Consider the following 49194-nt stretch of genomic DNA (forward strand, 5'->3'; position numbering starts at 1 on the left):
GTGCGGGGTGGGGGCGCCGGGTAGTTTTTTCGCCCCCGCCGCCCCTGCCCTTCCCGTCCTTTCAAGGGGCTCCGCCCCTTGGACCCCGGGGGTGCGTGGTCGGGTGCGGGTGGGTGGGGGCCGGTCGCGCAGTTCCCCGCGCCCCTTGCGAGGGCACGGCGAATGCTCGCGCCCCCCGCGGCGCAGCCGCGCAGACAGCACAGCCCCGCGCCCCTGCCCCCCGGCGCCCCCTAATCCGCTCGCTTCGCCGGTGCCAAGCGGCTGTGGCTGCGGCCGTAGAGGAAGTAGACCGCGAAGCCGATGACCATCCAGATCGCGAAGCGGAGCCAGGTCTCGGTGGGGAGGTTGAGCATCAGCCAGAGGGAGGCCAGGACCGAGAGGACGGGGACGACGGGGACCAGCGGGGTGCGGAAGGAACGCTCCAGGTCGGGACGGGTGCGGCGCAGGATGACGACGCTGATCGCGACGACGATGAACGCGAACAGCGTGCCGATGTTAACCAGCTCCGCCAGCTCGCTCAGGCTGGTGAAGCCGGCGACGATCGCGATGATCACGCCGAGCAGGATGGTCGGCCGGTAGGGCGTCTTGAAGCGCGGGTGGGTGTGCGAGAAGAAGCGCGGCAGCAGGCCGTCGCGGCTCATCGCGAAGAACACCCGGGCCTGGCCGAGCAGCAGGATCATGCACACGGTGGTCAGGCCGACCGCGGCGCCGAAGCTGATCAGGCCCGCGAACCAGGGGTGCCCGGTGGCCTTGAAGGCGTCGGCGAGCGGGGCGTCGATGGAGAGCTTGGTGTACTTCTGCATGCCGGTGACGACGATCGACACGGCGACGTACAGCGTGGTGCAGATGATCAGGGAGCCGAGGATGCCGCGCGGCACGTCGCGCTGGGGCACCCGGGTCTCCTCGGCGGCGGTGGCGACGACGTCGAAGCCGATGAAGGCGAAGAAGACGACGGACGCGGCGGTGAAGATGCCCATGACGCCGAAGTTCGAAGGCGCCCAGCCGAAGATGAGCTGGATGAGGGGCGCCTTGAGGTTGCCGCCCGCCTCCACCGGCTGCTCCGGGGGCACGAACGGGTCGTAGTTGCCGCCGTGGATGAAGAAGGCGCCCGCGACGATGACGACCAGGACGACGGCGACCTTGATGGCGACGACGACCGTGGTGACGCGCGCGGAGAGCTTCATGCCGAGCACGAGGATGGCGGTGAGGACCAGCACGAGCAGCGCGGCGAGGATGTCGAAGCCGAACCCGGAGGCGCCGTCCCGTCCGCTGAGCGCCTCCGGCAGGTGCCAGCCGGCGTTGTCCAGCAGTGAGTGGATGTAACCCGACCAGCCGACGGCCACCACCGCCGTGCCCAGCGCGAGCTCCAGGACGAGGTCCCAGCCGATGATCCAGGCGGGGAACTCGCCGAGGGAGGCGTAGGAGAAGGTGTACGCGGAACCCGCGACCGGGACCGTGGAGGCGAACTCGGCGTAACAGAGCGCGGCGAGCGCGCAGACGATTCCGGCCACGACGAAGGAGAGGGAGACCGCGGGGCCCGCGGTGTTCTTCGCCGCCGTGCCGGTCAGGACGAAGATGCCGGTGCCGATGATGACCCCGACGCCGAACACGGTCAGATCGAGGGCGGAGAGGGATTTTCTGAGTGCGTGCTCGGGTTCCTCGGTGTCCCTGATGGACTGCTCGATGTTCTTCGTCCGGAAGAGGGTGTTGCTCACTGGCGTACCTCCCACACTCGTCGTCCCCGGTCCGCCCGGCATGCAGTGATCGGGGCGGGGCGTACATGCGTATGCCCCGGTGTGGCCGGATTCACGCGAAGGAGCCGGTCTCACCACCGTAAAGGCGGGGAGACCGGCTCGCTCCTCGTGCGTGGGTCGGTCGCGTACGGGTTGACCCCTCGTGCGTGGGTCAGTCGCGTGCCGGTTCCTCCACCGGCTCGGCCTCGGCGGTGGGCCGTTCGAAGCGGCCGTCGAGCTTGGAGACGAGCCCGGTGACCTGGCGGGCGATGTCCGGCGCCGTCAGCCCGATCTCGGCCATGACCTCGGCGCGCGAGGCGTGGTCGAGGAAGCGCGGCGGGATGCCGAAGTCGCGCAGGGGTACGTCGACGCCCGCGTCGCGCAGTGCCTGGGCGATCGTGGAGCCGACGCCGCCGACGCGGGAGTTGTCCTCGACGGTGACGACGACCCGGTGGCGCTCGGCGAGCGGGGCCATGGCCTCGTCGACCGGCTTGACCCAGCGGGGGTCGACGACGGTGGTGGAGATGCCCTGCTTGTCGAGGAGCCCGGCGATCTCCAGGCACATCGGGGCGAGCGCGCCGACGGAGACCAGCAGCACGTCGGGCCGGTCGGTGCCGGGCTCGCGCAGGACGTCCATGCCGCCGACGCGGCCCACGGCGGGCACGGCGGGGCCGACGGCGCCCTTGGAGAAGCGGACCACGGTGGGCGCGTCGTCGACGGCGACGGCCTCGCGGAGCTGGGCGCGGACCTGGTCGGCGTCGCGCGGGGCGGCGAGCCGCAGGCCGGGGACGACCTGGAGGATGGACATGTCCCACATGCCGTTGTGGGAGGCGCCGTCGGTGCCGGTGACGCCGGCCCGGTCCAGGACGAAGGTCACGCCGCACTTGTGCAGGGCGACGTCCATCAGGACCTGGTCGAAGGCGCGGTTGAGGAAGGTGGCGTACACGGCGAAGACGGGGTGGGTGCCCGCGTGTGCGAGGCCGGCGGCGGAGACGGCGCCGTGCTGCTCGGCGATGCCGACGTCGTAGATGCGGTCGGGGAAGGCGTCGGCGAACTTCTTCAGGCCGACGGGCTGGAGCATGGCGGCCGTGATGGCCACGATGTCGTCGCGCTCCGTGCCGAGCCGGACCATCTCGTCGCCGAAGACGGAGGTCCAGTCGGCGCCGGCGGCCTTGACCGGCAGGCCGGTGTCGGGGTGGATGGGGCCGATGCCGTGGAAGCGGTCGGCCTCGTCCGCCAGGGCGGGCTGGTAGCCGCGGCCCTTCTCGGTGAGGCAGTGCACGATCACGGGACCGCCGAACCGCTTGGCGCGGGTCAGCGCGGACTCCAGGGCCTCGATGTCGTGGCCGTCGATCGGGCCGACGTACTTCAGGCCCAGGTCCTCGAACATGCCCTGCGGGGTGATGAAGTCCTTCAGCCCCTTCTTGGCGCCGTGCAGCGTCTCGTACAGGGGCCGGCCGACCACCGGGGTCCGCTCCAGGACCTCGCGGGTGCGGGCCAGGAAGCGCTCGTAGCCGTCGGTGGTGCGCAGGGTGGCCAGGTGGTTGGCCAGTCCCCCGATGGTGGGGGCGTAGGAGCGCTCGTTGTCGTTGACGACGATGACGAGGGGGCGGTCCTTGGCGTCGGCGATGTTGTTGAGCGCCTCCCAGGCCATGCCGCCGGTCAGGGCGCCGTCGCCGATGACCGCGACGACGTGGCTGTCGCGCTTCTTGAGCTGGTTGGCCTTGGCGATGCCGTCGGCCCAGCCCAGCACGGTGGAGGCGTGGCTGTTCTCGATGACGTCGTGCTCGGACTCGGCCTGCGAGGGGTAGCCGGACAGGCCGCCCTTCATCTTCAGCCTGGAGAAGTCCTGGCGGCCGGTGAGCAGCTTGTGCACGTAGGACTGGTGGCCGGTGTCGAAGAGGACCTTGTCCTTCGGCGACTGGAAGACGCGGTGCAGGGCGAGGGTGAGCTCGACGACACCGAGGTTCGGGCCCAGATGGCCGCCGGTCTTGGAGACGGCGTCGACCAGGAAGGTGCGGATCTCCTCCGCCAGCTCGTCCAGCTCCTCCAGGGTGAGCCGGTCCAGATCACGCGGTCCCCCGATGCGGGTCAGCAGCGGCACCCGTGCCTCCTTGCAGTAGAGCCGGCAGTTCCAGGCTTGGTTTGGCCCGTCGAGTCTAATGTTCACCAAAGCCACCCGACGCCCACCCCCGACGCGGTACCCCCGCCGCGCCCCGGACATGCCTGTGCCCGGCACCACGGGGGTGCCGGGCACGAGGGGTGACGCCGCCGCGCGCTACGCGCGCCCCGCCGTCTTCTGCGTCTTGCGGGTGACCGAGTCGATGACCACGGTGGTCAGCAGGACCGCCGCCGTGATCATGTACTTCACCGGCTCCGCGATGGACTCCAGTTGCAGGCCGTACTGGATCGAGACGATCACCAGCACGCCGAGCAGCGCGTTCCACGTGCGGCCGCGGCCGCCGAAGAGGGACGTGCCGCCGATGACGGCCGCGGCGATCGCGTTCATCAGCAGGTCACCGGTACCGGCGCTCTGGTTGGCCGAGGCGATCTTGGAGGCCAGGAAGAGGCCGCCGATCGCGGAGAACCCGCCGGCGATCGCGAAGACCGAGATCCGGATGAAGGTGACGTTGATGCCCGCACGCCGGGAGGCCTCGACGCTGCCGCCGAGCGCGAACACCTTGCGGCCGTAGCCGGTGCGGCGCAGCAGGAAGTCGCTGCCCACCAGGAAGGCCAGGAAGATCACCGTGGCCAGGGGCAGGCCCTTGTACTGGTTGTACATCGCGGCCGCGGCGAACGAGATCACCGCGAGCAGGACCGTGCGCAGCACGGTGTCGCTGAGCGGCCGGGACGGGACGCCCGCGGCCTCGCGGCGGCGGTTGCCCAGGAAGGAGCTGACGAAGAACAGCACGACCACGACGATCGCCAGGCCGTAGGCCGCGGCCACGTCCGAGAAGAAGTACGTGGTCAGCTTGCCGATGAAGCCGTCGCTGTCGAGGTTGATGGTGCCGTTCTCGCCGAGCACCTTCAGCATGAAGCCGAGCCAGAACAGCAGGCCGGCCAGGGTGACGGCGAAGGCGGGGGCGCCGAGCACGGCGAAGAAGAAGCCGTGCAGCGCGCCGATGGCCGCGCCAGCGGCGACGGCGAAGAGGACGGCGACCCACTCGGGCCAGCCCTGGTTGACCGCGAGGACGGCCGCGATGGCGCTGGCCGCGCCGCTGACCGAGCCGACCGACAGGTCGATCTCGCCGAGCAGCAGCACGAAGACGATGCCGACCGAGATCATGCCCGTGCCGACCATCGTGACGGAGATGTCACTGAGGTTCTGCGCGGACAGGAAGTTGGAGTTCAGGCTCTGGAAGACGATGCAGATGACGATCAGGCCGATGACGACGGGGATGGACCCCAGGTCACCGCCCTTGATCTTGCGCTTGAACTCGCCGATGTAGCCGGCCAGGCCCTGCTCGCGGACGAGGAGGCGGGGGTCGACGGCGACATCGGCGCCGGCGGCCGCCTCGGGGTTCTCGACCGCTTCGGCGGTGTCCTTCGACACCGTCGCGGACGTCTTGTCGATGCTCACTTCGTGACCTCCCCGTTCGAGCGGGCCGCACGACGGGTGACGGCGTTGTCGGTGGCGCCCGTGATGGCGGAGATGATCTCCTCCTGCGAGGTCGACTTGACCTCGAAGACACCGTTGTTGCGGCCGAGCCGCAGGACGGCCACCTTGTCGGCGACGGCCTTGACGTCGGCCATGTTGTGGCTGATGAGGACCACGGCGAGGCCGCGCTCACGCAGCCGCTCGACCAGGTCGAGGACCTGCGCGGTCTGCTCGACGCCGAGGGCGGCGGTGGGCTCGTCGAGGATGACCAGCTTGGGCTCGCCGAGCATCGAACGGGCGATCGCCACGACCTGGCGCTGACCGCCGGAGAGGGAGGCGATCGGGATGCGGACGCTGGGGATGCGGATGGACAGCGTGTCCAGCAGCTCGCGGGAGCGCCGCTCCATCTCGACCTCGTCCAGGACGCCGAACCTCTTGACCTCGCGGCCGAGGTAGAGGTTGCCGACGACGTCGATGTTGTCGCACAGCGCCAGGTCCTGGTAGACGGTGGCGATGCCCAGCGCCTGGGCGTCGTGCGGTTTGCCGATCGACACGGCCTTGCCGTCCCACTCGATGACACCGTCGTCGATGGGGTGCACGCCGGCGATCGTCTTGACCAGCGTGGATTTTCCGGCGCCGTTGTCGCCCACCAGGGCGACCACCTCACCGGCGTGGACCTCAAGCTCTACGTCGGTGAGCGCCTGGACGGCACCGAACCGCTTGGAGACCCCGCGCAACGCCAGCACGGGCGTAGCGGACACGTGAACCATCTCCTTCGCCGCCTGACCCGGCGGAGAGGTTGTACAGAAGTTGGGGGGATTGTGATCCGTCCGGCGTCCCGCACGAGCTTGCGGGGCTGTTGATCACGGGGCGCCGGACGGAGTACCGGGGGCGTGCCCGTCCCCGTACGGCGGTCCGGGGGTGGACCTTCGTACGGGGGTGGGGCGCGCGGTGCGTCGGGCCGGAAGGACCGCGTGGGCGGTCCTCGGCGGCCCTCGGCCGGCCGGGTGTTACTTGAGGCCGGCCTTGTTGCAGGCGGCCTTGTACTTGGCCGTGCAGATCTCGTCGAGCGTGTAGTAGCCGTCCTTGATGACGGTGTCCTTGATGTTCGCCGTGGTCAGCGAGACGACCGGGATGATGGCCGCGGGGATGCCCTTGGCGCTCTCGCTGTCGACCTTGGTCTTGGCGATGGAGTCCGTGCTCTCGCCCTTGGCCACGGCGACCGCCAGCTCGGCGACGACGTTGGCCTCCTGCGGGTAGGACTTGTAGACGCTCATGTACTGGTCACCGGTGAGGATGCGCTGCACACCGGCGAGCTCGGCGTCCTGGCCCGTGACCGGGACCTTGATGTCGGCGGCCTTCAGGGCGGTGATGGCACCGCCGGCCATGCCGTCGTTGGCGGAGTAGACGCCCGCGATGTTCTTCGCGCCGACGGCGGAGATCGCGGCCTCCATCTCGGAGTTGGCGTTGTCCGGCGACCACTCCTTGGTGTCGTACTCCTTGGCGATGGTCACCTTGCCGTCCAGGGCGGCGTGGGCGCCCTTCTTGAACTGCGCGGCGTTGGGGTCGGTGACCGAGCCGTTGATCATGACGATCTTGGAGGACTTCTTGGCCTTGTCGCCCATGCCCTTCAGCAGGGCCTCGCCCTGGGCCTTGCCGACCTGCTCGTTGTCGAACGAGGTGTAGCCGCTGATCGGGCCCTCGGCCAGGCGGTCGTAGGCGACGACCTTGATGCCGTTGTCCACGGCCTTCTGAATCGAGTTCTTGATGGCCTTGGAGTCCACCGCGTCGACGATGAGGACGTCCACCTTGTTGGTGATCATCGTGTCGACCTGCTGCGACTGAAGGTTGGCGTCCTGCCGCGCGTTGTTGTACAGGACCTTGGCCTTGTTGTTCGTGAGCTCCTTGATCTTCTTCTCGATCAGGGGCTTGTCGAACTTCTCGTACCGCGCGGTCTTGTTCTCCGGCAGGAGCAGGCCGACCGTGATGTTGTCGCCCTTCTTCTTCGCCGAGGACGAGGAGTCGGAGTCGCTGTCCTTGGACTCCTTGGCGCTGCCACAGGCCGCGAGAGAGACGGCCATGGCACCGGCGGCGACCGCGAAGGCGGCGCGACGCATACGCGTGTTCACTTCAGAAACCTCCCTGACGAGGCCGCGACGTTGCGGCCGAGGTGGCTGGAAGTCAACTCGGCCACACGTGCGGCGTCAAGAAGTAAATCCTTAACGAGATGGCAACGGTGCCATCCGTTCTCTAAGTGAAGGCAGGGGTCGCCACGGGGGCGGACCCGTCCAAAAGGGTTGAATCACCCATCTCGCTGAGCGCGAGAGCGAGCGCTCCGAGCACCTCCGCACGGCCCCCCAGGGCCCCCGGAAGCACCGACAGATGCCGGGCGGCACTGGGGATGGCGTAGCGCCCCACGGACTCCCTTATGGGCCCCAGGACGAGCTCCCCGGCCTCGGCGAGATCGCCGCCGAGAACCACTCGGCTGGGGTTCAGCAGATTACAGAGATTGGCCACTCCGCTGCCCACGTGCCGGCCGACATCGGCGATGACCCGCCGGCAGCCCGGGTCGCCGTCCCGCGCCAGCCGGACGACGCCCTCCAGCGTGAGATCGGTGCCGTGGCTGGACCTCAGCAGCGGCAGCACATAGCGCGCCGAGGCGAAGGTCTCCAGGCAGCCGCGGTTGCCGCAGCGGCAGACCGGACCCGACTCGTCGAGTGTGATATGCCCTATTTCGCCCGCCGTGCCGCCCGGACCCCGGTAGATCTTCCCCTGGATCACGAGACCGGCCCCGACACCGCTGGCGACCTTGATGTACGCGAGGTCCTTCACGCCCCGTCCGCTGCCCCAGACCAGTTCGCCCAGGGCACCGAGGTTGGCGTCGTTGTCCACGTGCACGGGTACGCCGAGGCGCTCGCGCAGCTCCTCGCCGGGCCGGGCGCCGGTCCAGCCCGGCAGGATGGCGGTGGAGCCCAGGGTGCCCGACTCCACGTCGATCGGTCCGGGCACGCCGAGGCCGACGCCGGCGATCTTGGCGCGGTCCACGCCGGTCGCCTCGATCAGCCTGCTGACGACCTCCTCGGCCCGGTCGAAGCCCTGGGCGGCGGAGGCGTCGACGTCGAGCGGTTCGGCCTCCTCGGCGAGCACCTGGTGGGCCAGGTTGCCGATGGCGACGCGCAGGTGGGTGTGGCCGAAGTCGACGCCGATGACGATGCCGGCGTCCCCGCTGAGCGAGACGCTGCGGGCCCGGCGGCCGCCGGCCGAGGTGGGGGTGACCTCGACCGTGCCGCCGTTCTTCAGTTCCCGCACGATGTTCGAGACCGTCGCCGCGGAAAGACCCGTGGTCCTCGCGATCTCCGCCTGCGTGAGCGACCCGGCCAGGCGTACGGCACGTACGACCCGCTCCAGGTTGGCTCGGTGCAGCGACGACTGCGACCCTGGAGTCTCCACGACGACCTCCTGCGCGCGGGACCGCTTCGGCGAGGCCCCGTCCGTGTCCAACTAGTGAACTCTAAGCTGAGCCGTTCGGGTTGCCTCCCGTCAAGAGGTTGAACCGTTTCGACACGCGACCGGCCGCCGGGCCGGGACACGCCGGACGGCCGCCCCCGGAGGCCGGGGGCGGCGCGTCACGACGGTCGGGCGCCGGGGCGTCCGGCGCCGTTCTCCCTCGTCAAAGGAGGGTTCGGCTACTTCAGGGCGCCCGCCGTCAGCCCCTGGACCACCTGCCGCTGGAAGACGATGTACGCCGCGAGGACCGGCAGCATCGCCATCACCAGTCCGGCGAAGAGTCCGGACCAGTCACCCTTGTAGCCCTGGCTCGCGGCCAGCTGGACCAGCCCCTGGGTGAGGACCCGCTTGTCGGGATCGGTGTTGAGCACGGTGGGCAGCATGTACTGGTTCCACTGGCCCAGGAAGTTGAAGATTCCCACGCTGACCAGGCCGGGCTTGGCCATCGGCAGCATGATCTGGAAGAACGTACGGGTGTGCGAGGCACCGTCCACGAAGGCCGCCTCCGCCACCGATGTGGGCAGCGTGCGGAAGAACGCGGTCAGGAAGAAGACCGTGAACGGCAGCGAATAGGCGATGTAGACCAGGATCAGCCCGTGAATCGTGTTCAACAGGCCCATGTTGTTCACCACGTAGAACAACGGCACCAGCGCGAGCATGATCGGGAAGCTCATGCCGCCGATGAACAAGTAGTAGATGAACCGGTTGCCCGGGAATTCGAAACGCGCCAGCACGTACGCGGCCATCGAACCGAGCACCAGCGTGCCGATCAGTGAACCGCCCACCACCAGAATGGTGTTGAAGAAGTAATCGCCCATGTGGGCGTCGGTCCAGGCGCGCGACCAGTTGTCGAAGTGGAGTTTGTCCGGCAGCGCCCAGGGCGAGGAGAAAATGGACTTGTCGTCTTTGAAGGACGTCATCACCGCCCAGAGCAGCGGCATCACCACCATGACCGCCCACAGCACGAGCATGCCGTGCGAGAAGGCGTTGAGGACGCCGCCCTCCTTGCGCTCCTTGGGCGGCTTGGCGGCCGGACGGTCGGCCTTGGTCACGGTGACACCGGACTCGGCCGGTACGGGGGCGGGGGTCTCGGTCGTCTTCATGGCTTCAGAACTCCAGCCGCTCGCGCCGGCCCAGCCGCATCACGACCGCCGCGAACAGCAGCGTGACGACGAGCAGGGCGACACCGATCGTGGTTGCGTAGGCGGCCTGACCGTCACGGAAGGCCTTCTGGTAGACGTACAGGACCAGCACGGTGGTCGAATAGTCGGGACCGCCCGGTCCGGTCGTCATGATCTGTACGACCGCGAACGATTCGGCGCCGAGCGCGAGGATGCCCATGTACACCCAGCCGGACTGCACGGTGTCCCACAGCAACGGCAGGGTGATCCTGAAGAAGGTGCTGGCGCGGCCGGCCCCGTCCAGCAGCGCGGCCTCGTAGAGATCCGCCGGGATGGAGGCCATTCCGGCGGAGAAGAGGACGACGAAGAAGCCGACGGTGGACCAGACGAGCACCGCCATCACGCACCACAGCGCGAGGTTCGGGTCGCCCAGCCACAGCGGCTGGAGGCTGTCGAGCCCGAGGCCGCGGAACACCGAGTTGATCGCCCCGCTGTCCGGGTTGTACGCGAAGGCGAACAGCAACGCGACGATGGCGATGGACAGCACCTGCGGGAAGAAGTACACGATCTTGTAGAACGAGGAGCCGCGCACCCCGGTGATGGCCGGACCGCCCCGGCGGCGGCGCCCGCCCACGTTGATCATGAAGGCGAGGAACAGCGCCAGACTGATCGTCACCACCGGCAGCAGCACCGCGAAGAGCAGGCTGTGCTCCAGCGACTTCCAGAAGATGTCGTCGTGGAACATCTTCGTGTAGTTGTCGAAGCCGACCGTCTTGAACTCGGGACTCAGGCCGGTCCAGTCCGTGAACGAGTAGTAGATGGACTGGATGAACGGCCAGATCACGAAGAGCGCGTACAGCCCCAGGGGCAGCGCGAGGAACCCCACGATGAACCGGTACTTGCCGTGCTGCATTGCCACCGACCTCGGTCTCTGGGCGGGTGCCGCCGCCGGTGACGCCCGCGCGGGGCTGTCACCGGTGGCGGCACCGGTGTGCTGAGCGTGCCGCTTACTGGTGCTTGTAGTGCTTGATCGAGTCGTCCTTGGCGGCGGCGTCGGCGTAGCCCTGGATCTTCTTGATGGTCTCCGCCGGGGTGGCCCGGCCGGCCATCATCTCGCCGAGGCCGGAGACGCCGATCTGCTCCTTCTGGAGCTTCACGTACCAGTCCTGGAGCCGCGGGTTCACCACGTTGTCGCCGGCCTTGTCCAGCGCCGCGACACCGGACTTCAGACCCGGCGTCAGGGAGATGCCGTCGGTGCCGCCGTTGAACGCGGTGAGCGACTTGACCTTGGAGGTGAAGTTCTTCGACGAGGCCTCGCTGAGCATGATGCGCAGCTGCTCCATGCCGCCCGCACCGTTCTTGGCCTTGGCCGGGACGATGAACGGCTCGCCGCCGGAGGCCCAGATGGTGCCGAAGGGCATCTTGTCGGAGGAGTCGATGCCGGTGGGCGCGGAGACCGCGAGGTCGAAGTCCTTGGGGATGACGTTGGCGGACTCGTTCTCCACCCAGGAGCCGTTCGGGATGAACAGCGCCTCGCCCTTGGCCCAGGCGGTCTGCGACTGGATGTGGTCAAGGCCGGGGGTGCCCTTGAGGATGTAGCCCTTCTGCTGGAGCTCGTAGTACGCCTCGAAACAGGCCTTGACGGCCGGGTGCTTCCAGGCGTTGGGCTCCAGGTTGTCGATGGCGTCCAGCACCTCGCGGCCGCCGACCTTGCCGATCATCGGGTAGAGCGAGAAGGGGATGTAGTAGGGGTACTTGCCGGCGTAGGTCCAGCCGGCCATGCCCTTCTTCTTCGCCTTCGCACACACCGCGAGCATGTCGTCCCAGGTCTCCGGGTACGTCGCGTCGAGCGAGTCGAGGGCCTTCTGGGAGTACCAGACGCCGTAGACGGTGTAGGCGTAGTACATGATCCACACCGGCTTGCCGTCGAACTGGCCCATCTCGACGATGCCGGGGCGCAGCGTGTCGCGGACCTTCTTGGCCGGGTCGTCGTAGGACGGGGCGTCGAGCAGCGGGCTGAGGTCGGCGAGCTGGTTCTTGCCGACGAGGACGCCCATGTCCATCTGCTCGGCACCGGAGTTGTCGATGAGGTCCGGCGGGGTGCCGCCGTTGAAGCGGGGCTGGAGGGTGGACTGAATCTTCTGGGTGGCGGAGAACTTGACCTTCGCCTTCGGGAAGTCCTTCTCGTAGATCTTGACCGCGTCCTCGGCGTACTCCTTGCCGAAGCCGCCGTCGAAGAGGACGAACTCCATCTGGGCGGTGTCGTTGACGGCGAGCGGGTTCTTGTCGGTCTTCTTGCCCGCCTTGGCCTTCTCCTCGCCGCCCCCGCCGCCGCTGGCACACGCGGAGAGGAAGCCCATGGCGGGGACGGAGACGAGGCCGAGCGCCGCGGAGCGCCTGATCAGGTCGCGGCGGCCGACTCCCGAGGGGGCGATGTGCCCGTCGGTGCCGGTCTTGGGGGAACTGTGCTCGGCGGAAGTGGATCCCATGCTCAAGTCCTCGCCTTCTCCAGGACTCAGGCGGTGAACCGGATCCTTCCCCGGCACCGCGGTGATGTGAAGCTGGGGTCGTGCACGAGGGAACCGAAAGGGACGATACGGCACTCACTCGTGCGCATTGGAGATCCGCCGCCCCCCGATTCCCCCCGGGTCGTGCGTGTCCGTCGGCGCGTACCACGAGGTGACGGGCAGCCGGACGCCGACAGGTATAGTCCACTTCCCCGCGACGGAGCAAGATCGAACGCAAGGTTGACGGACGCCTTTTCCGAGTTGAGACCTCGCGGAAATGTGAGCGGATCTCCGGGTGGCGCGCGGGCGGCGAGCCGCCGGAAATATGCGCTTTCTGTGCGGCCCCCATGCGAAGATCGACAACTCCGCGGCCTCGCCCAATGAGGGAATCAAGGCCTTGGGGGACCCGTATGCCGCAGGCAACACCCTTGACACCGGCGGTCACTTGAACCCCTACTGGTCTCTGCGCGCGAAGTTGACAACGTTGTCCGTTACTTCTTTCCGATTCGCGCAGGAAGGGTTCTCGCGCATGCAGCACAGAGCTCGGCACAGATGGGGTCCCTCGGCGGTCGTGGCAGCGACCGCCTTCGCTCTGGTGGTGGCCTCCCAGGGCGCCGCCGTGGCCCGGCCCGCCGGAGCGGCCAAGGCCGACCGGGAGTTCAGCTCGTCCTTCGAGTCGGGGGACCCGGCCCCGACGTGGGTCAACACCGTCGACACGACGGCCGGTGGCGCCAAGCGCGCCTCGGGCGTCGACGGCGGCTACAGCACCGGCATTCCCGGCAGCGTCACCGACCACGTCACCGGCGTGCGGGCCAGCGCCGAGAACACGCAGGGCGGCGAGGTCAAGGAGAACCTCGTCGACACCGAGCCCACCACCAAGTGGCTGACGTTCGACAGGACCGGCTGGGTCGAGTTCGACCTGGACGCCCCGGTCAAGCTCACCAGCTACGCCCTCACCTCCGCCAACGACGTCGTCGAGCGCGACCCGGCCGACTGGACCCTGAAGGGCTCCACGGACGGCAAGGACTGGAAGACGGTCGACACCCGCACGGGCCAGTCCTTCGCCGACCGGCAGACGACCAACACCTACGACCTGGCCGCGCCGGCCGAGTACCAGCACTTCCGGCTGGACTTCACCAAGAACCACGGTGCGGACATCCTCCAACTCGCCGACGTGCAGTTCTCCGACGGCCATGTCGCCACGACGCCCGAGGACATGCTGAGCCTCGTGGACCAGGGCCCCACCGGGTCCCCCACCGCCAAGTCCGGCGCCGGCTTCACCGGCAAGCGGGCGCTGCGGTACGCCGGCCGGCACAAGGCGGACGGCCGGGCGTATTCGTACAACAAGGTGTTCGACGTCAACGTGCGCGTCGAGCGGAACACGCAGTTGTCGTACCGGATCTTCCCCGCGATGGCCTCCGGTGACCTCGACTACGACGCCACCAACGTCTCCGTCGACCTCGCCTTCACCGACGGCACCTACCTGAGCCGGCTGGGCGCGGTGGACGAGCACGGCTTCCCGCTGACCCCGCGCGGGCAGGGCGACGCCAAGATCCTCTACGTCAACCAGTGGAACGACGTGCTCTCCTCGATCGGCTCGGTGGCCGCCGGGAAGACCGTGGACCGGATACTGGTGGCCTACGACTCCGCCAAGGGCCCGGCCAAGTTCCGCGGCTGGGTGGACGACGTGTCGCTGAAGGTCGCGGCGCCCGAGCGGCCCAAGGCGCATCTGTCCGACTACGCGCTGACCACCCGCGGCACCAATTCCACCGGCAGCTTCTCGCGCGGCAACACCTTCCCGGCCGCGGCGGTCCCGCACGGGTTCAACTTCTGGACGCCGGTGACCAACGCGAGCGTGGAGAACTGGCTCTACGACTACTCCCGCGGCAACAACGACGACAACCTGCCGACCATCCAGGCGTTCAGCGCCAGCCACGAGCCCAGCCCGTGGATGGGTGACCGGCAGACCTTCCAGGTGATGCCGTCGGCCGCCTCCGGCACGCCGGACACCGGCAAGACGGCCCGGCAGCTCCCCTTCCGCCACGAGAAGGAGACCGCCCGCCCGTACTACTACGGCGTGACCTTCGAGAACGGCATCAAGGCGGAGATGGCGCCGACCGACCACGCGGCGGCGATGCGCTTCACCTACCCCGGTGACGACGCGAGCGTCATCTTCGACAACATCGAGGACCAGGGCGGCCTCACCCTGGACAAGGAGAACGGCGTCATCACCGGCTACTCGGACGTGAAGTCCGGCGGCTCGGCGGGCGCGACCCGGCTGTTCCTCTACGGCAGGTTCGACTCCGCGGTCAAGGACGGCTCGTCCTCCGGCGTCACGGGGTACATGCGCTTCGACGCGGGCCACGACCACGCCGTCACCCTGCGCCTGGCGACCTCGCTGATCGGCGTGGACCAGGCGAAGGACAACCTGTCGCGGGAGCTGCCGGACAGCCGCTCCTTCGACTCGGTGAAGCGGAGCGCGCAGCAGGCCTGGGACAAGATCCTCGGCAAGGTCGAGGTCGAGGGTGCCACCTCCGACCAGCTGACCACGCTGTACTCCTCGCTCTACCGGCTGTACCTGTACCCCAACTCCGGCTTCGAGAAGGTGGACGGGAAGTACCAGTACGCCTCGCCGTTCTCCAAGGCGACCGGCGAGAACACCCCGACGCACACCGGCGCGAAGATCGTCGACGGCAAGGTGTACGTCAACAACGGGTTCTGGGACACCTACCGCACCACGTGGCCGGCGTACTCCTTCCTGACGCCCTCCCAGGCCGGTGAGATGGTCGACGGCTTCGTGCAGCAGTACAAGGACGGTGGCTGGACCTCCCGCTGGTCCTCCCCCGGCTACGCGGACCTGATGACCGGCACGTCCTCGGACGTGGCGTTCGCGGACGCGTACGTCAAGGGCGTGAAGATGGACGCCGAGTCGGCGTACGACGCGGCGCTGAAGAACGCCACCGTCGTCCCGCCCTCCTCCGGGGTCGGCCGCAAGGGCATGGCGACCTCGCCCTTCCTCGGCTACACCAGCACCAGCACGGGCGAGGGCCTGTCCTGGGCGATGGAGGGCTACGTCAACGACTACGGCATCGCCCAGATGGGCGCGGCGCTGTACAAGAAGACCCACAAGAAGCACTACAAGGAGGAGTCGGAGTACTTCCTCAACCGCGCCCGGGACTACGTCAACCTGTTCGACTCGAAGGCCGGCTTCTTCCAGGGCAAGGACGAGGACGGCAACTGGCGGGTGCCCTCCGACAAGTACGACCCGCGCGTGTGGGGTTACGACTACACGGAGACCAACGGCTGGGGCTACGCCTTCACCGTGCCGCAGGACGGCCGGGGACTGGCCAACCTGTACGGCGGCAAGGACAAGCTCGCCGACAAGCTGGACACGTTCTTCTCGACCCCGGAGACCGCCTCCGTGGACCTGAAGGGCTCCTACGGCGGCGTCATCCACGAGATGATCGAGGCGCGTGACGTGCGGATGGGCATGTACGGCCACTCCAACCAGGTCGCGCACCACATCACCTACATGTACGACGCGGCCGGGCAGCCGTACAAGACGCAGAAGAACGTGCGCGAGGTGCTCTCCCGCCTCTACACCGGCAGCGCCATAGGGCAGGGCTACCACGGCGACGAGGACAACGGCGAGCAGTCGGCCTGGTACCTGTTCTCGGCGCTCGGCTTCTACCCGCTGGTGATGGGCAGCGGCGAGTACGCGATCGGCTCCCCGCTGTTCAAGAAGGCGACCGTGCACCTGGAGAACGGCCACGACCTGGTCGTCAAGGCGCCGAAGAACAGCACGAAGAACATCTACGTGCAGGGGCTGCGGGTCAACGGCAAGAAGTGGTCGAAGACCTCCCTGCCGCACTCGCTGCTCTCCCGCGGCGGGGTGCTGGACTTCGACATGGGCGCGAAGCCGTCGTCCTGGGGCACGGGCAAGCACGACGCGCCCGTGTCGGTGACGAAGGACGACAAGGTGCCCACGCCCCGGGCGGACGTCCTGAAGGGCGAGGGCGCGCTGTTCGACAACACCTCGGCGACGGAGGCGAGCGCGACGACGGTGGACCTGCCGCTGTCGGGCGGGAGCGCCAAGGCCGCCCAGTACACGCTGACGTCGCCGGCCGACCACACCAAGGCCCCGACGGGCTGGACGTTGCAGGCGTCCAGCGACGGCACGCACTGGCGGACGCTGGACAAGCGGTCCGGCGAGTCCTTCCGCTGGGACCGGCAGACCCGGGCGTTCTCGATCCCGCACGCGCGGTCCTACGCGCACTACCGGCTGGTCCTGAACGGCGAGGCGACCCTGTCGGAGGTGGAGCTGCTGGGGTGACGGCACGGCTGTAGCACGCGAGGGGCGGGCCCGGAGAGTCTTCCGGGCCCGCTCCGCTGTGTGCGTACGGCGCCTTGCCAGGGCGGCGGGGCCGCCCTACTCTCACGGTTGTTCAGAAAGCGCTTTCCCCGCACGGTACTGCTGTCATGCATCGCTCATGCGCGTGGCATAGCAAGGGCTTGAGCGCCCCTGCGGCCCTACGACGGACGTCGGCGAACGTCAGTGAACGTCAACGACAGGGAGAGACGAACCATGAGGAGACCAACCGCACTGCGGCTCCACGCGACGCTGGCCACGGCGGCCCTCGCGGCGGCGGCCGGGGCGTTCGTGGCGATGCCGCCGGCCTCGGCCGCGACCGCCGGCGCGACCGGCTACGCGACCCAGAACGGCGGGACCACCGGCGGGGCGGGCGGGCAGACGGTCCACGCCACCACCGGCACCGCGATCCACCAGGCCCTGTGCGGCCGGGCCAGCAGCTCGACCCCGATCGTCATCGAGGTCGAGGGCACCATCGACCACGGCAACACCAGCAAGGTCTCGGGCGACAGCTGCGACACCGCGGCCGACAGGATCGAGCTGAAGCAGATCAGCAACGTCACGATCGTCGGCGTCGGCGGCGGCGCCGTCTTCGACCAACTGGGCATCCACATCCGGGACTCCAGCAACATCGTCATCCAGAACGTGACGGTGAGGAACGTCAAGAAGTCCGGCTCGCCCACGTCCAACGGCGGCGACGCGATCGGCATGGAGAGCGACGTCCGCAACGTCTGGGTCGACCACGTCAGCCTGGAGGCCTCCGGCGGCGAGGACGAGGGCTTCGACGGCCTCTTCGACATGAAGGACAACACGCAGTACGTGACCCTGTCGTACAGCACCCTGCGCGACTCGGGGCGCGGCGGGCTGATCGGCTCCAGCGAGAGCGACGTCTCCAACAGCTACATCACGTTCCACCACAACCTGTACGAGAACATCGACTCCCGTACACCCCTGCTGCGCGGCGGCACGGCCCACATCTACGACAACTACTACGTGGGCCTGACCAAGTCCGGCATCAACTCCCGGGCCGGCGCGCACGCCAGGGTGGACAACAACTACTTCAAGGACTCCAAGGACGTCCTCGGCACGTTCTACACCGACGCGGCGGGCTACTGGCAGGTCAGCGGCAACATCTACGACAACGTGACCTGGTCGGACCCCGGCGAGGAGAACGACCCGGCGGGCCCGGACCCCCAGTCCAACACCAGCGTCAGCATCCCCTACCCGTACACCCTCGACGACGCCGGCTGCGTGCCGGACGTCGTGACGCGGACGGCGGGCGCCCACACGGGCCTGAAGGTCTCGGACGGCAGCTGCTCCCCGACGACGCCGACGTCCCCCACCCCGGACCCGACGACCTCGACGCCGGACGACCCCGGCACGCCCACGCAGCCCGGCGGCACCAACCTGAGCATCGGCGCCGGCTCCGACGGCTCCGGCAAGGCCTCCGGCACGAGCTACGGCAACGTGCGCGACGGCGACCTGAGCACGTACTGGTCCCCGAACGGCTCGACCGGTGCGGTGTCCATCAAGTGGGGCTCCGCCACGACCGTGTCGAAGGCCGTCATCCGCGAAGCGTCCGGTTCCGAGGGGACGATCGGCGCCTGGCGCCTGGTGAACGCCGACACCGGCACGGTCCTCACGACGGGCAGCGGCGCCGGCACGATCTCGTTCCCCAGCACCGCGGTCCGCAAGCTCACCTTCGACATCACCGGCGCGTCCGGCACGCCGAAGGTGGCGGAGTACGAGACGTACGCGAACTGACGAAGCCCCGCGCCCCCCGAAGGGGCGCGGGGCCGTGCTGACATGCGGCTTCGCCGCGCGGGCGCGACCGGCTCCCACCGGGCCCTCGGCCGACAACGCGACCCAGGGGTCCCGGGGGCCGAGCCCCCGGGACAGGCCCGGTGGCGGCCAGGGCGGCGTCAGCCCACAGCGACCGTGAACACGTGCACGTCGCCGTTGTTCGGCAGCGTCACGCTCGCCACCCGCTTGCCGTCAGGCGCCTCGTACGGCTTCGTCGCGAAGACGTACGTGGCGACCGGGTCCTTGTCGGCACCGGCGACGTTGCGGTACGCCGTCTTGGCGACGACCTCGTTGCCGTACTGGACCGTGCCGCCGCCCCCGCCGACCGTCCAGTCCGTGAAGGACAGGTCGGTCCCCGCGGTCGTGCCGTCCGTGAACGTGACCGTGGCCTTCGTCTGCTGGTTGCCGTTGACCGCGCTGCCGATGAAGGACAGCTTGGCGGCCGGGTCGGTCAGCTCGATCCTCTGGCCGGCGGCGGACGCGTTGTCGGGGCGGCCCGACGGGGAGCCGGGCCAGGTGAAGCTCAGCCCGGCCGCCGTCCCCTGGCCGCCGGGGGTCAGCCCGGCGGCCTTCAGCGCCTGGAGCGAGTAGCTCCAGCCGCCGCCGTCGTAGTCCGCCTCGTCGTGGTCACCGGAGTCGTCGGAGATGCCGGCGTTGTTGTACGCCGCCAGCAGCGAGCCGGGGGCCGCGACGGTGAGGGCGATCGGCTGGGCGTAGGAGGTGTCACCGGAGGTGACGGTCACCTTCACGTCCGCGAAGCCCTGCTGCGCGTCCTTCGCCGCCGTCAGCGTGATCCGCTGGGCGCCGTCCTTGACCGTGCCCGAGGCCGGGCTCGCCGTCACGCCCGCCGGGGTGTCCACCTGGAAGCGGACCTCCGGACCCGTGCCACCGCTCAGCGCCAGCGCACGGATGTCGAGCGTCGTGCTCTCCCCCGGGGCAAGCGTCGCCGTGGTCGGACCCACACCGATCTGGTACGGCTGCTCACCGTCCCGGAAGGACGGCGGGGCGTCGGCCGCGTCGGTGCCCCACGTCCTGTCGGGCGTCGAGGAGAGCGTGTAGTCCAGCCGGCCGCCGTCGCGGACGAAGGACTCCGGCAGCCAGGTGCGGTCGGTGGTCCTGCCGTCGACCTTCAGGGACTGGATGTACGGCGCGTCGGCCGCGGCTCCCTTCGCCCGGATCTCGATGTCCTTGCCGTGCGGGCGGTCGATGACCACGCGCGGGAACAGCGGGGAGGCGAGGACGAGTTCCGCACGGGAGGGCACCTGCGGATACATGCCGAGCGCCGAGAAGACGTACCAGGACGACATCGCGCCGAGGTCGTCGTTGCCGGGGATGCCGCCCGGCTGCGTCGACCACAGCTTCGTCATCGCCGCGCGCACGGTCTCCTGCGTCTTGTAGGGCGCGCCCGCGTAGTCGTACAGATAGGGCACGTTGATGGACGGCTCGTTGTCCATCTCGGACTTGTCGCCGCCGCTGCCGGTGAACGCCCAGCCGCCGTCGGCGTCGTGGAAGAAGGAGTCGAGGCGGGCGAGCGCCTTGTCCTTGCCGCCCATCGCCGCGAACAGACCGGCCGGGTTGTGCTGCACCATCCAGGTGTACTGGGCGGCCGTGCCCTCCACGAAGCCGTTGCCGGTGCCCGGGGTGAACCCGGTGACCCAGCTGCCGTCGGCCTTGCGGTTGGCGATGTAGCCGCCGGTGGGGTCGGCGGCGAGGTTGAAGTTGTTCTGCCACCACTGCGAGCGGCTCGCGAAGGTCTGCGCGGTCTTCTTGTCGTGCACCGCCGAGGCGAGCTGGGAGAGGGAGAAGTCGGCGGTCGACATCTCCAGCGTCTCGGCCGCGCCGCCCCAGGCGTTGGAGACCGACGGCATGTAGTGCAGCTTCAGGTACTTGTCGAGCGAGGGCCGCTGGCCCACCGAGAGCACGGGCTTGCCGGAGGAGGACAGGTCCTGCTCGGTCGGCACCGTCGCCGCCTTGACCAGCGACTTCAGCGCGCCGCGCAGATCGAAGTCGGTGCCGCCGAAGGCGCGGATGCCGGCCAGCGCGGTCGGCGAGGGGTCGCCGTTCATCACATGGGTGCCGGAGGCGCCGTGCAGCCAGCGGTCCCAGACTCCCCCGTTCTGCTGGGCCAGTTCGTACAGCGACTGCGCCACGTCGGAGCCGGTGCGCGCGTCCAGCAGGGTGAGCAGCTGCACCTGGTCGCGGTAGACGTCCCAGCCGGAGAAGGTGCCGTACTGCGCCTTGTGGCCGTGAGTCACCCGGTGCACCTCGCCGTCGCTGCCGCGGTATCTGCGGTCGGCGTCGCTGATGACGTTCGGGTGGAACATGGCGTGGTAGAGCGCGGTGTAGAAGGTGGTGCGCTCGGCGTCGGTGCCGCCGCCGACCCGGATGCCGTCCAGCCGGTCGCGCCAGGCGTCGTGCGCGGCCTTGCGGACGGAGTCGAAGGAGCGGTGCTTCGCGTTCTCGGCGCGGAGGTTGGCCTCGGCGCCCTTCTGGCTGACGTAGGAGATGCCGACCTTGACGTTCACCGGCTTGTCCCCGGCCGCGAACTGGACGTAGCCGCCCGCGCCCTTGCCGGCCACGGGACGGCCGCCGTTCGCCTTGAAGTCGCCGGTGCCGCCGGAGGCGGTGGTGGCGCCGGGGTTGAGCTTGTCGTCCTGCCAGGTGCCGGTGGCGGAGAAGTCCCGGTCGAACTGGGCCGTGAAGTACAGGGTGTAGTAGGCGCGCTGGCCCTCGGGGTCGAGATAGCCGCAGAAGTTGCCGGAGGTGACGGAGCCGGAGACGGTACGGGTCTTCGGGTCGATCTTCACCGTCGAATCGGTGGAGCCCACCTCGGAGTTGGCGGTGCGGATCAGCAGCGAGGCCGGCTTGTCGGCGGGGTAGGTGAAGCGGGCCGAGCCGGTGCGCGCGGTGGCCGTCAGATCGGCGGTGACACCGGACTCGAGGCCGACCTTGTAGTGGCCGGGCTCGGCGGTCTCGTCGTCGTGGCTGAAGTCCGAGGCGTAGACGGCGTCCTTGGTGTCGCTCGCCGGGGACGAGGTGACCTCGCCCGCGTACGGGAAGAGCGGGATGTCCCCGCTGCCGCCGGCGCAGCCGGTGCCGGACATGTGGGTCAGGCTGAAGCCGCGGATGCGGGTGGCGTCGTACTGGTAGCCGCCGGGGGCGGTGGTGGCGGTGGCGTTGCCGCGGGTGGTCTCGGGGCTGAAGGAGAACATGCCGAAGGGCGTGACGGCACCGGGGTAGGTGTCGCCGCCGTTCTTCGTGCCGATCAGCGGGTCGACGTACGTGGTCGGGTCCCGGACCAGGTCCGGTGTCGGTGGCGCGGTGGCGCTCGCGGCGAGCGCCGGGGTGGCACCGCCGGTCGCCAACACGGCGGCCAGCAGCAGGGATGCCGGGCGGAAACGCATGACGCGGCCCCTCCTTCGATCGGACGGGTCGCGCACCACAGGTCGCACAAGCCGGGGGGACAGTAACCCGGGCGGGCGGGGGTGGGGAAGGGTGCGTACGGGAGGCGGGGGCCTGGGCGGCTCCTGTGGGGTCGCTGTGCGGCGCCTGGCCGGTTTCTCGGGGGTGCAACTGGGTTGACATCGTTGTCTGTTCGGAGGGTAGAGTCGTTGGTGAAGTGTTAGACAACGTTGTCGCGTTGCCAGCGGTTCGCACCAAGCCACAGTTGTAGCCGTCGGGCGGCTCCCTCCCCCCTTGGGGCCGGCCGACGGACGGAACCGGTGGGGGTGACTCCCCCACCGGTTCCGTGCTGCGCCCAAGGAGGTGGGGCGTCAGCCGACCTGGCAGGGCAGTGTCGTCGTACTGTCCCCGTCGGCGCCCGTCGTGACATAGCCGAACGTGGCGGACCGACCTGGGTCCAGGGAGCCGTTCCAGTCCGTGTTGTGGACCATCACGTCCTGGCCCGTGTACGTGGCGTCGCCGTTCCAGAGACTGTCGACCTTCTGGCCGTCCGGCAGGGTCCAGTCGACCATCCAGCCCAGCATCGGCACGTCACCGGAGTTGGTGACCGTCACCTCGGACTGGTAGCCGCCGCTCCAGCTGCCCGTCGTCTCACGGGTGGCGGTGCAGGCGCCCGGCACCGGGTCGGTCGGGGTGCCGTCCCCCGGCTCGTGGATGCCCGTCACCTCGCCGTTGCCGCCGTCGAAGACCACGTCGGAGCAGGAGTAGAAGGTCTCCGCGCTGTCCGAGCGCTGCCAGACCATGTAGATGATGTGGCGCCCGGACTTGTTGTCCGGGAGCTTGCCGGTCCAGGAGTAGTTGGCCTCGACCGTGCCGGGGGTGCCGTTGAGCGGCGGGTGGTCGACGGAGAGGAACGGCTCGTCCTCCATGTCGTCCCAGGTGAGCGGCTGGGTCGGGTCGTAGCCGTCCTTGGTGACGTAGACGTAGAACCAGCCCGGGTGTGCGGCCCAGGCGTTGTACGAGAAGTCGACGGTCGCGCCGGAGGTGAGGTGGGTGACCGGCCAGTCGTCGCGGGCGGCGTTGAAGCCGGTGAAGTTGGTGTTGCCGCCGCTGCACAGCTCGCCGTCGGGGACGAAGCCGCGGGTGCGGCCGGCGCCGTCCGAGCGGAGCACGGAGAACCAGTTGTAGAACGGCGTGGAGCCGCTGACCTGCTGGGCCGCCTTGCAGGCCGGGTTGACGGGCTTGATCTCACCGGTGTCGGTGAGCGCGTCCTGCCAGCACAGGAAGGTGCGGCTCGCGGGCTTCATGGGGGTGCCGTGCGCCTCGGCCGGGCTGCCCGCGGTGACGACCAGGGCGAGCGCCGGGACGGTGGCGAGGAGGGCGGCGAGGACGAGGAAGAGGGCCCGGGTGCGGGTGGACAGGGGTGGCCGGCGCAGGGGGCGTAAGGGTGTGCCGGCTCTTGCCTTTGCCATGATCATGACAGTGAGGTCCATTCCTTCCGCTGCGTCCGTACGGGCACGTACGGGTGGGGGTGGCATTGCGGATGTGCACCTGTGATGTGCGAGGCGGGAGCGGGTCGTGGTCGGCGGGTTCCGGTCCGACGACCATGGGAGCGCTCCCACCTCGCCCTGTCGGGGAAGGTAGCGCCGAGCGGGGCGGTTGTAAACCCCGCGCCCCGTCAGGGGCGCGGGGCTGCGTTCTCTGTGCGGCTCCGCCGCGCGGGCGCGAGCGGCCGAGACGCACCCGCACCCGCACCCGCCGGACAACAGGCCAACCGGCCAACCGGCCAACCGGCCAACCGGCCAACCGGCCAACCGGCCAACCGGCCAACCGGAGGGTGAGGCGTCTCGGCGGACGCCGGCGACTCACCTGTGATGAGGCGACGTCAGATAGTGCTGGCGCAGGAGTTCGCGGCCGTAGTCGTTGCCGTTGGGGGTGCGGATGACGGAGTGGACGTGTTTCTGGGTGGGGCCGCTGCCCTGTGTCGCGCCGTAGGCGCCGGCCAGGGGGCCGGGGGCCTGGCAGTCGACCTCGATCCAGACGACGGGGCTGTGCACACGGACGTAGAACGCGTCGTCGTCACCCGTGCCGCCGGCCCACGTGACGTACGTGTCGTCGAGGTGGCGTCGGATCTCGGCCATCCGGGCCTTCGCCGCGTCGGCCCTGGCGCGGCCGGCGAAGACCTCGGCGAGGGCGAGGAGTTTCGTCCGCTGCGCCCCGTTCAGGGAGTCGGCGCGCAGGCCCGTGTACTCCTGGACCGCGTTGTCGGAGAACGCGCCCGCCGTCATCGACTCGTTCGACTTCGTCGCGGAGGCGAGGGCGACCTTCCGCTGTGCCTCGGTGAGCGAGGACATGAACGCCAGGCTCGCGGCGACCTCCTCGTGGCAGACCGTGACCGTCTCGCCGTCGATCTCCATGGACGTCGGCTCGGAGCCCCAGAAGCAGGGGCTCATGACGACCTGGTCGCCGAGCACGAAGTAGTTGAGGACCAGGTGGTGACCGTCGAGCTGGAAGCCCCAGGGCTCGGTGGTCGACGGGGTGCCCATGACCGTCCAGTAGTACGCGTCCTCGTTGAAGGACTTCGTGTTGCCGATCGCCTCGCCCGCCGCCTGGTTGATCCGGCGGATCTTCTCGGTGGTCTCCAGGCCGTCGGCGCTGAGCGCGGCCTTCAGCAGGGCAGTGCCGAGCGCCTTCTGCGCGTCGGTGAGGTCGGCGAGCGAGACGCCCTGGCGGTCGTAGGAGTCGACGTTGCTCCACAGCCGCCACTCGGTGGAGTGGACGGTGAACTGCGTCGACGTGCGCTGGGTGTCGGTCAGCCCGGCCAGGAACGCCTTCGCGGCGGCGACGACCGGGGCGGTGGCGACGCCGGTGGAGTGGACCGTGAAGAGGTCGTCGATCCGGTTGCCGTCGGTGGTGAGGCCGAAGAACTCCTCGGTGATCGTCTGGTTGCCGGGGCCGCCCCCGGCGCCGCCCGGACCGCCGCTGGGCGCGCCGCTCGGAACGGCGGTCGGGGAGCCGGAGGCCGAGGCGGTGGCGGAGCCCGTGGTGTCGTCGGCGAGCGCGGACCAGGCGCCGGCGCCGCCCATGGTCGCGACGGCGGTGGCGCCGCTCGCGAAGAACACCTTGCGCATGAAGTTGCGGCGGCTCGCGTGCGCGGGGCGCCCGGTGGCGGTGGCGCCGCCCGCCCCGGTCGCGCCGTCGTGGCGCTCGGGGACGCCGGGCTGCCCGGTGCCGTGCTCGGTCATCTCACTGACTCCCTTCGTCATGGGCACGCCCCTACCGGACGGCCGCACGCGCACGACTCTGGGGGCGCGACCTGAGCGGAACCTGAAGAGGCGGCGGGGGCACGGCCACCGCGAGGGGCCGCGCCCTCCCGGCGGGGAGGGCGCACGCGTCGGCGGGGGCCGCCGCGGGCAGGGCGAGGGTGAACTCCGTGTGCCCGGGGACGCTGCGGACGTCGATGGTCCCGCCGTGCGCCGCGGTGATCGCGGCGACGATGGCCAGGCCGAGCCCGGAGCCGCCGGCGCCGTCCCCGGTGGCGCGGGCGCGGGAGCCGTCGGCGCGGGTGAAGCGTTCGAAGACGGCGGGGAGGAAGGCGGGCGGGATGCCGGGGCCGTCGTCGCGTACGCGGACGACGCGGTGGGTGGCCGTGGACTCGACGGAGACGGCCACCGTCGTGCCCGCGGGGGTGTGCGTACGGGCGTTGGCCAGCAGGTTGGCCACCACTTGGTGGAGCCTCGCCTCGTCGCCGACGACCAGCGCGGGGACGTCGGGCAGCAGCGCAAGCTCCCAGTGGTGGCCGCCGCCCGCCGCCCGGGCGTCCCACACCGCCTCGGCGACCAGCGCGGCGAGGTCCACCTCGGCGGAGCGCAGCGGGCGGCCCTCGTCGAGACGGGCGAGCAGCAGCAGATCCTCGACGAGGCCGGTCATCCGGGCGGACTCGGCGGAGACGCGGCACCAGGCGAGGGCCTGGTCGATGCCACCGGGGCCCGTCCCGGTGCCGGTCCCCGTTGCCGTCCCGCTGCCCGTCCCCGTTGTCGTCTCGGTGCCCGTTTCCGTTGCCGTCCCGCTGTCCGTCTCCGTTGCCGCCCCCCTGCCCGTCCCGGTGCCGGTCCCCGGTACCGCCGTCCCGGCCCCCGCGCCCCGGCTCATCAGCTCCGCGTACCCCGCGATCGAGGCGAGCGGGGTGCGCAGTTCATGGCTGGCGTCGGCCAGGAAGCGGCGCATGCGGTCCTCGCTGTGGCGCATCCGCTCCTCGCCGCGCTGGCGTTCGGCGAGCGAGGACTCGACGTGGTCGATCATGCGGTTGAGCGCCGCCCCGACCTGCCCGGCCTCGCTGCCGGGGTCGGTGTCGCGGTCGGGCACCCTCGTAAGTCCGGTGACGGCGCCGTGGCCGAGCGGGGCGCGGGAGACCTCCACGGCGGTGGCGGCGACCCGTCCGAGGGGCCGCAGCTGACGCCGTATGACGACCGCGCAGACCACCCCGGCGGCGCCGAGCCCGACCGCGGCCACCGCGGCCTCGGCGGCGACCAGTCGGTTGATCATGTCCTGTACGTCGTCCATCGGCAGCCCGGTGAGGACGGGGGCGCCGTCGCCGCCGAGCGCGGTCAGCCGGTAGGTGCCGAGGCCGGGGACCGTACGGGTGTGGGGGGTCCCGTCGGCGGCGAAGCCGGTGAGGGCGGCGCGCTGCGCGGCGGTGAGCCGGAGCTGTCCGCCGTCGCCGGTGACCACCTCGGCGGCGGTGACCCGGCCGGTGTCGTCGAAGCGGGCGGCGAGGGTGCCGACGGCCTGCCCGCGTTCGTTGAGGAACCCCAGGTCCGTGTCGTCGCCCGGCCGGACCCGCAGTCCGCCCTGGCTGCGCTCGGCGGCGTCGGTGACCCGCTGGTCCAGGTTGCCGAGCAGATAGGCGCGTTGGACGAGGAACGTGGTCAGCGCCAGCACCGCGCACACGGCGGCGAGGGTGACCCCGACGAGGAGCAGCAGCCGGGTACGGAGCGACCGCCCGCGCCACGGCAGCCGGATCCGGCGGGCACGCCACGGGAGCCGGGCCCGCGGCGCGGTGCCGGCCACCGCCCCGGTGGCCGCCGCCCCCGTGGCCGCCGCCCCCGTGGCCGCCGCCCCGGTGGCCCTCATCCGTGCCGTCGTGGCCCTCATCCGTCGTCCTCGGCCGGCCGGAGGACGTATCCCGTCCCCCGCACGGTGTGGATCATGGGCGCCCGGCCCCGGTCGATCTTCCGGCGCAGGCTGGAGACGTAGACCTCGACGAGGTTGCCGCCGCCGTCGAAGGAGCCGGTCCACACGTGGTCGAGGATCTGCGCCTTGCTGAGCACCTGGCGCGGATGGTCCAGAAACAGGCCGAGCAGGTCGAACTCCTTGCCGGTGAGCCGGATCGGGGTGCCGGCGCGGTGCACCTCGCGGGTCTCCGGGCACAGGACGAGGTCGCCGAGGACGCGTACGGAGTCGTCGGCGCCGGCGTCTTCGGCGCCGGCCCGGCGCAGCAGCGCGCGCAGCCGCAGCACCACCTCGGCGAGGGAGAACGGCTTGGTGACGTAGTCGTCGGCGCCGGCCTTCAGCCCGTCGATACGGTGTTCGACCGCATCCCGGGCGGTGAGCATGAGCACCGGCAGCTTCGGGTGCTCGTACCGCAGCCGGCGCAGCACCTGTAGTCCGTCGAGGTCGGGCAGCATCCCGTCGAGCACGACGGCGTGCGGGGCGCAGCCGCGGGCGAGGCGCAGGGCGGTGCGCCCGTCGGCGGCCGGGTAGGGGCGCCAGCCGGCCTCGGTCACGGCGGCGGACAGCAGCTCGGTGAGCGCGGGTTCGTCGTCGACGATGAGAACGCGGACGCGACGGGTGCGGGACACGACGGTGCCAGACATGCCCCGATCGTGTCCGGGTTCGCTGGGAGCAGGCTGTGCGCGCCCTGAGCCGGGGCCGTGGGACACGATCCACGGCCCCGTACACGACGAGGGCCGCACCCCCGTCTCCGGGGATGCGGCCCTCAACCGTGGTGCGTGGGCGCCTACTTGCGGATCAGGCTGCGCAGCACGTACTGGAGGATGCCGCCGTTGCGGTAGTAGTCCGCCTCGCCGGGGGTGTCGATGCGGACGACCGCGTCGAACTCACGGCGTACATTGTCGGCTTCGCCGGGGGCGGTGTCGGCGGTGACCTTCACCGTGCGCGGGGTGGTGCCCTCGTTGAGCGCGGTGACACCGGAGATGGAGAAGGTCTCCTCGCCGGTCAGGCCGAGGGAGGCCGCGGTCTGGCCCTCGGGGAACTGCAACGGCAGGACGCCCATGCCGATGAGGTTCGAGCGGTGGATGCGCTCGTAGGACTCGGCGACGACGGCCTTGACGCCGAGGAGCGCGGTGCCCTTGGCGGCCCAGTCGCGGGACGAGCCGGAGCCGTACTCCTTGCCGGCCAGGACGACCAGCGGGATGCCCTGCTCGATGTAGTTGCGCGAGGCGTCGTAGATGAAGGAGACCGGGCCGCCGTCCTGCGTGAAGTCGCGGGTGTAGCCGCCCTCGGTGCCCGGCGCGATCTGGTTGCGCAGGCGGATGTTGGCGAACGTGCCGCGGATCATGACCTCGTGGTTGCCGCGGCGCGAGCCGTAGCTGTTGAAGTCGCGGCGCTGGATGCCGTGCTCCGTGAGGTAGGTGCCGGCCGGGGTGTCGGCCTTGATGGCACCGGCCGGGGAGATGTGGTCGGTGGTGACCGAGTCGCCCAGCTTGGCCAGCACGCGGGCGCCGGAGATGTCCTCGACCGGGGCCGGCTCCATGCCCATGCCCTCGAAGTACGGGGGCTTGCGGACGTAGGTGGACTCGGCGTCCCACTCGAAGGTGTCGCCGGTGGGGATCGGCAGCGCCTGCCACTGGGCGTCGCCCGCGAAGACGTCGGCGTAGGACTTGTTGAACATGTCCTCGCCGATGGCGTTCGCCACGACGTCGTTGACCTCGGCCTCGGAGGGCCAGATGTCCTTGAGGTAGACGGGGTTGCCGTCCTGGTCGGCGCCGAGGGCGTCCTTGGTGATGTCCACCTTCATCGAACCGGCGATCGCGTACGCGACGACCAGCGGCGGGGAGGCCAGGTAGTTCATCTTGACGTCGGGGTTGATGCGGCCCTCGAAGTTCCGGTTGCCGGAGAGGACCGAGGTGACCGCGAGGTCGTGGTCGTTGACCGCCTTGGAGACCTCGTCCGGCAGCGGGCCGGAGTTGCCGATGCAGGTGGTGCAGCCGTAACCGACCAGGTTGAAGCCGACCTTGTCGAGGTAGGGGGTCAGGCCCGCCTTGTCGAAGTAGTCGGTGACGACCTTGGAGCCCGGGGCGAGCGTGGTCTTGACCCACGGCTTGCGGGTCAGGCCCTTCTCCACCGCCTTCTTGGCCACCAGCGCGGCGGCGACCATGACGTACGGGTTGGAGGTGTTGGTGCAGGAGGTGATGGCCGCGACCGTCACCGCGCCGTGGTCCAGCTCGTAGGTGGTGCCGTCGGGGGCGGTGACCGGGACCGGGTTGGCCGGCACGCCGTCGACGGCGGCGGGGGCGTCGGAGGCCGGGAAGGACTCCTTGCCCGCCTCGTCCACGCTGTCGACGTAGTTGCGCACGTCCTGCTTGAACTGCTCGGCGGCGTTGGCCAGGACGATGCGGTCCTGCGGGCGCTTCGGGCCGGCGATGGACGGCACGACGGTGGACAGGTCCAGCTCGAGCTTCTCGGAGTAGTCCGGCTCGGCCTTCGGGTCCAGCCAGAGGCCCTGCTCCTTGGCGTAGGCCTCGACGAGCGCGAGCTGCTGCTCGCTGCGGCCGGTCAGCTTCAGGTAGTTGAGGGTCTCGGCGTCGATCGGGAAGATCGCGGCGGTGGAGCCGAACTCCGGGGACATGTTGCCGATGGTGGCGCGGTTGGCCAGGGAGGTGGCGCCGACGCCCTCGCCGTAGAACTCGACGAACTTGCCGACCACACCGTGCTTGCGGAGCATCTCGGTGATGGTCAGCACCAGGTCGGTGGCGGTGGTGCCAGTGGGCAGCTCGCCGGTCAGCTTGAAGCCGACGACGCGCGGGATCAGCATGGAGACCGGCTGGCCGAGCATCGCGGCCTCGGCCTCAATGCCGCCGACGCCCCAGCCGAGGACGCCGAGGCCGTTGACCATGGTGGTGTGCGAGTCGGTGCCGACCAGGGTGTCGGGGTACGCCTGGCCGCCTCGCACCATGACGGTGCGGGCCAGGTGCTCGATGTTCACCTGGTGGACGATGCCGGTGCCCGGCGGGACGACCTTGAACTCGTCGAACGCGGTCTGGCCCCAGCGCAGGAACTGGTAGCGCTCGCGGTTGCGGCCGTACTCCAGCTCGACGTTCTGGGCGAAGGCGTCGTGGGTGCCGAACTTGTCGGCGATGACGGAGTGGTCGATGACCAGCTCGGCCGGGGCCAGCGGGTTGATCTTCGCCGCGTCGCCGCCGAGCTCCTTGACGGCCTCGCGCATGGTGGCGAGGTCGACGACACAGGGCACACCGGTGAAGTCCTGCATGATCACGCGGGCCGGCGTGAACTGGATCTCCTGCGACGGCTGTGCCTGCGAGTCCCAGCCGCCGAGGGCACGGATGTGGTCGGCGGTGATGTTCGCGCCGTCCTCGGTGCGGAGCAGGTTCTCCAGCAGGACCTTGAGGCTGTAGGGGAGCCGGGCCGAGCCCTCCACCTTGTCCAGGCGGAAGATCTCGTACGACTCGTCGCCCACCTGCAGCGTGCTGCGGGCGTCGAAGCTGTTCGCCGACACGACGGTCTCCTTCATTTCTGTGCGCGTTCCACCGCATCCTGCCGTCTCGACGTCACCACCGATCCGCTAAGGTAAGGCTTAGTTAGGTAACCCTTACCGCCGGACCGACGGCGGCGTGCGGCTGCGGTGCGCCTCGGCAGATATCTCGATGTCGAGATAACTCTAGTACATGAGGGCCGCCCGGTCATGCGCGGGCGGTCCCCCGCCCTGGGCGGGAGACTGTGCACGACCGCCCGCGACGGGGCCCGCACATGGGTGCGGGCCGGAGGAGAGCACCGCATGAAGATCCGCCTGACCAGCGTGTACGTCGACGACCAGGCCGTGGCCGAGCGCTTCTACACGGACGTCCTCGGCTTTGTGAAGAAGCACGACGTTCCGGTGGGCGGGCGGGACCGGTGGCTGACCGTCGTCTCGCCCGACGACCCGGACGGCCCCGAACTCCTGCTGGAGCCCGCCGGCCATCCGGCCGCCCGGGCCTACCGCGAGGCGCTCGTGGCGGAGGGGATCCCGCTGGCCCAGTTCGCCGTCGCCGACGTGCGGGCGGAGTACGCGCGGCTGCGCGGGCTCGGCGTCCGCTTCACCCAGGAGCCGGTGGAGGCGGGCCCGGTCACCGTCGCCGTCCTCGACGACACGTGCGGCAATCTGATCCAGCTGGCGACGGAGCCGGGGTAGTCCGGCGGGCCGGTCCCATCTCCCCGGCCCCCGAAGGGGGTTGGGGGCCGCCCCCTGGCGTGCGCGGCCGGATGAGGGGTACCCGGAAAGGGCCGGAAGGAGCGACGCCGACCCGAGGAGGCCCAGATGCCGCTCACGTTCCGCAAGAGCTTCCGGATCCTGCCGGGGGTCCGCCTCAACATCAACAAGAAGTCGTGGTCCCTCACGACCGGCGGCAGGAACGGGCCGCGCCACACGCACAGCAGCACCGGCCGCCGCACCACGTCCATGGACCTGCCGGGCCCCTTCGGCTGGCGCCGCACGCACAGCGCCCGCGGCCGGCACGACTGAGGGGCGCACACCAAGGGCACGGTGGGGCGCGCCGTTTCCGGACGGCGGTGCGCCCCACCGTTCGGGCGAGGCACCGGCCACGCCGTTAGACGGCACGCCCCGGGTGGCATCGATGCAGCCGTACGCCGTCCGCGGAGGGCGTCGGCGAGCGTCGGTTGGGCGCGTCACCCGTTCCACCCACCCCCGCGCGCCACACATCTCATATCTGAGATAGTCTCACCTCATGTCAGACGACTACCTCGTACGCATCGGCAAGCTCATCCGTGACGCACGTCAGCACCGCGGCTGGACACAGTCACAGCTCGCCGAAGCCCTCGGTACCAGTCAGAGCGCCGTGAACCGCATCGAACGCGGCAACCAGAACATCAGCCTTGAGATGATCGCGCGGATCGGCGAGGCCCTGGACAGCGAGATCGTCTCGCTGGGCTACGCGGGCCCGATGCATCTGCGGGTGGTCGGCGGACGCCGGCTCTCGGGCTCCATCGACGTCAAGACCAGCAAGAACGCGTGCGTGGCGCTGCTGTGCGCCTCGCTGCTCAACAAGGGGCGCACGGTGCTGCGCCGGGTCGCCCGCATCGAGGAGGTCTACCGCCTCCTGGAGGTGCTGAACTCCATCGGCGTCCGCACCCGCTGGATCAACGACGGCGTCGACCTGGAGATCGTGCCCCCGGCCGTGCTGGAGATGGCGTCGATCGACGCGGACGCGGCCCGCCGCACCCGGTCCATCATCATGTTCCTCGGCCCGCTGCTGCACCGCATGGAGCACTTCAAGCTGCCGTACGCCGGCGGCTGCGACCTCGGCACCCGCACCGTCGAACCGCACATGATCGCGCTGCGCCGGTTCGGCCTGGACATCACCGCCACCGAGGGCCTCTACCACGCCCAGGTGGACCGCACCGCCACGCCCGGCCGGCCGATCGTGCTGACCGAGCGCGGCGACACCGTCACCGAGAACGCGCTGCTCGCCGCCGCCCGCCACGAGGGCGTCACCGTCATCCGCAACGCCTCCTCCAACTACATGGTCCAGGACCTGTGCTTCTTCCTGGAGGCGCTGGGCGTGCAGGTGGAGGGCATCGGCACCACCACGCTCACCGTGCACGGCGTGCCGAACATCGACGTCGACGTCGACTACTCCCCCTCCGAGGACCCGGTGGAGGCGATGAGCCTGCTCGCTGCGGCCGTGGTGACGGAGTCGGAGCTGACGGTGCGCCGGGTCCCGATCGAGTTCCTGGAGATCGAGCTCGCGGTGCTGGAGGAGATGGGCCTGGACCACGACCGCTCGGCGGAGTACGTCGCCGACAACGGCCGCACCCGCCTGGTGGACCTGACCGTGCGCCCCTCCAAGCTGGAGGCGCCGATCGACAAGATCCACCCGATGCCGTTCCCGGGCCTGAACATCGACAACGTCCCGTTCTTCGCGGCCATCGCGGCCACCGCGCAGGGCAAGACCCTGATCCACGACTGGGTCTACGACAACCGCGCCATCTACCTGGCCGACCTCAACCGGCTCGGCGGCCGCCTCCAACTCCTCGACCCGCACCGGGTCCTGGTCGAGGGCCCCACCCGCTGGCGCGCCGCCGAGATGATGTGCCCGCCCGCGCTGCGCCCGGCGGTGGTCGTCCTGCTGGCGATGATGGCGGCCGAGGGCACGTCGGTCCTGCGCAATGTGTACGTCATCAACCGCGGCTACGAGGAACTGGCCGAGCGCCTGAACTCGGTGGGAGCGCAGATCGAGACGTTCCGGGACATCTGAGATCCCGCGGAAGAGGCTTGCCCTGGCGACGGCGGGGAACTGCCCCCGACGTCGCCCGTAAGCACCTGTCGGCGGCATCGCGGGCGCGGCAAGGTGACCGCGGAAAACCGACGCGCTCACGGAAGAGACCGCCGTGCATGCTGAACGACCCCGTGAGGACGGACGGGACGGGGCGGCCCAGGGGCGACCCGCCGTCGGGCACCCGCCGGTCCGGCACCAGGGCGCCGTGCCTCATGTCCTCGCGTTGCAGAGCACCGCGGGCAACGCCGCGGCGAGCCGGGTGCTCGGGTCCGGCGAAGCCAGGATGCCGGTGCAGCGTCTGGTCAAGCTGGGCGGGAAGGTGTACACCAACGACAAGCGGCATCATCCGCTGCTCGGTGGCGCGGAGTCGGTCGAGTCGCTGTGGGAGTCCGTCGTCCAGGTCGGCGAGAACGGGACGGACGAGGAACGGGCCGAGTTCGAGACCCACCGCGCGCGGATGAGGGCGCAGTTGGACAAGTGGGTGGACGACGTCGCGGTCGGCCGGCTGCACCCGGACCCGGAGAAAGCCCGTACCCATCCACGGGGCCGCAAGCGGCAGACGCGGTCCTACCGCACCGTCGAGGAGTTGTACGCGGGCCTGCTGGGCTGGGTCAAGCAGAAGCCGGGACGTCATGAGGAGCGGCTGTTGGCCGATCAGGTCCGCGGCTCCTCCGACATCGACCGTCATCTCGACGCCCTGCTGGTGAAGGTCAAGCGCTGGATCGACGACCAGCCGGAGATACACGATATGCCGGCCCTGCGGAATCGCCTGTGGCAGGAGTTGCGGACCAGCCAGGTGACGAGACCGAACGGGGAGACGGTCTCGCTGGGTACCTATCGGCAGCACACCGCGCAGATGGCCGAGAAAGGGCGGGGCGAGCCCACCCGGATCGGGAAGGACATGGCCGCCGTACTGGAACATCCGGAGAAGTACGGCCAGGCGGACAAGATCGTCGTGCTGCACGACCTGATGGACTATCTGGGTGACGTCAGACACGGCAAACCGCGCACAGCGGGTACGGATTTACTCCTGGAACCTGTCAGCAGCCGGTTCTTGAGCACCAAGGAGATAGACCCCGTCACCGGCCGGCGGACCGAGAGTACGAAGTCCCGGGGTATGCGGACCGAGCGATGGAAAGGGCCCCTCGTCACCCGCGACGAGGCCGACCCCACCACCCTCCTGGCCCGGCACCACAACGTGCCGGTGTTGGCCGGCCAATCCTTCACCACGGTCCGGATGCTCAACCTCGGTGCCGAGGCGGGTGGCACCACGGGGGAGCTGGGAGCGATGGCCTGGGCGCTGTTCGCGTTCTGGCGGATCAACTACGACCACACGCACCGGCTGGCAAACCACACCTTGCACGAGACCCTCGACATGGCGTCGAATTTCGGGGTTCCCTACAACATGCTGGACCGGGGCGCCGGCCTGGCCGACTACCGTCCCGGCACCCTGCTGCAATCGATGCGGGAGACGGTCGCGGCACTGCGCAAGGACCTCGTCGGCCTGGGCGAGGCCGTGAAACAGCACGACCGTACGGCCGACCCCGACGGCGTGCAGTTGGCGGGCCGGTACCGATCCCTGCGCGAGAAGGTGGACACGGTTACCCGGGGTACCGGGTGGATGCTCCTCTCCGACCCCGAGACGAGGGCGGTGGCCCGCCGCGAGGCGTCCCTGGCCTTGCAGGACGCGCTCGCCGAGTACACGTGGCTCTGCGAGGACCTGGCCCGCTCGCCCGCTGTGACGGAGCCGGCCTGGGCCAGTGAGCCCCCGCCGGGAACCTGGTCCGTCTGAGCGGCCGGCGGCCGGCCGCCGGCCGGGCCGTGGCCGGCGCGGTCCCTCCGGGAACCGGGGGCGGGGCGGGCCGGCCGGGTCAGATCAGGGCGGAGCGCTCGGTCTCCGTCCTCAGTACGTGTTCCACGGCCTGGACCAGCACCTCCTTGACCGAGGCCCGCAGCCGCGCGTCGCACAGCAGCACCGGCACCCTCGGTTCCAGGGCGAGTGCCCGGCGGACCGTCTCCACGGGATAACTCCGGGCCCCCTCGAAGCAGTTGACGGCGACCACGAAGGGCAGTCCGCGGCTCTCGAAGTAGTCCACCGCCGGGAAACAGTCGGGCAGCCTGCGGGTGTCGGCCAGGACGACCGCGCAGAGCGCTCCGGCGGCCAGCTCGTCCCACATGAACCAGAAGCGGTCCTGCCCGGGGGTGCCGAAGAGGAAGAGCGCGAGCCGGTTGTGGAGGGTGATCCGGCCGAAGTCCATCGCCACCGTGGTGGTGGCCTTGCGCTCCACCCCGGACAGGTCGTCCACGCCGAGGCCCGTGTGGGTCAGGATCTCCTCCGTGTGGAAGGGAACGATCTCGCTGACGGTGGAGACGAGCGTGCTCTTCCCCACCCCGAAACCGCCGGCCACCAGGATCTTCGCCGCTTCGGGCAGGGTGTCGCCCGAAGTGGGGTGACCGCCGTGGCGCGGTGTGTGTGACATTGCGGGCATGCCTTTCCGTCTCCGTTCGTGCCTCGCGCGGTGCGGCCGGGCCGCCGAAGGATGCCGGGCCGTGGGCCCGGCGTGCGCCGTTCCCCTGTGTGCGGCCGGCGGCCGCCCCGGGTCGGTCCCCGGCGCACCGTGCGTCTCACAGTGCGCGCAGTCCCTCGAGTACTTCTCTGATCATCCGAATGCTGGGCCGGGCGGCCGGGTCGGCCGGTTCCCGCACCCGTATCGCCCGCGCGGTGAACAGGTCACCGAGCAGCACCCGGACCACCCCGACGGGCAGGTTCATCCGGGATGCGATCTCACCGACCGGGCGGGGGGTGCGGCACAGGGCGAGGATGGACCGGTGCTCGGGCTGCATCTCCACCTCGTGGTCGAGCGTGTCGACCGCCGACACCACGAAGGCCACCAGGTCGAACCAGTAGCCCTCGTTGCGGGTCCGCCCGCGCACCATCGCGTACGGGCGGACGACCGGGCCCGCCGCCTCGTCGAGCCACTCGTCGGCCGAGGTCACCCCACGGCCCCGGCGCCCGGTACGGGTTCCGCGCGGGAGTCCACCGACATGTGGAACCCGAGCCGTTTCACCAGCATCGCCATTTCGTAGGCGACGACGCCGATGTCCGCGCCCTGGCGGGTGAGCGCGGTGAGGCAGGAGTTGTCGCCTGCCGCGCACACGAAGAGGAATCCGCCCTCCATCTCGACCATGGTCTGTAGTACGGCACCGCCGCCGAAGTGACGGCCGGCGCCCTTGGCGAGACTGTGGAACCCGGAGGCGACGGCGGACAGCCGCTCGGCCTGGTCACGGTCGAGTGCCTCGGAGGCCCCGAGGAGCAGGCCGTCCGTCGACAGCAGTACCGCGTGACCGATCTCCGGCACGTTGCGGACCATGTCGCTCAGCAGCCAGTCGAGGTGGGAGCCGGTCTCGGAGGGGCCTGGATGCGTCATTGTCCACCGCGCTTTCTCTGGTCCGGGATGGGGGTGTGTGCGGGGAAGGCGGCGTGCGCCGCGCTTCCCAGGGCGTCCCCGCGGGGCCGGGCGGCACGTGTGTCGACGTCGGCGTACTGCCCGAGCCGGGCTCGGGCGGCTCCTGCCTGGAGGGCCGACATCATGGAACGGACCTGGTCCGGACGTTCCGCCGACGGGGCCGGGACGAACTGGTGGGCCGGCTGCCGGAGCCCGGGCGCCTGGGGTCCGGACTCGGACGGATGGGGCCGTACCGCCGGCCGTACGGCGGTGGCCCCGTCCGGAGCCTCCGGCGCGTGGGGACCGGGGCCCGGCCCGGCGGAGCCCCCGCCGCCGGCCCAGGGCGGCGTGGCGGGGCCGACGCGCCGCTCGTAGTCCGCGCGCCCCCAGTCCATGAGGCGGCCGCGGCCGGTGTCGAGGCCGTCGGCGGCGGGATAGCCGGCCAGAGTGGCCCGGGGTGTCCGGCACGGGAGGCCGTCGATGGTGTCCTGCTGCGGCGGCACCTCGCCGGGGGCCGTGCCGGGAACGTCGACGGGCGTGCCCGCCGGTGCCGGGCCCGGGCGGGCGGAGTTCCGCAGGGTGTGCGCCGCCGGGCCGGGCGGGGCGGCGGGGGCGGGGGCGGGCAGGGCGTGTCCTGCCGGACCGTCGCCCGGCAGGACGGCGGGGTACGGCGTTCCATCGGCGCCGGAACGCCCGTCGGCTCCGGGCCCGGCGGCGGTTCCCCGTCCGGTCGCGTCGCCCGGTGCGAGGGCGGTGCCCGGTGCGAGCGCGGTGCCCGGTGCGAGGGCGGTGCCCGGTGCGAGCGCGGTGCCCGGTGCGAGGGCGGTGCCCGGTGCCGCCGATGCGGTGCGGGTTTCGCCGGTGGTGGCCGAGGGGGCGGCCGGAGCCCCCGTGCCGGTGGCCCTCGCGGGACTCGCGGGGTCGGCGGACCCGAGCGGCCGCTTTCGGCCGGCGGCCCGGTGGGTGCCACGGCCGCCGCGCGCACGCGGCACGTCGAAGGGCGCGGCGGGGTCCGCCGACCCGCTGGAGGCCGGCACGGCCTGCTGCCGCACGGGACCGCCCGCCGGCTCCGCCACGGCCGGCTGCCACGCGAGGGAGCCCGGCGACGCGCCGGCCGGTACCGCCGCGGGGCGCGTTTCCGTCCGTACGGCGGGCGAGCCCCCGGGCCCGGAGGCGTCCGCGGCCGCCGACGGGAGCGGCGGGCCGCTCTCCCGGCCCGCCGTCCCCCACTCCAGCAGGTCCTCGGGGATCAGCACGACCGCGTTGACCCCGCCGTACGGGGAACGCCGCAGGGTCACCTCGATGTGGTGGCGCTGCGCGAGCCGACCCACGGTGACGAGGCCGAGGCGTGTGCTGTCCAGAGCGGTCACGTCGAGCGGCGCGCTGAGACGTGCGTTCGCCGCGGCCAGTTCCTCCGGGGGCATGCCGAGTCCGCGGTCGTCGATCTCGACGACCAGACCACTGGCCGCCTTGCCGACGCTGACCCGGACCTCGCTGTCGGAGGGCGAGAACACCTCGGCGTTCTCGATGAGTTCGGCGAGCAGGTGGATGACGTCGGCGGCGGCGCGGCCCTGGATGCCGGCCTCGGGTACGGGCAGCACGACGACCCGGGCGTACTGCTCGGTCTCGGCGATGCCTCCGCGCACCACGTCCACCACCGGCACCGCACGGCGCCAGAAGCGGCCGGGGGCGGAACCGGAGACGATGAGCAGGCCCTCGGCGTACCGGCGCATGCGGGTGGCGAGCTGGTCGAGCTCGAAGAGCCGGTCGAGGGTGTTGGCGTCCTCCTCGTGCCGTTCCATCACGTCGAGCATGCTGAGCTGCCGGTTGATGAGTACCTGGCTGCGCCGGGCGAGGTTGACGAAGAGCTGGTTGATGCCCTGGTGCAGCCGGACGTCCTCCTGGGCCAGTTCGACGGCGGTCGACTGGAGCGCGTCGAACGCGGCGCCGAGTTCGGCCATTTCCCGGTTGACGAAGACCGGGCGTGTCATGCCGGTCCGCACGTCGACGGTCTCACCGCGGCGCAACCGGCCGACCACGTCACGCAGTTTGTCCTCGGTCAGGTTGCGCGACGAGGTGTTCAGCCGGTCGATGTCGCCGATCAGCGAGCGTGCCATCCGGACCGACATCACCACCGACACGATCAGCGAGACGAGCCCGAGCAGTCCGGCCACGACGAGTTCCGCGACGGCCCGGTGCGCCGGGGGGCCGGTGAGGGTGAAGACCTGCTTGATGTCGGCGAGGGCGGTGGTGCTGGTCACCTCGGCGGTGGGGTCGTAGGCCGAGCGCCACTCGGCGAGGGTGAACGGCAGCCGTTTCGCCGCCGGGCCCGCCGCGATGAGTCTGTCCTCCAGTGCGGCGACCTTCGCCATGGAGCCGCCGGGAGCGGCGAGCTTCAGGAACGGGGTGCGCTGGGCGGCCGGCAGCCGGGCGATCACCTCGGCGCTGAGCAGCCGTTGGCCGCCGATGTTCTGGACCACGGCCCGGTAGGCGTCGGCGCTCAGCCGGCGCGCGGGTGAGGCGGCGGCGGCCGAGATGAGCGCGTCCTCCTGGGACAGGAGGTCGCCGGCCGGCACCTGGGTGTAGAGCGCCTGACCGAAGTCCTGGGCGTCCTCGTCCGGCAGGATCGTCATGGCGCGCAGGGCCTCGGCGATGGTGTTGTTGACGGCGGTGTAGGCGGCCAGCACGTCGTCCGGGGAGGACGTTCCGGCGTCGACGCCGCGCCGGATCCGGGCCAGCGAGGCGAGCGACTTCTCCGCGCTGTCGACGCCCTCGCGCACCTTGTCGTTCTCCGCCCGGCGCACTCCGTCGTCGTGCGCCTCCTTCACGAAGGCGGCGACAGCGTTGTCCGTGGCCTTCCGGGCACGGTCCGTCTGCGTGCGGGCGTCCGGTACGGCGACGGTCACGACGGCGTCGCGCCGCTCGCTCTGGAGGGCCACCACGGTGCGCCCGAGAGGGGTGGCGAGGTGATTGCCGATGGTGTTGACGTGCAGGAGGGTGAGCGCGTTGCCCAGGGAGAGATAGGCCGCGTAGCCGCACAGAGCCGTCAGCGACACCAGTGGGAGCAGGAGCAGCGCGGTGAATTTACGGCGGATGGACCAGCCACGTTTCTTCATGGACGCCCTGTCGAATAATGCGTTGGCGCGCGACCGCCGGCGGACGAATGGGAAGGTTTCGCAACGCGGAGGAGGGTGCCGCGGCAGGCGCCCGGTGAGGTCGGCACAGGGCGCCTGAATGTGAAGAAGCCATGGCGGCGTCTCCGCGTCGTGATCATGCTAGGCGCGGCCTGACAGGGTGTGAGTTAATCTTTCGCGACTTCTGCGTGAACTGAGTCGCCGGCGGCGGCCTTCGGGCGGCCGGGCCGTGGCCCGGCCGCCGGGCCGTTACGGCGCCACGTCCACCAGGACCTTGCCCACCGCTCCCTCCGCCACCGCGCGCTGGGCGTCGGCCGTGCGGGCGAGGGGGTAGCGGTGCAGGGGCAGGCCGTGGGGCTCGCCGACCGGGAGGGCGCCGTCACGGACCGCCGCGGAGACGTCCTCGGCGCCGGCCGCGAGGGCCTCCTGGCCGACCGTGTAGAGGACCAGGAACTGGAAGCGCGTGTTGAGGGTCATGTTCTGGCGGACGTCGAGTTCGACGGGCTTGCCGCCGTCGTTGGCGTACGTCGCGATCGTGCCGCGGGTGCGCAGTACGGCCAGGTCCAGGGCGAGGTTGGCGCCCAGTGCCACCTCGGCGACGATGTCGACGCCGTCCGGGGCGAGCGCGCGGATCTCGGCGGCCGGGTCGCCCTCGCGGTAGTTGACGACGTGGTGGGCGCCGGCGGCGGTGGCGAGGCGGGCCTTCTCCGGGCCGCTGACCGTGCTGATCACCGTGGCGCCGGCCCACCGGGCGAGCTGGATCACCGCGTGTCCGACCGCGCCGGCCCCGCCCGCGGCGAGCACCACCTTGCCGTCCAGCGCGCCGGGGCGCAGCCGGCCGGGCCCGCCCTCGGCGACGGTGAGCGCGCGGTGCGCGGTCAGGGCCGGGACGCCGAGCGAGGCGGCGACGTCGAATCCGGCCCCGTCCGGCAGCGGGACGGCCCGTTCGGCGGGGACGACGGTGTACTCGGCGGCGGTGCCGGTGGGCCGTCCGGCGGCGGCCATGAAGAGCCACACCCGCTCCCCCACGCGGCCCGGGTCCACGCCCTCGCCCACGGCGTCGATCGTGCCGCCGCCGTCCAGGTGGGGGGTGACCTCCGGGAACGCCTTGGGGCCGTTGGCGCCGTCGCGGCTCTTCCAGTCGGTCGGGTTGATCCCGGAGACGGCGACGCGGACGCGCACCTCGCCGGGGGCGGGGGCGGGCAGGTCGCGCTCGACGAGTTCCAGCACCTCGGGGCCGCCGTTGTCGCGGTAGATGATGGCCTTCATTGTTCTTCATCCCTTTTCATGGTCGTTGTCACGATTGCTGTCACCTGGTTTTCGCCATGTGTCCGGTCCGGGAGGCGCGTTGGGCGCGTGACGTGCGTTCCGTACCGGCGCCCGTGACAACACGCGGCGGCCGGCGGGGATTTCCGTGCGTCACGGGGTGGGGGTGCCGAGGGCGTCCAGGGCGGCGAGGGTGTCGCCGTCGAACGTCACGTCGGCGGCCGCCATGTTGGCCTCCAGATGGGCGGCGTCGGCGGTGCCGGGGATGAGCAGCACGTGCGGGGCGTGGTGCAGCAGCCAGGCGAGGCCGACCTGGGAGGGCGTGACGCCCAGCGATTCGGCCGCACGGCGCACGACCGGCTCCTCGGTGACCTTGGGGACCTCGGGGAAGAAGGCGCCGCCCAGCGGGAAGAACGGGACCCACGCGATGCCCTCGGCCGCGCACAGCCGCAGCATCTCCTCGTCCTCGCGGGAGAGCAGGCTGTAGGCGTTCTGCACGCACACGATGCCCGCCGGCAGGGCGCGGCGCAGTCCGTCGAGGGTGACGCTGCCCAGGCCGATCGCGCCGATCTTGCCCTCGTCGCGCAGGGCGGTCATCTCCGCGAGCTGGTCGTCGAGGTCGACCACCTGGTCGCCCTCGGCGCGTATGCCGGGGCCGGTGTCGGTGCGGCGCAGGTTGACGACGGCCAGCCGCTCGACGCCGAGACCGCGCAGGTTGGCCTCGACGGCGGCCCGCAGTTCTTCGGGGCGCTGCGCCAGGCGCAGGGGCCGGGGACCGTCCGGGTCGGGGGCGGCGCCGACCTTCGTGACGACCAGGACGTCGTCCTCGGGGCGCAGCGCCTCGCTGATGACGGCGTTGGCGAAGCCGTTGCCGTAGAACTCGGCGGTGTCCACGTGGTCGACGCCCAGCTCGACGGCGTGCCGCAGCAGGGCGACGGCCTCGTCACGGCGGGAGCGCAGACGTTCGAGCTGGAGCGCGCCGTAGCCCACACGGTGGACCGTGCGGGCGGCGAAGGGCGCGGTGGGGGCGGGGGTGTCGGTTGTCATGCGGGCAGCCTAGGAGAGTGACTGACAGATGACAAATTTTGTCAGCCCACTTAGACTACTCACGCCCACGGCGTCACCGCCCACGGCACCACCGCGCATTACGCCACCGCGCACTACGCCACCCACCGACGACGCAACCGCTCACCTCGCCGCCACGAGCGTCACCGTCCGCTCCTCGATGCGGTGCACCCGCGGCAGCGGCAACCCCGTGGCGCTCAGCTCGACCAGGCTCACCTGGACACGGGCCTCGCCGGCGGCGTAGGTGCGGGTGCCGGTGTCCGTACGTGTCCAGCGGTGGAGGGCGCCGTCGCAGACGGCGGGCGTGCTGCCGATGCCATGGCGGACATGGGGGTCGGCCTGGGAGAGGGAGGCGGCGAGAAACGTGGTGCCGGAGGCGGGGGCGCAGCGGTAGGTGCCGGTGAGGGTGGGGTGGCCGGCGGCCAGGGGTGCGGTGGCGTCGATCGTGAGGTCGTCGGCGGGGGCGGCCGCGGTACGGGCGGCGGCCGCGGGGGCGGCGGAGAGGAGCAGGGCGGCGGCCAGTGTCGCGGGGAGGAGGCTCGGGCGCATGACGGCTCCCTGGATGAGGCGGGTGCGGACGCCGTCTACCTTCCACCGGCGGCGAAGGGGTCACGCCGAGGACGGCAGTGCCACCCTTCCGGCCCATGCGCGCGGAGCACGGGCGGGCACCTCGTCACACCTCCCTTGACAACTTAACGGCGTTAAAGCCATAGTCGAACCCGGCAGAACTTAACGCCGTTAAGGGGCGCATAAAGAACGCCCCCGCACCCACAGAAAGGCTTCCGCGTGAGGATAGAACCGAATTCCGGCCGGCTGATGGGGGCCACCGTCAGCGGTTTCGAGCTGGGCAGTACCACCGACGCCGAGATCGAGGAACTGAAGAGCGCGATCTACCGGCACCGGCTGCTGCTGATCAAGGAGCAGAGCCTGGAGCCGAAGGAGTTAGTCGCACTGGGCCGGGCGCTCGGCACCATCGAGGTGTACTACGAGCCGATGTACCACCACCCCGAGTACCCGGAGATCTTCGTCTCCGGCACCAAGCCGGGCGACGACGTCAAGGGCGTACCGCAGACCGGCAAGTTCTGGCACGCCGACTACTCCTTCATGCCGAACCCCTTCGGCATCACGATGACGTACCCGCAGATCGTGCCCACGACCAACCGCGGCACCTACTACATCGACATGGCGAAGGTCTTCGCCGGGCTGCCCGACCGGCTGAAGGACCAGCTGCGCGGCACCGTGGTCGAGCACAGCCCGCGCCGCTACTTCAAGATCCGCCCCAGCGACGTGTACCGGCCCATGCACGAGGTGCAGGCCGACATCGAGCGGGCCACCCCGCCGGTCTTCCACCCGACGGTCTTCCGGCACCCGGTGACCGGCGAGGAGGTCCTCTACATCAGCGAGGCCGGCGCGTTCGGCTTCATCGACCCCGAGGGCAACCGGCTGCCGCCGGAAGTCCTCCAGGAGGTGCTCGAACTCAGCGGCCAGCTCGACACCGACTTCACCGACCCGCGCATCCACCTCCAGACCTTCACCGAGGGCGACCTGCTGGTGTGGGACAACCGGACGCTCGTGCACCGCGCCCTGCACAACCCGAAGCCCGAGCCCGCCCAGTCGTACCGGGTCACCGTCCACGACGGCCTGCCGTTCTTCGGAGCCGCCGCGTGACGCCCCCGGGGGAGACCGGCGACGCGGAACTGATCGGCCAGGTGCTGCGGCCCTACCGGGACCACAGCCGGTATCTGCGGCAGGCCCGGGTGAGCAGGCAGCCGGACGGGGTGAGCGCACAGGGCCGGTTCAGCATCGCGGAATCCTGCTACATCGACGACACCGGGCATTTCAACGCGGTCGAGTTCAACATCTGCTACAACCAGCTCGGCTACTACCTGCTCGCGAAATGCATCGAGGAGGATCTCTTCGACGCGTTCGCCACGTGGTCGATGGCGGATTTCTGGGAACGGCAGCTGTCGGACGTACTGATCTACCGGATCAGCAGCCGTTACCGCCGCATGATCAACCCGCGCTCGTTCGAGGGCGAGATCGTGTTCCAGAAACCGCGTGTGTCGGCGCGTCCCGACAACGCGTCCATCATGTCGCTGGAAACCACGTGTTCCTTCTGGGACAGCGACGGCGGTTCCGCCGACGGCACCGGCAAGATCGCCTTCACCAGGCTGCCCGAGCCCGCCGTCTGACCGACGACGAACGGGGGTTGCGGTACGTGTGCCCGCGGGGGCATGCGTACCGCACGGGTACCGGCCCCGAGGGCAGCCCCCTCGGGCGGATGATCATGACCCTCCCGGACGATCTAAAGTGATCATCGTGTCCGAACAGCCCGCCCCGCACTCCCCGCACAGCCCGTACTCCCCCCACACCGCGCACACCCCCCGCTCCCTCATCGTCACCTTCTACGGCGCCTACGGCCGGCACGTCCCCGGCCCGGTGCCCGTCGCCGAACTGATCCGGCTGCTCGCCGCGGTGGGCGTCGACGCCCCGTCCGTACGGTCGTCGGTGTCCCGGCTCAAGCGGCGCGGGCTGCTGCTCCCGGCGCGCACCGCGGCCGGCGCCGCCGGATACGAACTCTCGCCGGAAGCACGGCAGTTGCTCCAGGACAGCGACCGGCGGGTGTACCCGGCGGCGGACCCGGCGGACGAGGGCTGGGTGCTCGCGGTGTTCTCGGTGCCGGAGTCCGAGCGGCAGAAGCGCCACGTACTGCGCTCCCGGCTGGCCGGGCTCGGCTTCGGCACGGCCGCACCCGGCGTGTGGATCGCCCCCGCCCGGCTGTACGAGGAGGCCCGGCACACGCTGCGGCGGCTGCGGCTAGAGCGGTACGTGGACCTCTTCCGCAGCGAACACCTGGGGTTCACGCCGACCGCCGGGGCGGTGGCACGCTGGTGGGACCTGTCGGCGCTCGCGGAACGGCACGAGGGGTTCCTCGCCCGGCACGCTCCGGTGCTGCGCGCCTGGGAGGCGCGGGCCGACACCCCGCCGGAGGAGGCCTACCCCGACTATCTGCGCGCCCTGGACTCCTGGCGTCATCTCCCCTACGCCGACCCGGGGTTGCCCGCGACCCTGCTCCCGGCCGACTGGCCGGGGGTGCGCTCCGCGGAGGTCTTCCGCGCCCTGCACGCACGCCTGCGTGACGCCGGCGCGGAGTTCGCGGCCGTCAGCCCTCTTCAAGGTCACGAAGAAAAAGGGTAAAACACCCTGAAGCCCGATAAGTTGCGCCCCTGCCGACTCACACGGACGTGACCTCGGCCACATGAGAGGTTGCTTAGAGAACCCTCAGCGTCTTCAACCCGTCTTCTCAGGTTTCTTACCTATGGTCGGGACGCATGAGTCTGATGCGCAATCTCAATCGGGCGCTCACCGCCACCACCGGGCTACAGGTCCGCCGCGCTCCCGCCGCGGCCCCGCCCCCGCCGCGGAGACCGCCGTCCGGCACCTCCGCGGCGCAGCCCGCGCGGCCGGCCGGGACGGGCGCGCCGGGTGCGGCGAAACCGTCCAAACGGCCCACCCCGGCGTACCGATGTCCGTCCCCCGAGGAGCTGGCGACCGACCGGCTGCTGCGCCGGCCGGTCTTCATCATGTCCCCGGTGCGCTCGGGCTCCACCCTGCTGCGCATGCTGCTCAACGCCCATCCCCGGCTGCACTCCCCGCACGAGCTGCACATCCGCCGCCTGGAGGTCGACTACGGCAGCGGGCTGTCCCGGCGGGCGATGAGCGAACTCGGCCTGGAGCAGGGCGACCTGGAACACCTGCTGTGGGACCGGGTCATGCACCGGGAACTGGTGAAGTCCGGCAAGGACTTCATCGTCGAGAAGACCCCGAGCAACGCCTTCGTGCACCGGCGCATCCACGACTGCTGGCCGGACGCGCGGTTCGTGTTCCTGCTGCGCCACCCGGTCTCCATCGCCCGTTCCTGGCACGAGGGCGACCCCGAAAAGCGGACGTACGACGAGGCCGCGGCGGACGCGCTGCGTTACATGAAGGCCGTCGAGAAGGCCCGCAAGGCCACCACCGGGGGCCACCTCGTGCGCTACGAGGACATCACCGCCGACCCCGAGAAGGAGCTGCGGCGGCTCTGCGACTTCCTCGGCCTCGCCTTCGACCCCGCCATGCTGGAGTACGGCCGCAAGGACGACTCCCAGGTGGTCAAGGGGCTCGGCGACTGGAAGGACAAGATCAGGAGCGGCTCCGTGCAGCCCGGGCGTGCGCTGCCGCGCGAGGACGAGACCCCCGCGGTGCTGCGGCCGATGTGCGCGGCCTGGGGCTACCTCTCGTGAAGCCGCACGCCGAGATCGCGGAGGTCTGGCCGCGCGACGGGCACATCCGGCTGACCGGCAGGCTGCACGGTCCGACCGCCACCGGCACCGGCACCGGCTCCTGGGAACTCCTCGTGGTCAGGCGCTCCCGCCCCGAGCAGCGGCTGCGCTACCCGGTCCGCCTCACCGGCGACCGGTTCGAGGCCGGACTGCCGATCGCGGACCTGGTCACCGAGGACCCCGCCGCACTCGAGGAGTGGGACCTCCACCTCACCGACGGCACGGCCGAACTGCGGGCCGGACGCCGACTGGACGACATCCGCGGCAAGAAGAAGATCATGGTGTTCCCCGAACAGCGCATCGAGGGCCTGAGCGTGCGGCCCTACTACACGGTCAAGGACAACCTCTCCCTGGAGTGCCGCACCGCGGGGAACGGAGCCGCCGTATGACGGACCGACGCCCGCTGCCGAAGGTCCGCTATCTGCTGCTGCACGCGTACGGCCGCGGCGGCACCATCCGCACGGTGATGAACCAGGCCAACTCCCTGGTCGCCGCCGGCTGGGACGTGGAGCTGGTGAGCGCCGTGCGCCGCCGGGACAAGGTGCAGTTCCCGCTGGACGAGCGGGTGCGCGTCACCACCCTCGTCGACGTCCGCGAGGGCGCGTACGAGCCACCGGCCGGCCTGCTGGGCAGGCTGCGCGACCGGCGCCGTGGGCGGCAGCTCGAACAGCCCGCCCGGCACGTCCCGCCCGGCGAGTTCGGCCACCGCTGGTTCAACCGGTACCTGGAGGACCGGCTCGCCGAGTATCTGCGCGGCCTGAGCGGCGGCATCCTCGTCACCACCCGGCCCGCGCTGAACTTCCTGGCCGCCGAGTTCGCGCCCGAGGACGTCGTCCGCGTCGCCCAGGACCACATGAACCACTCCACGTACAAGCCGGATGTCCAGAAGCGCATCAAGGAGACCTATCCGCGCTTCGACGCCATCGCCGTCCTCACCGAACGGGACCGCCGGGAGTACGAGGCGATGGTGCCCGGCAGCCGTGTGGTGCGGATCCCGAACGCCGTCCACTCTCTCGACCAGGTGCCCGCGGACCCCGGCTCGTCGAAGATCGCGGTCGCGGCCGGCCGGCTCTTCGCGCAGAAGGGCTTCGACCTGCTGATCCCGGCCTGGGCGAAACTCGTCGGGGCGCACCCCGACTGGCAGTTGCGGATCTACGGCAGCGGCGAGAAGAAGGACGACCTGCGCGCGCTGATCGAGAAGCACCACCTGTACAACCACGTCTTCCTGATGGGCCATACCGACCGGCTCGACGACGAACTCGCCAAGGCCGCCTTCTACGTGCTCAGTTCGCGCTTCGAGGGCCTGCCGATGGTGATGATCGAGGCGATGAGCCACGCCCTGCCGGTGGTCAGCTTCGACTGCCCGACCGGCCCGGCGGACGTCCTCACCCACGGCGTCGACGGCCTCCTCGTACCGCCGGAGGACCCCGACGCGCTGGCCGGGGCCATGTCCAAGCTGATGGCCGACGAGCGGCTGCGCACCGACATGGGCGTCGCGGCGGTGCTGACGGCCGCGAGCTACGGCCCCGACGCCGTGCACCCGCGCTGGGAAGCCCTCTTCACCGACCTCCACCGACAACGGCGCCGCAGCGGCGCTGCGAAAGGACTCGACGCATGACCAGCACGTCCAGGACCAGGGCCCCCGGGGCCACGGTCTGGCTCACCGGACTGCCGAGCGCGGGCAAGACGACGATCGCCCGCGTCCTCGCCGGCCGGCTGCGCGCCGAGGGGCACCGGGTGGAGGTGCTCGACGGTGACGAGATCCGCCGGTTCCTCTCCGCCGGACTCGGCTTCTCGCGCGAGGACCGCCACACCAATGTGCAGCGCATCGGCCTGGTCGCCGAGGTGCTGGCCCGCAACGGCGTCCTCGCCGTCGTGCCCGTCATCGCCCCCTACGCCGACAGCCGCGAGGCGGTGCGCAAGCGCCATGAGGCGAGCGGCACGGCGTATCTGGAGGTGCACGTGGCGACGCCGGTCGAGGTGTGCAGCGAGCGGGACGTGAAGGGCCTGTACGCCCGCCAGGCCGCCGGCCACCTCAAGGGCCTGACCGGCGTGGACGACCCGTACGAGCCGCCGGTCGACCCCGCGGTGACGCTGGAGGCCCATCTTCAGACGCCGGAGGAGTCCGCGGCGGCTGTGCACGCGGTGCTGGCGGCGAGGGGGCTCGCATGACGGCCCGTACGACGACCGGCACAGGGGCCGGTACGGCAGCGGCGGACGCCTTCGCGCTCTCGCATCTGGACGCGTTGGAGTCCGAGGCGGTGCACATCTTCCGCGAGGTCGCGGGCGAGTTCGAGAACCCGGTGATCCTCTTCTCCGGCGGCAAGGACTCCATCCTCATGCTCCACCTGGCACTCAAGGCATTCACCCCCGCCCCCGTGCCCTTC

General features: G+C 70.7%; 36 protein-coding genes. 14 read left to right on the plus strand and 22 right to left on the minus strand.

Features of this window, described 5'->3' with window-relative positions; translation table 11 throughout:
- Positions 1-230: 230 nt before the first annotated feature.
- The 9 genes from IO29_RS24705 to ngcE form a co-directional block, all read right to left on the minus strand.
- Positions 231-1715: an amino acid permease gene (locus IO29_RS24705; RefSeq protein WP_030381683.1), complete on the minus strand. Its 1485-nt coding sequence runs from the start codon at positions 1713-1715 to the stop codon at positions 231-233.
- 190 nt (positions 1716-1905) lie between these two features.
- Entirely contained in the window at positions 1906-3837 is a 1932-nt protein-coding gene (gene dxs, locus IO29_RS24710) for a 1-deoxy-D-xylulose-5-phosphate synthase (RefSeq protein WP_030381682.1), read from the minus strand.
- A 174-nt stretch (positions 3838-4011) separates the two neighbouring features.
- Positions 4012-5313 (minus strand): sugar ABC transporter permease, encoded by a 1302-nt coding sequence (locus IO29_RS24715; RefSeq protein WP_030381681.1) that lies wholly within the window; start codon positions 5311-5313, stop codon positions 4012-4014.
- Positions 5310-6101 carry an ATP-binding cassette domain-containing protein gene (locus IO29_RS24720; RefSeq protein ID WP_030381680.1) on the minus strand — a complete coding sequence of 264 codons (792 nt, stop codon included), beginning with the start codon at positions 6099-6101 and terminating at the stop codon, positions 5310-5312. The genes IO29_RS24715 and IO29_RS24720 overlap by 4 nt, the downstream gene beginning before the upstream one ends.
- A gap of 240 nt (positions 6102-6341) precedes the next feature.
- Positions 6342-7460: a substrate-binding domain-containing protein gene (locus tag IO29_RS24725; protein ID WP_078618427.1), complete on the minus strand. Its 1119-nt coding sequence runs from the start codon at positions 7458-7460 to the stop codon at positions 6342-6344.
- Between the two features lie 121 nt (positions 7461-7581).
- Positions 7582-8781 carry an ROK family transcriptional regulator gene (locus IO29_RS24730; protein WP_030381678.1) on the minus strand — a complete coding sequence of 400 codons (1200 nt, stop codon included), beginning with the start codon at positions 8779-8781 and terminating at the stop codon, positions 7582-7584.
- A gap of 236 nt (positions 8782-9017) precedes the next feature.
- Positions 9018-9941, minus strand: a complete 924-nt coding sequence (locus tag IO29_RS24735) for a carbohydrate ABC transporter permease (protein ID WP_030381677.1) — start codon at positions 9939-9941, stop codon at positions 9018-9020.
- 4 nt (positions 9942-9945) lie between these two features.
- A complete protein-coding gene (locus IO29_RS24740; RefSeq protein WP_030381676.1) occupies positions 9946-10872 on the minus strand; it encodes a carbohydrate ABC transporter permease in 927 nt (308 codons plus the stop codon).
- A gap of 94 nt (positions 10873-10966) precedes the next feature.
- The gene (ngcE, locus tag IO29_RS24745) at positions 10967-12448 is read right to left on the minus strand and encodes an N-acetylglucosamine/diacetylchitobiose ABC transporter substrate-binding protein (RefSeq protein WP_030381675.1); all 1482 of its coding nucleotides are present in this window, start codon (positions 12446-12448) and stop codon (positions 10967-10969) included.
- 547 nt (positions 12449-12995) lie between these two features.
- Here ngcE and IO29_RS24750 point away from each other — a divergent pair.
- Together IO29_RS24750 and IO29_RS24755 are read left to right on the plus strand one after the other, a co-directional pair.
- Positions 12996-16799, plus strand: coding sequence for a GH92 family glycosyl hydrolase (locus IO29_RS24750; RefSeq protein WP_030381674.1), 3804 nt, complete (start codon positions 12996-12998; stop codon positions 16797-16799).
- A 252-nt stretch (positions 16800-17051) separates the two neighbouring features.
- Positions 17052-18599 (plus strand): pectate lyase family protein, encoded by a 1548-nt coding sequence (locus tag IO29_RS24755; protein WP_030381673.1) that lies wholly within the window; start codon positions 17052-17054, stop codon positions 18597-18599.
- A gap of 158 nt (positions 18600-18757) precedes the next feature.
- On the opposite strand, the gene IO29_RS24760 is transcribed toward IO29_RS24755, so the two are convergent.
- The 6 genes from IO29_RS24760 to acnA all read right to left on the minus strand — a co-directional run bounded on the left by IO29_RS24760 (position 18758) and on the right by acnA (position 30798).
- Positions 18758-22042 (minus strand): GH92 family glycosyl hydrolase, encoded by a 3285-nt coding sequence (locus IO29_RS24760; RefSeq protein WP_030381672.1) that lies wholly within the window; start codon positions 22040-22042, stop codon positions 18758-18760.
- A gap of 369 nt (positions 22043-22411) precedes the next feature.
- Positions 22412-23512, minus strand: a complete 1101-nt coding sequence (locus IO29_RS24765; protein WP_051707615.1) for a lytic polysaccharide monooxygenase auxiliary activity family 9 protein — start codon at positions 23510-23512, stop codon at positions 22412-22414.
- A gap of 393 nt (positions 23513-23905) precedes the next feature.
- The gene (locus tag IO29_RS24770; protein ID WP_030381670.1) at positions 23906-25285 is read right to left on the minus strand and encodes a DUF3500 domain-containing protein; all 1380 of its coding nucleotides are present in this window, start codon (positions 25283-25285) and stop codon (positions 23906-23908) included.
- A gap of 31 nt (positions 25286-25316) precedes the next feature.
- Positions 25317-27194: an ATP-binding protein gene (locus tag IO29_RS38630; RefSeq protein WP_234307611.1), complete on the minus strand. Its 1878-nt coding sequence runs from the start codon at positions 27192-27194 to the stop codon at positions 25317-25319.
- Positions 27191-27916 (minus strand): response regulator transcription factor, encoded by a 726-nt coding sequence (locus IO29_RS24780; RefSeq protein WP_030381668.1) that lies wholly within the window; start codon positions 27914-27916, stop codon positions 27191-27193. The genes IO29_RS38630 and IO29_RS24780 overlap by 4 nt, the downstream gene beginning before the upstream one ends.
- Before the next feature lie 143 nt (positions 27917-28059).
- On the minus strand, positions 28060-30798 hold the full coding sequence (acnA, locus tag IO29_RS24785) for an aconitate hydratase AcnA (protein WP_030381667.1): 2739 nt from the start codon (positions 30796-30798) through the stop codon (positions 28060-28062).
- Between the two features lie 279 nt (positions 30799-31077).
- Between acnA and IO29_RS24790 the strand changes: the two genes are divergently transcribed.
- From IO29_RS24790 to IO29_RS24805, 4 genes are all read left to right on the plus strand, one after another.
- On the plus strand, positions 31078-31470 hold the full coding sequence (locus tag IO29_RS24790) for a VOC family protein (protein WP_030381666.1): 393 nt from the start codon (positions 31078-31080) through the stop codon (positions 31468-31470).
- Positions 31471-31596: 126 nt separating this feature from the next.
- On the plus strand, positions 31597-31800 hold the full coding sequence (locus IO29_RS24795; RefSeq protein ID WP_030381665.1) for a DUF4236 domain-containing protein: 204 nt from the start codon (positions 31597-31599) through the stop codon (positions 31798-31800).
- 223 nt (positions 31801-32023) lie between these two features.
- Positions 32024-33553: a helix-turn-helix domain-containing protein gene (locus tag IO29_RS24800; RefSeq protein ID WP_030381664.1), complete on the plus strand. Its 1530-nt coding sequence runs from the start codon at positions 32024-32026 to the stop codon at positions 33551-33553.
- Positions 33554-33779: 226 nt separating this feature from the next.
- Positions 33780-35366 (plus strand): hypothetical protein, encoded by a 1587-nt coding sequence (locus tag IO29_RS24805; RefSeq protein ID WP_158709331.1) that lies wholly within the window; start codon positions 33780-33782, stop codon positions 35364-35366.
- Positions 35367-35445: 79 nt separating this feature from the next.
- Here the strand turns inward: IO29_RS24805 and IO29_RS24810 are convergent, their stop codons facing one another.
- The 7 genes from IO29_RS24810 to IO29_RS24840 all read right to left on the minus strand — a co-directional run bounded on the left by IO29_RS24810 (position 35446) and on the right by IO29_RS24840 (position 43034).
- Positions 35446-36054, minus strand: coding sequence for a GTP-binding protein (locus tag IO29_RS24810; protein WP_199806876.1), 609 nt, complete (start codon positions 36052-36054; stop codon positions 35446-35448).
- Between the two features lie 145 nt (positions 36055-36199).
- Complete coding sequence (locus IO29_RS24815) at positions 36200-36571, minus strand: DUF742 domain-containing protein (RefSeq protein WP_030381661.1); 372 nt, start codon at positions 36569-36571, stop codon at positions 36200-36202.
- Positions 36568-37002 (minus strand): roadblock/LC7 domain-containing protein, encoded by a 435-nt coding sequence (locus IO29_RS24820; RefSeq protein ID WP_030381660.1) that lies wholly within the window; start codon positions 37000-37002, stop codon positions 36568-36570. Before IO29_RS24820 ends, IO29_RS24815 begins: the two co-directional genes overlap by 4 nt.
- Positions 36999-40136: a sensor histidine kinase gene (locus IO29_RS24825; RefSeq protein WP_030381659.1), complete on the minus strand. Its 3138-nt coding sequence runs from the start codon at positions 40134-40136 to the stop codon at positions 36999-37001. The genes IO29_RS24820 and IO29_RS24825 overlap by 4 nt, the downstream gene beginning before the upstream one ends.
- A gap of 267 nt (positions 40137-40403) precedes the next feature.
- Positions 40404-41423, minus strand: a complete 1020-nt coding sequence (locus IO29_RS24830; protein WP_030381658.1) for an NADPH:quinone reductase — start codon at positions 41421-41423, stop codon at positions 40404-40406.
- A gap of 150 nt (positions 41424-41573) precedes the next feature.
- Positions 41574-42467, minus strand: coding sequence for an aldo/keto reductase (locus IO29_RS24835; RefSeq protein ID WP_030381657.1), 894 nt, complete (start codon positions 42465-42467; stop codon positions 41574-41576).
- 141 nt (positions 42468-42608) lie between these two features.
- Positions 42609-43034 (minus strand): DUF6299 family protein, encoded by a 426-nt coding sequence (locus IO29_RS24840; RefSeq protein WP_030381656.1) that lies wholly within the window; start codon positions 43032-43034, stop codon positions 42609-42611.
- 237 nt (positions 43035-43271) lie between these two features.
- Between IO29_RS24840 and scoE the strand changes: the two genes are divergently transcribed.
- The 8 genes from scoE to IO29_RS24880 all read left to right on the plus strand — a co-directional run.
- Positions 43272-44153, plus strand: coding sequence for a (3R)-3-[(carboxymethyl)amino]fatty acid oxygenase/decarboxylase (scoE, locus tag IO29_RS24845; protein ID WP_030381655.1), 882 nt, complete (start codon positions 43272-43274; stop codon positions 44151-44153).
- On the plus strand, positions 44150-44677 hold the full coding sequence (locus tag IO29_RS24850) for an FcoT family thioesterase (protein WP_030381654.1): 528 nt from the start codon (positions 44150-44152) through the stop codon (positions 44675-44677). The genes scoE and IO29_RS24850 overlap by 4 nt, the downstream gene beginning before the upstream one ends.
- A gap of 127 nt (positions 44678-44804) precedes the next feature.
- Positions 44805-45683 (plus strand): PaaX family transcriptional regulator, encoded by an 879-nt coding sequence (locus IO29_RS24855; protein ID WP_051707617.1) that lies wholly within the window; start codon positions 44805-44807, stop codon positions 45681-45683.
- Between the two features lie 134 nt (positions 45684-45817).
- The gene (locus IO29_RS24860) at positions 45818-46768 is read left to right on the plus strand and encodes a sulfotransferase family protein (RefSeq protein ID WP_030381652.1); all 951 of its coding nucleotides are present in this window, start codon (positions 45818-45820) and stop codon (positions 46766-46768) included.
- The gene (locus IO29_RS24865) at positions 46765-47196 is read left to right on the plus strand and encodes a hypothetical protein (protein WP_030381651.1); all 432 of its coding nucleotides are present in this window, start codon (positions 46765-46767) and stop codon (positions 47194-47196) included. Before IO29_RS24860 ends, IO29_RS24865 begins: the two co-directional genes overlap by 4 nt.
- On the plus strand, positions 47193-48425 hold the full coding sequence (locus tag IO29_RS24870; protein WP_030381650.1) for a glycosyltransferase family 4 protein: 1233 nt from the start codon (positions 47193-47195) through the stop codon (positions 48423-48425). The genes IO29_RS24865 and IO29_RS24870 overlap by 4 nt, the downstream gene beginning before the upstream one ends.
- Entirely contained in the window at positions 48422-48979 is a 558-nt protein-coding gene (gene cysC / locus IO29_RS24875; protein WP_030381649.1) for an adenylyl-sulfate kinase, read from the plus strand. The genes IO29_RS24870 and cysC overlap by 4 nt, the downstream gene beginning before the upstream one ends.
- Positions 48976-49194 (plus strand): phosphoadenosine phosphosulfate reductase domain-containing protein (locus tag IO29_RS24880; protein ID WP_030381648.1); only part of this gene is annotated, 219 nt, incomplete at its 3' end. The genes cysC and IO29_RS24880, both read left to right, overlap by 4 nt.

Origin of the sequence: Streptomyces sp. NRRL F-6676, assembly GCF_000725625.1 — a bacterium.
In the GTDB taxonomy this organism is placed as follows: domain Bacteria; phylum Actinomycetota; class Actinomycetes; order Streptomycetales; family Streptomycetaceae; genus Streptomyces.

Coding starts and splice junctions, on each gene's coding strand:
- IO29_RS24720 (WP_030381680.1), bottom strand. CDS start 6,101: ATGGTTCACGTGTCCGCTACGCCCGTGCTGGCGTTGCGCGGGGTCTCC.
- IO29_RS24735 (WP_030381677.1), bottom strand. CDS start 9,941: ATGAAGACGACCGAGACCCCCGCCCCCGTACCGGCCGAGTCCGGTGTC.
- IO29_RS24740 (WP_030381676.1), bottom strand. CDS start 10,872: ATGCAGCACGGCAAGTACCGGTTCATCGTGGGGTTCCTCGCGCTGCCC.
- ngcE (WP_030381675.1), bottom strand. CDS start 12,448: ATGGGATCCACTTCCGCCGAGCACAGTTCCCCCAAGACCGGCACCGAC.
- IO29_RS24750 (WP_030381674.1), top strand. CDS start 12,996: ATGCAGCACAGAGCTCGGCACAGATGGGGTCCCTCGGCGGTCGTGGCA.
- IO29_RS24755 (WP_030381673.1), top strand. CDS start 17,052: ATGAGGAGACCAACCGCACTGCGGCTCCACGCGACGCTGGCCACGGCG.
- IO29_RS24760 (WP_030381672.1), bottom strand. CDS start 22,042: ATGCGTTTCCGCCCGGCATCCCTGCTGCTGGCCGCCGTGTTGGCGACC.
- IO29_RS24765 (WP_051707615.1), bottom strand. CDS start 23,512: ATGGCAAAGGCAAGAGCCGGCACACCCTTACGCCCCCTGCGCCGGCCA.
- IO29_RS24770 (WP_030381670.1), bottom strand. CDS start 25,285: ATGACCGAGCACGGCACCGGGCAGCCCGGCGTCCCCGAGCGCCACGAC.
- IO29_RS38630 (WP_234307611.1), bottom strand. CDS start 27,194: ATGAGGGCCACGACGGCACGGATGAGGGCCACCGGGGCGGCGGCCACG.
- IO29_RS24780 (WP_030381668.1), bottom strand. CDS start 27,916: ATGTCTGGCACCGTCGTGTCCCGCACCCGTCGCGTCCGCGTTCTCATC.
- IO29_RS24790 (WP_030381666.1), top strand. CDS start 31,078: ATGAAGATCCGCCTGACCAGCGTGTACGTCGACGACCAGGCCGTGGCC.
- IO29_RS24795 (WP_030381665.1), top strand. CDS start 31,597: ATGCCGCTCACGTTCCGCAAGAGCTTCCGGATCCTGCCGGGGGTCCGC.
- IO29_RS24800 (WP_030381664.1), top strand. CDS start 32,024: ATGTCAGACGACTACCTCGTACGCATCGGCAAGCTCATCCGTGACGCA.
- IO29_RS24810 (WP_199806876.1), bottom strand. CDS start 36,054: ATGTCACACACACCGCGCCACGGCGGTCACCCCACTTCGGGCGACACC.
- IO29_RS24820 (WP_030381660.1), bottom strand. CDS start 37,002: ATGACGCATCCAGGCCCCTCCGAGACCGGCTCCCACCTCGACTGGCTG.
- IO29_RS24825 (WP_030381659.1), bottom strand. CDS start 40,136: ATGAAGAAACGTGGCTGGTCCATCCGCCGTAAATTCACCGCGCTGCTC.
- IO29_RS24830 (WP_030381658.1), bottom strand. CDS start 41,423: ATGAAGGCCATCATCTACCGCGACAACGGCGGCCCCGAGGTGCTGGAA.
- IO29_RS24835 (WP_030381657.1), bottom strand. CDS start 42,467: ATGACAACCGACACCCCCGCCCCCACCGCGCCCTTCGCCGCCCGCACG.
- IO29_RS24840 (WP_030381656.1), bottom strand. CDS start 43,034: ATGCGCCCGAGCCTCCTCCCCGCGACACTGGCCGCCGCCCTGCTCCTC.
- IO29_RS24860 (WP_030381652.1), top strand. CDS start 45,818: ATGAGTCTGATGCGCAATCTCAATCGGGCGCTCACCGCCACCACCGGG.
- IO29_RS24870 (WP_030381650.1), top strand. CDS start 47,193: ATGACGGACCGACGCCCGCTGCCGAAGGTCCGCTATCTGCTGCTGCAC.
- cysC (WP_030381649.1), top strand. CDS start 48,422: ATGACCAGCACGTCCAGGACCAGGGCCCCCGGGGCCACGGTCTGGCTC.